This window comes from Pseudomonas sp. (assembly GCF_030684895.1).
Taxonomy (GTDB): Bacteria; Pseudomonadota; Gammaproteobacteria; order Pseudomonadales; family Pseudomonadaceae; genus Aquipseudomonas.
The window spans coordinates 57,672-113,773 of sequence record NZ_JAUXXP010000054.1; the positions used below are offsets into that span (position 1 = coordinate 57,672).

Below are 56,102 nucleotides of genomic sequence, written 5' to 3' on the forward strand. Positions count from 1 at the left end.
AAGTTCGAACTGGCCGAGGGTGGCACCATTTTGCTCGACGAAATTTCTGAAATGCCGCTGGGATTGCAGGCCAAGCTGTTGCGCGTGCTGCAGGAGCGTGAGGTGGAGCGGGTTGGCGCGCGCAAGCCGATTACCCTGGATATCCGCGTGCTGGCTACCAGTAACCGCGACTTGGCTGCAGAGGTGGCGGCGGGGCGCTTCCGTGAAGACCTTTACTACCGATTGTCGGTGTTCCCGCTGGCCTGGCAACCGCTGCGTGAGCGCCCGGCGGACATCGTGCCGCTTGCCGAGCGTCTGCTGGCCAAGTACGTGAAGAAAATGAACCACGCGCCGATTCGTCTTTCCCCGCAGGCGCAGATGAGCCTGATGAGCCATAGCTGGCCGGGCAATGTGCGTGAGCTGGATAACGCCATTCAGCGTGCGCTGATTCTGCAGCAGGGCGGGCTGATTCAACCGCAGGACCTTTGCCTGCTGGCACCTATTGGTTCGGCCGTTACGCCGCCTGCACAGCCGCTGTTGGCGGTGGTGGTCAATAGCGCACCTGCGCAGCAAGACACCTCGCCGGCAGAGGCCGGTGCCTTGGGTGATGACCTGCGTCGGCATGAGTTTCAGATGATCATCGATACCCTGCGCGCCGAGCGCGGCCGGCGCAAGGAAGCTGCTGAGCGCCTGGGCATCAGCCCCCGCACCCTGCGCTACAAACTAGCGCAGATGCGTGATGCCGGGATGGATGTGGAAGGTTATCTGTTTGCCAGCTGAGCCCCGGGTTGCACGAGCACTCGAGATCAGGCGTAGGGTGGATGACGCTTTACCCATCCACCAACAGAGGCCTTATGGTGGATGAAAAGAGCGTCATCCACCCTACAGCTCGCGCATTTCAGCCTGCGGCTCTCATCCTCGATATTTCCCCGGATTACATCAGGGCTACGTCTCTGCTTAATCCTTCCACGGCATGGGCGCACCCAGCAGGCGGCCCATGGCGCCGTATAGCCCCAGCTCTTTGAGCACCGCCAGCTCACCCTCGGTTTCCACCATCTCGGCAATCAACGGCAGGTCGATGCTGTTGGTAGCGCGGAACACCGCCTCAATAAACATGCGCTTGTCGCTTTCCTGATCGATGGCGCGGATATAGGTGCCATCGAGTTTCAGGTAGGCCAGGCCCAGGTGGGTGAGGTTGCCGATCAGGCTGAAGCGCCCGCCGAAGTGCTGCAGGCCGAGGCTGAAGCCGGTGTCACGGATGCCCTGGCTAAGCGCTTCCAGCTCGGCCGCCGGTGGCAGATGACGTTCGTCCACTTCCAGGGTCAGCAGGCTGGCCTGCTGTGGGTGCTGCCTGAGGATGTCGAACATACGCTTGAGGGTTTCGTTGTCGCGCAAGGTCGCTGCCGACAGGCTCAGGGCCAGTGGCGCAGCATGCTGGCTCAGGTGCGCCAGGCTGTGTTCGAGCATGGCCAGGTCAAAGCGCGCGGTCCAGCCCAGGCGTTCGATCCAGGGTAGGAAGCGCCCGGCGGCAATGGCCTCGCCTTGTGGGTCAAGCAGGCGCGCCAGCACCTTGTGGTGCAGCAGCCGGTTACGATCCGCGCATTGCGTGACGGGCTGGAAATACAGCTGCAGCTTGCGCTTGTTCAGCGCATCGTCGATCCAGGTACGCCATTCATGCAGGCCCTGGGTCGGCTGGGCGTTGTAGTCGTCCAGGCGCACCCAGTCGCGGCTTGGGTCGTTCTGCGCTTGCGCCAGGGCCTGATCGGCACGGCCGATGACCTGGACGGGTTCTTCACCCGGGCGGAAGGCGGCAATGCCCATATGTGCCACCGGCGTACAGTCGCTGGCGCCGGTCTGGCGCAAGCTTTCCAGTCCGGTGTGCAGCTCGCCGGCGAGCAGGTCGGCTTCTTCGCTGCCAATGCCAGGGGCCAGGAGGCTGAATTCGCCACCCCGGCTGCGTGAGGCCAGCCAGTCCGAGCGGTTGGTCTGGTTGAGCAGGCGCTTGAGCAGCTCGCCGATGGCGGCAATCAGCGCGTCGGTCTGCTGACCGCCGAGGCGCTGATTGAGTCCGCCGAGGTCATTGACCCGCAGCAACAACAGGTAGCCTTCGGCGTTTTGTTCACTGACCACTAACTGATGGGCCAGGCGGATATCGAACAGGCGGCGGTTGGCCAGGCCGGTGATGCTGTCCTGATAGGCTTCTTCACGCAGTTTTTCGCTGCGCGCGGCCTCTTCAGCAAACAGGGTTTTCAGTTTTTCCACCATCTGGTTCATGGCGGTGACGACGCGTTTAAGCTCCGGGGTGCGCGGCACCTTGGGCAGGGTAAGGAATTCGCGGCGGGTGATGGCCTGGGCTTGCTGCACCATGTTGTCCAGCGGGCGCAGCTGGGTGCGCAGCAGCCAACCGCCGAGCACGGCGCTGACCAGGCCGCAGAGCAACAGCCAGACCAGGCTGCCGATGGCGCTGTCCCAGAGTTTGGCCAGGGCGAATTGCGGGTTGCTGAGCACCTCGACCCGCGCGGCCTGTTCCCAACCGCGCATGATCAACGCATCGCCGCCCTGGGGTTGCAGATCAACCAGCTCGCTAAACCAGACCGGTACGGTTTCCGTAATGGCGTCGTCGTTGCGCCGTTCGACAATCACCTCGTCATTGGGGATGCGCACCACGCGGATGCTGGTGAAGTAGCCGCTGTCGAAGATCGAGCTGACCATCAGTTCGATCATTGCCGGGTCATCCACGTGCGGGGTCATCGACAAGCCCAGCGCGGTTGCGGCGTCCTGGGCGTGGGAGCGCAGCTGGCTGAGCAGTTGCTCGCGCGAGCTTTCCACCCCGGCGATAAAACTGCCGGTAAAGGCCACTACCAGGAACAGGCAGATGGCGAGAAATAGCTGCTTGAGTAGAGACATAGGTTCCTCCTAGCCTTCGCCGATGGCGAAGCCCTCCGTGCGCATTTTTTTCAAGATGTCCTGCCAGCGCGAGAGCTTTTTGGTATCGCTCTTTTTGCTATTGGAACCTGCGAGATAGAGCCCTTCGGCATTAAATGCATAGACCGGCAGCAGGTCTTTGCGCTGCGAGGCGGGTTTTATTTCATTGATCAGATTGTCCAGCACCAATGGCTCGGCGCCGGGGCTGGCGTAGTAGGTCAGCACCATATGCGCCTGGTTGTAATTGAGCGCCTTGACGTAGGTGATACGCAGTTTGTCGCTGGGGATGCCAAGGCGGCGCAGGGTGAAGTACTTGGCGATGGAATAGTCTTCGCAGTCGCCGGCGCCCTTGATCAGCATCTCGATGGGCGTGGCCCAGTAGTCGTTCTGCTTCCACAACTGGATATCGTCGACAAAGCGGATCTGCCGATTGAAGAAGCGGTTGACCTCGGTGAGCTTGTCTCTTTCGCTGCTATTGGCGCTGGCCTTGATTTGCGCTTCCCAGGCCTGGATGCGCTGCTTGGCTGCGCCGAGGTTGCCGTAACGGCTTTCGGCATTCTGCAGGATCACGCCGAAGTCCCAGTTGGCCAGGGCGCTGGCCAAACCGATCAGCAGGATGCAGCCGCCCAGCAACGTTCGGTTGAGGCGCTTGAACCATCCATGAGTGAGCTGACGGGGTGGCATGTACCGCGCCTCGGCCGGAGATTGGGAAAGTCTAGGTGGTGCTGCTGATTTTTGCCGCGCTGAATATACCGAATGTCGGCAGGTGTGTTGCTTAGGGTTTGACCAGGGTTTTCTGTCTAAGGATGTACAGGCTGACCAGTACCGCGCTGGTCAGCATAAAAGCCCTGGCCCAGAACAGCGGCACCAGGTAGCACGACAGGCCGATGCTCAGCCACATCAGGCTGATGGCGTAGACTTTGCCCTTGAGCGGAATGCCCTGACCTTCGAGGTAGTCGACAATCCACGGGCCAAGCTGGCGATGATTGACCAGCCACAGGTAGAAGCGCTTCGAGCTGCGCATAAAACAGGCGGCAGCCAGCAGCAGAAAAGGCGTGGTGGGCAGCACGGGGAGGAAGATGCCGATAACCCCCAGCGCCACGCTCAGCCAGCCGATGGCCAGCAGAGCGAAGCGAATAAGCGGGTTGCGCTGCTCTTTAACAGGCGGCAGCGGAATCTCACGCGCCATGGCGCGTGCTTAGTGGTGGCGGGGCTTCAGGAGGGCCGGCTTTTCTTCCGGCGCATTGCACAGCAGAAACAGCGCCGTTAGCAGCTCAGGGATCTGCTCAACCATGCTGTCGACCAGGTCGCGATCACGGGCGATCTCGGCGAACTCAGGCTGCTCGTCGAACAGGCCGGAACCGACCATGATCGGCAGCAGCAGCTCGCTGACTTCATCTTCGGCGTCGTCGAACCATACCGACTCACGCAGGAACACCCCTTCCATAAAGCCGATGCACCAGCCGCGCAGGTCGGAATCGTCCGGTTCTTCACCCAGGTCGAGCTCGCAGGGTACGTCGGGTTCATCGTCGCTGGCCAGTTGGCGGGCGATATGACTTTGCAGCTGAATCAGGGTGGCTTCGATCTCTTCGCGCTCGGCATCACTGCGGTAGTGCGGCGCCTCGGAGAACAGCGCGTCAATCCACTCGCGCTCCGGCACTGGCTGTGGGCAGATCGACAGGGCGGTCAGGTAGCCGTGGGCGGCGATGTAGTCCAGTGCCTCTTCATGCAGCTCATCGGCATCGAGGAAGGCTTGCAGGCGGGAGAGTTGCTCGGCGAAGGACATCGGGGGCTACCTTGAAGGAGTAAACGAGGGTCGATTCTAGTCGACCGCAGCCACAGCGGCCATAGCCGCAGGCCACGGGCGGCGAAAATCGGATCAAACTCCGCCATGGCTGCGCGTGCCCAAGCGGCACTTGCGTATAATGCGCGGCTTGTTTCGGAGACCCTTCATGCTCGAGCACGCGCAACGCATCCTCAAAGACGTATTCGGCTACGACAGCTTTCGTGGCCGTCAGGGGGCGATTATCGAGCGCGTGGCCAGTGGCGGCGATGCCCTGGTGCTGATGCCCACCGGTGGCGGCAAGTCGCTGTGTTTTCAGGTGCCGGCCCTGCTGCGCGAAGGCCTGGCGGTGGTGGTGTCGCCGCTGATCGCGCTGATGGATGATCAGGTCGCGACTCTCGACGAGCTGGGCGTGGCCGCGGCGGCACTGAACTCCACGTTGAGCGCCGATGAACAGCGCGAGATCGCCGAGCGGATCAAACGCGGCGAAATCAAGATGCTCTACCTGGCCCCTGAGCGGCTGGTGCAGCCGCGCATGCTGAGCTTTTTGCAGAACCTCGAGATTGCCCTGTTTGCCATCGATGAAGCGCATTGCGTATCGCAATGGGGGCATGATTTCCGGCCGGAATACCTGCAGCTGGGCCAGCTCGCCGAGCTGTTCCCCAACGTGCCGCGCATCGCCCTGACCGCCACGGCGGATATGCGTACGCGCGAGGAAATTGTTCAGCGTCTGCATTTGCAGAATGCCGAGCGTTTTCTGTCGAGCTTCGACCGACCGAATATCTTTTACCGCATCGTACCCAAGGAGCAGCCGCGCAAGCAGTTGCTGAACTTCCTCGCAGCGCGCAAGGGCGATGCTGGCATCGTGTATTGCCTGTCGCGCAAGAAGGTCGAAGAGGTTGCCGCCTTCCTCTCTGAGCAGGGCTTCCCGGCGTTGCCGTACCACGCCGGCCTGGCCAATGAGTTGCGCGCCTATCACCAGAAACGCTTTCTCAATGAGGAAGGGCTGATCATGGTGGCGACCATCGCCTTCGGCATGGGCATCGACAAACCCAACGTGCGTTTTGTCGCCCACCTCGACCTGCCGAAATCCTTGGAAGCCTATTACCAGGAAACCGGTCGCGCCGGCCGTGACGGCCTGCCAGCGGATGCCTGGATGGCCTACGGCCTGCAGGATGTGATTTTCCTCAAGCAGATGCTCAATAACTCCGAGGGTGATGAGCGGCATAAGCGCGTCGAACAGCACAAGCTCGATGCCATGCTCGCACTGTGTGAGGAAACCCGCTGCCGGCGCCAGGCGCTGCTGGCCTATTTCGACGAGGACATGCCGCAGCCCTGCGGCCACTGCGACAACTGCATCGATGGCGTGCAGACCTGGGATGCCACCGAGCCGGCGCGCCAGGCGCTGTCGGCGATCTATCGCACCGGTCAGCGCTATGGCGTGGGGCATCTGGTCGATGTGCTGCTTGGCCGCGACAACGAAAAAATCCGCGGCGTGGGCCATCAGCACCTGGCGGTGTTTGGCATCGGCAAGGCGCTGGCCGAAGGTGAGTGGCGTTCGCTGTTCCGTCAGTTGGTGGCGCGCGGCTTGGCCGATGTCGACCTCGAGGGCTTTGGTGGCCTGCGTCTTTCTGACAGTTGCCGGCCTTTGCTCAAGGGCGAGGTCAGTCTGCAGCTACGCCGCGATCTGAAACCGCAGCAAAGCGCCAAGGCCTCCAGCAGCGCGGCCAGCCAGCTGGTGCGTGGTGAAGAGCGCGGCCAGTGGGAAGCGCTGCGCGCCTTGCGGCGCAAACTGGCGGAAGAGCATGGCGTGCCGCCCTATGTGATTTTCCCGGATGCCACCTTGCTGGAGATGCTGCGCAGCAAACCGAGCACGCTGGCCGAAATGGCGCGGGTCAGTGGTGTCGGCGCGCGCAAGCTGGAGCGTTATGGCGAGGCCTTCCTGGCCGTGCTGGGTGCGGATGATGAAGCGCCGCGCGCGGTGGTCGACTTGTGCCACGAGCTGGTCAGCCTGGCCCGTGCCGGCATGACGCCTGCGCAGATCGCCAGTCAGCTCAGCTGCAGCGAGAAGAATGTCTACGGCCTGCTGGCCGAAGCCATTGGTCGTCAACAGCTGTCCCTGGAGCAGGCGCTGGATGTGCCCGACGCATTGCTGGGTGAAATTCAGGATGCCTTCCTTGATGGCGAGGGCGAGCTGCCGCCGGTAGCAGCGATCAGCGAGCAGTTTGCCGGGCGCGTTGAGCTGGGCATTCTGCATTGCGTGCGAGCGGCGTTGCAGGCGGAATTCGAGGCCTGAGTGAATTCGGTATGACAGCCGGTTGATCTTGTGGCACCGGGTACGAGCGACTAAGGTGTTTTCAGCCACCCAGCTGCAGAGGTTCCGGTGCCGCTTTCCCATGCCTGGTTAGACGATGTTCGCCCCAGCCCCTACGCGGATCAGCTCGCCCTGGGCTTTCGCCTGTTGCGCTTCTCGCGGCCGTTGGAGCAGGAGTATCGCAACTATGTGCGTGACGACACCTTCGATCTCAAACGGATTGCCCTGGGCGTGGGCATTCTGGTGTGGCTGGCCTTTGCCGCGTTCGATTTTGTCCTGATCCAGGCGCCCGAGGTGTGGTGGATGCTGGCCATCCGCCTCGCCGTTTTAGTGTTGCTGTGCCTGTTCGGCGGGTTGCTGATTCAGCGTAAGCACGTTCATTTGTTGCAACCGCTGAGCCTGGTAAGCCTCTTGGCGCTGGGCGCTGCGGCCTCCTTTGTAGTAGGCATTGCCCATCGGGTTGATCCCAGCTACCCCTATGAGGGGCTGTTGCTGGTCTGTATGGCTGCCTACTTTCTGGCGGGGCTACGTCTGATCGAAGCGTTGTGCTGTTCCTTGTTGGTGCTGCTGGTCTACGTCTGCGTCGAGTTGCTGGTGGCCAGTTTGCCGGTGCCTCGGCTGATCAATAACATTCTGTTTCTACTGTTCGGCAACCTGATGGGCGCGGTGGGCTGTTACCTGCTGGAGTTCAAATCGCGCGAGCACTTTCTGATCAGCCGTCTGATGCGCGTATTGGCCGATCACGACAGCCTGACCGGGTTGCACAACCGCCGCAGCTTCAATCGCCAGTTCGAGCGCCTCTGGCGCCAGGCTCAGCGCGAACACCGCAGCCTGGCATTGCTGCTCTGCGATGTTGATCACTTCAAGGCTTACAACGACCATTACGGCCACCAGGCTGGCGATAACGTGTTGCAGCGTATTGGCAGCCTGCTGCAGGACGCCGCGCGGCGCCCGCTGGACATGGCCGTGCGCCTGGGCGGCGAAGAGTTTGCCGTGCTGCTCTACGACATCGGCGAAGCTGAAGCACGGCACCACGGCGAAGCGCTGCGCCAGACGTTGCAGACCCTGAATATCGAACATGCCGGCTCGGATACGGCGAGTATGCTGACCATGTCGATTGGTATTTCCTGCATCCAGCCTGCCGCAGGTGGCGCGCTGGCGCAGCTCTATGAGCATGCAGATCGCGCGCTTTATGAAGCCAAGGCGTTTGGCCGCAATCAGGTCGTGGCCTGAGAATCTATTTACGATCAGCTGCGCGTCGGCCCTGCTGCGTTAAAAACAGGCTCGGAATGCTCATGTACAAAAGTACACTCCGCTTCCTCGCCTGTTTTTGCCTTGCAGGACTCTAGCTCGCAAGATCCTAAAAAGATTCTTGGGGGCGGTGGCCGATTTTGCCGCTGCGCTTGGCGCCTGCGGTGAATGCCCGCAGCGAAGTCGCGGTGCTAGCATCGCTGAGGTTTTTTCCTTGAGTGATTGCTGCGATGGACCGACTGATTCAGGCCAACGGCCAGCCGCATTACGGCATATTTCCCGCAGCGCCGGGGCTGATCAATTACCGCGATTTTGATTTCCGTTCACCCATGGGCCGCAAGCTGGGCGCGTTGGCCAAATGGCGGCGCTTCCATCAGTTCCAGTATTTCGGCCTGATCAGCGATGAGCTGATTGGCGGCTGCGCGCTGGCCAATCTCAGCCTGCTGGGCGTGGGTTTTGTCTATCTGTTCCATCCCGCCAGCGGGCGCATGATCGAGCGCCAGTTCAAGCTGCCGCTGGGCTTTGGCAGCCTGTTCTCGCAGTCCCCGGATCAGGGCGTGTGCGAGCTGCGCAGCGGCGGTAATCTGCTGCGTTTGGAGAACAGTGCTGCCTCGCGGGAAAAACGCCTGTTGGTGGAACTGGATGACGGCACCCGCATCGATGCCTGTTTCTCCGAGGCAGAGCCTGCTTTTCAGCCGATGTGCATCAATACGCCTACTGCGGTCAATGGCTGGGTCTATGCGCAGAAAGTGGCGGGGGTACGTTGCGCGGGGCAGGTGCGCAGCGCGCTGGGGGATTTTGATCTGGCGCAGATCGGCGCATTCGCTCACCACGACTGGTCGGCCGGTTACATGCGGCCTGAAACCCACTGGAACTGGGCTTGCCTGTCCGGTCAAGCAGGTCAACAACGAGTCGGTCTGAACCTGTCCTGTGGGGTTAACGAAAGCAGCTTTACCGAGAACTGCTTCTGGCTGGACGGCGAGTTGCTCAAGGTTGATACCGTGCGCTTTGCCTTTGATCGTGATCAACCGCTAGAACCCTGGGTGATCAACTCCTATGACGGCCAGGTCGAGCTGCGTTTCGAGGGGCGCGGCCTGCACAAGGAGCGGCTGAACGTGGGGCTGCTGGCGAGTAATTTCAAACAGATTTTCGGCCAGTTCACTGGCGTGCTGCGGCCCATTGGCCGACCCGAAGTGCGCATCGACAACCTGTGGGGCTTTGTCGAAGATCAGTATGTAAAGTGGTGAAACGGTTGTAGGCCTTTTGCAGGCTTGCCTCGTTAAAAGGGTTATGGTTAGCTGGCTAATAATTAGTTTTTTATAGTTAAGAGCCGTTGTCCATGTCGCATACCGATCAACACCGTTTTGCCATGCAAGTTGCCCAACTCTCCCGCGCCTGGCGCGCCGAACTGGATCGCCGTCTGGTCGGTCTGGGGCTGTCGCAAGCCCGCTGGCTGGTGCTGCTGCACCTGGGGCGCTTTGCCGAATTGCCGACCCAGCGCGAATTGGCGCAGAGCGTCGGCGTTGAAGGGCCGACCCTGGCGCGCCTGCTCGACAGCCTGGAAGCCCAGGGATTGGTCAGCCGCCAGGCGGTTCCTGAAGACCGTCGCGCGAAGAAAATTGCCCTCAGCCCACAGGCTCGCCCGCTGATTGAAAAGATCGAAGCGATCTCCGCGCAACTGCGCCAGGAAGTCTTTGCTGGCATCGATGAAGACGAATTGCGCCGCTGCCAGAAGGTCCATGCCCAGGTGTTGAGTAACCTGGAAAAACGCTGATGCGTGACGACCTGCAAAGCTTGCAGCAACGCTTCGGCCCGCGTTACCCGCAGTGGCTGCTGGCGCTGCTGATGGTCGGCAGCATGGCCATGGTGTTGGCCTCCACCAGTATCAACGTCGCCCTGCCGGCGATCATGGCGGATTTCGCCATCGGCCGGCCGCTGGCGCAGTGGTTGTCCACCGGTTTCCTCGCCGCCATGACCGCCGGCCTGCTGTTGGCCGCTTGGGCCCAGGCGCGCTTCGGCGCGCGGCGTACGGCGCAATTCGGCCTGCTGCTGTTTATTCTCAGTTCCCTGTTGGCGCTGGTGGCACACTCTGCCTGGCAGCTGATCGCCCTGCGCATCGTGCAGGGGCTGTGCGCGGGCATCGTGCAGCCGTTGGCCATGGTGCTGATCTTCCGGGTATTCGCCGACGGTGGGCGCGGCATGGCGCTGGGCATATATGGCCTGGGGGTGATGCTGGCACCGTCGTTGGGGCCGGGGATTGGCGGTTATCTGGTCGATCATTTCGGCTGGCCGTCGATCTTCTGGATGCCGCTGCCGATGTGTTTGCTGGCCATGCTCGCGGGGCAATGGCTGTTGCCCAGTGAACGTGAGCGCAGCACGCCGCGTCTGGATATCCAGGCCTTTGCCTGGTTGTGTGTGGCGATATTCGCAGCGTTAGGCTTTCTTGCCGAGGCGCAGCGTTTTGCCTGGTCGGCGCCCCGGGTCTGGTTGCCAGGTTGTGTGGCGCTGTTAGCGGGCGCGGTGTTTATTCTGCGCAGCCGCCGCGCCACTCAGCCGCTGCTGCCCCTGGCGTTGTGGCGGCATGCCGGGTTTCGCAGCGCCAGCTGGGTCGCCCTGACCCTGGGGCTGGGTCTGTATGGTTCGACTTACCTGATCCCGCTGTATCTGCAGACCGTCGAAGGCTTTAGCGCCGGGCGTTCGGGGCTGCTGCTGCTGCCGGCCGGGATATTGATGGGCATGGCATCCTTTCTCGGCGGCTGGCTCAGTGATCGGCTGTCTGCCGCCGTGCTGCTGAGTGCCGGTCTACTGATTTTTGCGCTGTCGGCGGCGGGGCTGGCCTGGGTCGAGCAGGGCGCCTCGTTTATCCAGCTGTGTTTCTGGGCCTGCGTCGGGCGCATTGGCCTGGGTGTATTGCTGCCGGCTTTGAGTACCGGCTCACTGGATATCCTCAGCCCCGAGGAACTGGCCCAGGGCGCGGGGGCTATTACCTTCGTGCGTCAGCTAGGCGGCGCATTTGGGGTCAATCTGCTGACCTTCTTTCTGGAGTGGCGACACAGCGCTGAAGGCGGCGATCACGTCGCGGAGATGCTCGCCTTCAAGCAGAGTTTCTGGCTGGTGGCCGGGGTCTTCGCGGTTACGGTGTTGGCGGCCTGGGGCGTCAAATCGACAAGACGCTGACAGCTCAGTGGTAGTGTGACGGAGTTGTCATTTTCTTGACTGCAGGCCTATGCTTGCACCTGTGGTGGCTTTTTGCCAAACGGCGGTTGGCATTTGTCTATTCAGTGCGCCGTAATTATTGCCATGCACCAGCCGGGTTAAACACGGAACGTACTTCCCAAGGCCGCATTTGCCGTCTTCTATACTCTCGCAAGCGCTGGAAGCGCACGTCTTGGACGTGAAGTGGCGAGGGCACAGGGGCGGATTCACCGGGAGCGTTTTTTATGGCAAAGGTTCGTCAATTACTGATTGGTCTGGCATCCAGCTCGGCCCTGTATTCTGGGCTGGTTCCAGCCCTTGGCCTGGGCGAAATCACCCTGCATTCGGCGCTCAGTCAGCCGCTGGATGCCGAAATCGAATTGTTTGATGTGGGCGATCTGACCGCCGCCGACATGCGCGTGCGCCTGGCACCGGCGGAAGTGTTCAGCCGCTCCGGCGTCGACCGTCTGTATTTCTTCAATGACCTGCGTTTTACCCCGTTGCTGCGCGGCGGCAAGAGCGTGATTCGCGTGGTGTCGACCCAGCCGGTGCGTGAGCCTTACCTGAATTTTATCGTCGAAGTGGTGCGGCCCAATGGCCAGTTGTACCGCGAGTACACCGTGCTGCTCGACCCGCCCAGCTCTGCCGCCTACCGCAGCCTGGCTGCACCTGCAACATCTGCCGCGCCCGCAGTCGTCGCCACTACGCCGCGCGTAGCACCGGCCGCGCCTGTGCGTCCGGCGGTAATGCCCGCCGAGCAGCAGGGTAATCGCTACAGCGTGGTCAGCGGCGACAGCCTGTGGAAGATAGCCACGCGGCTGGCCGCCGACGCCGGGCAGGTGACGCCCCAGGCGCTGATGAACGATATCCATGCGCTTAACCCGCAAGCCTTTATCAATGGCGATATCAATCGCCTGCGTGTTGGTGCGCAATTGCTCTTGCCTGACAGCCTCGCCAGTGCTGCACCGGCAGTAGCCGAAGCACCTGTTGCCATAGCGGCTGCGTCAGAGGCTGTAGCTGCCCCAAGTGCTCAGCAGCCGGTTGAACCGCCGGCTGAGCAACTGATTCAGGAGCAGGCCCGCGTCGAGCAGGAACTGGCCAATCAGATTAGCGAGACCCTGCAATTGCAGCAGAGCCTGGCGCAGCTGGGCCTGCAGGTGCAGCAGTTGCAGGAACAGATGGACGCGCGTGATCAGCAGATAGCCGGCCTGCAGGCCGAGTTGGCCGCACGCCGCGCGAGTGCCGAAGCAACAGCAGCGCCTGTGGCGGCAGCCGCGCCGGTTGCAGCGGCATCGGGTAGTAACTGGTTGGCGCTTATCGCCGGTCTGCTGGTGCTGTTACTGGCGGGCGTGGCGGGCCTGTTCTGGCGCAGCAGAAAACCCGTTGAGCCAGCGCCTGTTGCGGTTGCAGCTGCGCTGACCCCCGCCATGCCCAAGGCGCCAAGTGTTGCACCGGCTATAGCAGTCAAACCTGCAGCCGCAGTGGCTCTGAATGTACGTGAGGTGCCGCGCGGCGGACCGGTATGGCCGGCAGCGGGTGAAGATGCGCTGCAAAGTGCCAACGTGTATGTCGCCTATGGTCGTCTGAGTGAAGCCGCCAGTACCTTGCGCAAGGCCTGGGATGCCCAGCCGCAACGCAGTGATATCGGCTTCCGCCTGCTGGAAGTGCTGGCCTTGCTGGGTGATACCCAGGGCTTTATCGCTCATGAAGCATTGGTGCGCGCATCCGGTTTTACCCCGGCGCGGATTGACGAGCTGAAAGCGCGGCATGCCGAGCTGTTCAGCGCGCCACCGGCCAGCCTGCTGGACGATGTGGTGCTGGAGTTGGATGAGGTCGAGGCGCAGCCGCTGGATGAGGCTGCCAATGATGGCCAGCTCAATCTGGACGATATGTCGCTGGACGCTGACTGGGATCTGGTCAGCCCCTTTGCTCCTACTGCGCAGAAAAAACTGGCAGACAAGGCCGAGAGCAGTGCTGCGGCCAAGCGCAAGGGTTCAGATATCTTCGGGCTGTCCGGCAGCCGCGATGCGCGCAGCCCGTTTGCCGAGTCGATGCTGGTGGAGGAAACCTCCAACGATGGCTGGGGCGGTGACGTGCTCGATGTGGAGCTACTGGATGATCTGGATGAGCTGGTCGGTAACCGCGAAAACCTCTCCAAGCTGAATATGGCCCTGGCCTATATCGAGCAGGGCAGCCTGGACAGTGCCTGCCAGATCCTCAATGAAGTGATCAAAGAGGGCGATGAAGAGCAGAAGCAGGAGGCGCGTCAGCTGCTGGCCAAAATCGCCTGATTCAAATGCTGTTGCTCAACGCCCGCTAGCCTGCGCTACGCGGGCGTTTTTCTTCTGCAGAGACAATGCCGCTGCGCGTTATCATCGGCTTTTCATCCGCGGTGAGCCTGCCAATGTCCAACTCCAAAGTCGAAGTGGTCATCACCTACTGCACGCAATGCCAGTGGCTGCTGCGCGCCGCCTGGCTAGCGCAGGAGCTGCTGTCGACCTTTACCGATGATCTGTCCAGGGTTTGCCTGGAGCCCGGAACGGGCGGGGTATTTCGCATCACCTGTGATGGCGTGCAGATCTGGGAGCGCAAGGCCGATGGCGGTTTCCCCGAGGCCAAGGTGCTCAAGCAGCGCTTGCGCGATCATATTGATCCGGCGCGCGATCTGGGCCACAACGACCGCTGAGCGTTGTTGAGGAACGCTTGGATCACTTGGCCATCCGCGCCGAAATAAAGATCGCGCTGACAATCAGCAGGCCGCCGGCGAGCATGCGCAGGGTCGGCACTTCGCTAAACAGTAACCAGGCGAAGGCGATTCCGTAAATCGGCTCCAGGGCGAAAATCACCGCCGTGGTGCGCGCCTTGAGTACCCGCAGGCTGGCGACGAATAGGCTGTGTGCCAGGCCCGTGCAGAAGATCCCGAGCATGGCCATCCACAACCAATCCTGAGCCTGCACGCTGGGCAGCGTCGGCCAGGCCAGCGGCAGGAATACCAACAGCACGGTGAGGTTCTGGTACAGCGCCGCCTGCACTGGCTCGACGCCACGGGTGCTGGCGCGGTTGAGCAGCGACAACAGGGCGAACAGCAGGCCGGACAGCACGGCCCAAAGCAGGCCGCTGGTGGCCGGGCTGCTGAGGTCGAAATCCGGGGTGACCAGCACCAGGCCCAGGCACACCAGTATCACCATGGCGTACTCGATCGGCCGGGTGCGCTCACGGAACAGCAGCCCCTCCAGCAGCACGGTAAAGGCCGGAAAGCTGGCAAAACCGAGGGTGGCGATGGCCACGCCGGAGATATGCACGGCCTCGAAAAAACTCCACCAGTGACCGCCAAGCAGCAAGCCACCGAGGGCCAGCAGGCTGGTCTGACGCAAGCCAAGGCGGACCAGGCGAGCGTTGCTGATCAGCTTAGCGAACAGCAGCAAGGCCGCCACGGCGAACACCGCGCGGCCGGCGGAGATCATCTGCGGGGTGGTGTTGGCCAGCTTGCCGAAGATGCCCGATAGGCCAAACAGCAGAGCACCCAGATGGATGGCCCACAGCGCATTACGTTGATTCATGCCAGGCGCGCGCCGTTGGGTAGCGGTTTGTCGAAATCCTGCCATTCGATGTATTGCATAGGCGACTCCTCGATTCTGCCGGGCAGTCTAGGTGCCTATCTGTGCCCCTGTCTGTCTCAGGAATCGCGGGTTTTGTCGCCAGGCTCTCGTCGATGGGGGCCGGCGAGTAAGTCAGTGCGGCGCAGTTGCCGAGGCGTAACGCCGAGATGCCGCGACAGCGCGGCGCTAAAGGCGCTTTGTGAGCTGTAGCCGACCCGCGCAGCGATCTCGCCAATCGCCAGGTTGCTGCCCTGCAGCAGCTGGCGCGCCAGCTGCAGGCGACGGCTGCACACGTAGTCCATCGGCGTTTGTCCGGTTTCATCAAGAAAGCGGGCGTGAAAACGCGCCGTCGAGAGGCCGGCTAGACGCGCCAGATCGGCCACCTGCAGCGGGTGTGCGGCATGCTGGTCGATATACGCATCCAACACCGCCAGCGGCAGGCGACTGGCTGCATGGGCAGTAATCGCGCCATTGGCCAGGCTGGCCAAGAGCAGGGCGGCGCCTTGTTGGGCAATCACCGGGTCATTGATCGGGCTGGCGGCCAGCCAGCTGACCAGCTGACTCTGCGCGGGACTCAGGCTGACGGCGGCGGGTTTTTCCAGCAAGCGGCGCGTGGCATCCAGATGCCGGCCCAGCTGTTGTTGCAGCCAACCTTCGCAAGGTACGTCGAGCACCAGGCAGTGACTGCCGTCTTTGCTGCCACAGGCGTGCTGCGCAGCGCTAGGCACCACAGCCAGGGTCTGGCGTTTCACCTGGCTGCCTTGGCCGGCCACCTCGAATTCCAGCAGGCCGCTCAGGCCAAACACCAGCTGCGCGTGGTCATGGCTGTGGCTGAGCCGTTCATGGCTGTAGTGACGCAATGAGAGCAGCGAAGACATGGTGGGCTCCTTGATCGGCCAGCCAGTTTATACCCTTTAGGGGCTGTCACCGAATTGCCACGGCGCTGTCATGCACCTTTCACCACGCCTGCGCAGACTCGAGCAAACCCAGCCGGAGGTCGTCCATGACCAGCGCCCAGCTCGCCAAGCCCAGCCGCAAGCAACGTGTCCGTACCCTGTGGATTTCCGATGTGCACCTGGGCACCCGGGATTGTCAGGCCGAACACCTGGCCGCGTTTCTCAAACGCTATCAGACCGACAAGATCTACCTGGTCGGCGACATCATCGACGGCTGGAAGCTGCGCAGCGGGGTGTACTGGCCGCAGTCGCACAGCAACGTGATCCGCCGCCTGCTGACCATGAGCAAGCGCGGCACCGAGGTGATCTACGTCACCGGCAACCATGACGAATTCCTGCGTCGCTACTCCAGCCTGATGCTCGGTAATATCCAGCTGGTCGACGAGGCCGAGCACCTCACTGCCGATGGCCGTCGCCTGCTGGTGATTCACGGTGACCAATTCGATGTGATCACCCGTTATCACCGCTGGCTGGCCTTTCTCGGCGACTCGGCCTATGGCTTCACCCTGACCCTCAACCGCTGGCTGAATTTCTGGCGCAGCCGCTATGGCTATGGCTATTGGTCGCTGTCGGCGTACCTCAAGCACAAGGTCAAGAGCGCGGTGAATTTCATCAGCGACTTTGAAGAGGCCATCGTCCATGAGTGCGCCAAGCGTGGCTTCAATGGCGTGATTTGCGGGCATATCCACCATGCGGAAATCCGCCCGATGGGTGAGGTCGAATACATGAATTGCGGCGACTGGGTGGAGTCCTGCACGGCGCTGATTGAGCACCTGGATGGCAGCATCGAGTTGTATCGCCTGGCCGATGATCAGGCGCGTCAGCTGCAGGCGGCCCCGATTGTGGCTGCCGAGCCGGTCCTGTGAGGATTCTGATCGTCTCTGACGCCTGGTCACCGCAGGTCAATGGTGTGGTCACCAGCCTGCAGGCGTTGATCAGCGAACTGCGGGGTTTGGGGCATCAGGTCAAGCTGCTGTCGCCAGCGGATTTTCGTGCGTTGCCATGCCCCAGTTACCCGGAAATTCCGCTGGCGTGGAACCTCTGGCGGGTTGGCCCGGCGATTCGCGCGTTTCAGCCGGACTGCGTACACCTGGCCACCGAAGGCCCGTTGGGTTGGGCGGCGCGACGCTGGCTAAGCAAACGCGGGCTGGCGTTCTCCAGCGCCATCCATACGCGCTTTCCCGAATACGTGCACACCCGCTGGCCCTGGGTGCCACTGCGCTGGGGGTATGCCTTTCTGCGCGCATTTCATCGGCCCAGCCAGGCGGTGCTGGTGACCACCGAGCGCATGCGTGAGGAGTTTGCCGGCTGGGGCTTCAAACGCCTGGTGCTGTGGCGCAAGGGTGTTGATACGCGGCTGTTTCGCCCTGCCGTAACGCCGCCATGTCTGGCTGAGCCGATCTTTCTGTATGTCGGGCGGATTGCGCCGGAGAAGAATATCGAGGCGTTTCTCGCCCTCGATCTGCCGGGGCAGAAGCATGTAGCCGGCGATGGGCCGCAGCGCGAGGCATTGCAGGCGGCCTATCCGCAGGTGCGTTTTCTCGGCTATCAGCATGGCCAGGCGTTGGCCGAAGTTTTTCAGAACGCCAGCGTGCTGGTGTTCCCCTCGCGTACCGATACCTACGGTTTGGTGATGCTCGAAGCCCTGGCGTGTGGCACACCGGTGGCGGCATTTCCGGTAGCCGGGCCGTTGGATGTGCTGCAGGCGGGCGTTAGCGGGGTCATGCATGAGGACTTGCGCGCGGCCTGTGTGGCGGCCTTGAGCCTGGATCGCGCGCGTTGCGCCGAGTTGGCCGCGCGGCAATCCTGGCGTGCCTCGGCGCTGGAGTTTCTGGCGCAGCAGCCGCTGCTCGATGGTGAGCTGTGCTTGCAGGCCCAGGTGGGCGCTACATGATCACCTTGTCGCGCAGCTTATCGGCTGCCTGACTGAGGGCCTGGATAACCTTTTCCTTGTCGAAGTTCTGGATGCCGTTGGTGTCCAGGTACATGGAAAAGCCGGGTAGTTCGTGCTCGACATAGCTGGAGGTGGCGCCCAGGTCGCGGCGAAAATCCACCACCTGATAGATCTGCACCGGGCGGGTAAAACCCTTGACGTTGATCTGGCCCTTGTCGCGGCACATGATCACGTCCTTGATCAGCGAATAGGTCTCGTGGGAGATCAGGATTTCACCGGATTCGGCGGCACTTTCCAGGCGGCTGGCGAGGTTCACGTCGCGGCCGATGATGGTGTAGTCCATGCGCGTATCGGCGCCGAAGTTGCCCACCGTGCAGTAACCGGTGTTCAGCCCCATGCGAATTTCCAGCGGTTTGGTGATGCCCTGGGCGCGCCACTGCTGGCGTAACACCTTCATATGTTTGCGCATGGCGATGGCCATGGATACGGCATTCACCGCGTCCTTCTTTGCGCCTTTGCTGCTGGGGTCACCAAAGAACACCATCACGCAGTCACCGATGAATTTGTCGATGGTGCCGCCGTATTTCAGGCAGATCTTCGACATTTCATTGAGGTAGGTATTGAGCAGGTCGGTCAGGGCTTCGGCTTCCAGTTCCTCGGACAGCTCGGTAAAGCCCTTGATATCGGAGAAGAACACCGTGAGCTTCTTGCGCTGGGTTTCCAGGCGCACGCTTTTTTTGCCGGTGAAGATCGATTCCCACACCTGCGGTGACAGGTACTTGGCCAGGTTACGCGCCAGGCGTGCGGCTTTTTCCTGTTCGCGGGTGATTTCGCTGCGCACCTGTGCCAGGCGCAGGCCCTGTTGGTGCACGAAGTAGGCGGTGATGCAGATATACAGGGTGGTGAAAAAGATGCTGACCGTTGCCACCAGCGGTGGGGTGTTGAAGTTCGGCTTGACCTGGAACAGCGCTGCACAAAATACCGCGCCGCTCAGGGCAATCAGCGATGCTAGGGCGAGGTGACGTACGCCACCGATGACCAGTGAGCTGAACAGCAGAATCAGCAGCGACATCAGGCTGGGAACCACCGAGAAACCGAGTAGCGCCAGCGCACCGCCAGAGTGCAACGCGTCAATAAATAGCAGGCTGAGGGTGGTGCGTTGCGGATGCTCGCGTTTGAAACGCAGGCTCAGGTGGTGCGCAAGGTGCGGATAGAGCAGGGCGTAGGGCACCATCCAGAGAATGTCGTAGCCGAAATGCTGGGTGTAGGTGCCGGCGGCAATACTGGCGGCGATGGCGATATAGGCCAGGACGCGGGAGTAGTACTCACGCAGCGGTGGCGCGGGCAGTGCGGAAATTCGGGGGGCGCTTTTGACATTCATCCGATGGGACAATCCCTGCTGCTCGTCTGGCGCCTCTGCTGGGCGCCTGGGTGGCGCACCGTGCCGGCTGCGCAAAATAAGCCAGGGATCATAACCAAGCCCACCGCAACCGCCAAGCGCGGCAGCCGAACGGCAGCGCCGTCTGTGCCAGCGGTCGCCGGGGCGGGCTGTTAAAACTTGATGCGCCCGGTAAAGGCATCCTTGAGCATCACCCAATCGCCCATCAGTGAGTAGAGCGGGTAATCGAAGGTGGCGGGGCGGTTTTTCTCGAAAACAAAGTGACCGACCCAGGCAAAGCCATAGCCCAGTAACGGGATGGCCAGCAGCCACAGCCACTGCTGAGTGACCAAGGCATAGCCCAACACGCAGAGCACCAACAGGCTGCCGACATAGTGCAGGCGGCGGCAGGTGGCGTTGCTGTGCTCCTGCAGGTAATAGGGGTAGAACTCGGCGAAGCTGCTGTAGCGTTCGTGGGTTTTAGTGCTCATCGGGGGGGCTCCTCTTATTCTTTTGAGCGCCACCAGGCTTGCGGCTGTGGCGGCTTACTTGCAGTCTAGGTTGACTGACGCGCTGGGCCACTGACATTAGGTGCCAGTTTAGTATCCTTCTGTCGCCCTTTTTGCTGACTGAAAATAAGAAAACGCCATGAGCGAACGCACCACTTCATCCAGTTGGGCCTCGGGCATTGTCGCGGCCCTGGAGCTTGGCGGGGTTGATTGCCACAGTCTGTTTGCCCAGCTGGGCCTCGACTATGCCGCCTTGACCGACCCCGATGCGCGCTTTGCCCAGGACGGCATGACCCGGCTCTGGCACCTGGCCGTGCAGGCCTCCGGTAACCCGGCGATTGGCCTGAATATGGCGAAAATTCTGCGGCCAGCGTCTTTCAACGTGGTGGGCTATGCGGTGATGAGCAGCCGCAATCTGCAGGAAGGTTTTGCCCGCCTAGTGCGTTATCAGCGGATTATTGGCGAGGGCGCCGACCTCAGCTTTCATCCCACTGCGCAGGGTTATGAAATGCTCCTGGCGATTCATGGTGACCGGCTACCGTCAGCACGGCAGAGCGCGGAAGCCTCGCTGGCACATTCATTGGCATTCTGCCGCTGGCTGACCGGCAAGCCGCTGCGTCCGCGGCTGGTTAGCCTGATGGGGCCGGCTCCGGAGGATCTGGCGCCTTATGAGGACGTATTCCAGTGCCCGCTGAAATTCAACGCCGAGCACTATGCCTTGCTGTTCGAGCGGGCCGATCTGGATGCACCGCTGCCGTCGGCCAACGAGGCGCTGGCGCAGCTGCATGACCGGTTTGCCGGTGATTACCTGGCGCGCTTTACCGGTACGCGGGTGACCCATCAGGTGCGGCAGGTGTTATGCCGCCTGCTGCCTCAGGGCGAGCCCAAGCGGGAAACTGTGGCGCAGGCGTTGCTACTGTCCGAGCGCACCTTGCAGCGGCGTTTGCAGGATGAAGGCACCAGCTACCAGCACCTGCTGGATGACACGCGCCGCGAGCTGGCCGGTCAGTATCTGGGCCAGGCCAACCTGACCTTGCTGGAAATTTCCTACTTGCTGGGCTTTTCCGACCCGAGCAACTTCTTCCGCGCCTTCCGCCGCTGGTTTGACACCACGCCGGGTGAGTACCGAGCGCGCTTGTAGCAGCGCGCTTAGTGTCGCCAGAACGCCGGCAGCATCAGTACCAATACCGTCAGGATCTCCAGGCGCCCCAGCAGCATGCCGAAGGTTAGCAGCCATTTTGCGGTGTCCGGCAGACTGGAGAAGTTACCTGCCGGGCCGATGATCGGGCCCATGCCGGGGCCGACGCCGGAGACGGTGCTGGCCGCACCGCTGAGTGCGGTGATCCAGTCCAGCCCACAAAGCGTCAGGCCTAGGGCCAGCACGGCAATGGTGATGGTGAAGAAGAACGAGAAGGTCAGAATCGAGCGGACGATGTCTTCATCCAGGTGATGGCGGTTGTACTGCTGCTTGATCACCGCGCGCGGATGGATCAGCTGCATCAGGTTGGCCCTGAGCAGCACGTAGGCGACCTGGAAGCGGAAGATCTTCAAGCCGCCCGCCGTCGAGCCCGAGCAGCCGCCGATAAACCCCAGGTAGAAGAACAGCATGCCGGCAAAGCCGCCCCACAGCGTGTAATCGCCGAGGGCAAAGCCGGTGGTGGTCATGATCGAGGTGGTGTTGAACGCCACGTGGCGAATGGCTTCCAGCCAGTGCAGTTCGGTGCTCAGGTAATACCAGGTGCCAAGCAGCAGCCAGGTGCTCAGCAAAATGCCGAGAAAGCCGCGTACCTGCTGGTCCCTGATCAACGCCTTGTAGTTGCCGCGCAACATTGAGGCAAACAGCACAAACGGCACGCTGCCGAGAATCATCAGCACGATGGTGACCCAATGCACGGCCGGCTCGGTCCATTTACCGACTGATTGGTCCGAGGTGGAAAAGCCACCGGTGGCGATGGCCGACATGGTGTGGTTGATCGCATCAAACAGCCCCATGCCCGCCGTCCACAGCGCCAGGCAGCCGAGCAGGCTGATGCCCAGGTAGGCCGCGATCATGTACTTGGCGACCATGTGCGAGCGCGGCATGATCTTTTCGGAGCGGTCCGAGGATTCGGTCTGGAACAGGCGCATACCACCGATACGCAGCATCGGCAGAATCGCCACAGCCATGGCGATAAAGCCGATCCCGCCGAGCCAGTGCAGCAGCGAACGCCAGATCAGAATGCCCGGCGACATGCTATCCAACCCGCTCAGCACCGTGGCGCCGGTGGCGGTGATGCCCGATATGCTTTCAAACACCGCGTCGGTCATGCCCACATGCAGGGAAAACATAAACGGCAGCGAGGCGAAAAGGCCCACCAGTACCCAGCTGGACACCGTCAGCAGGTACATGTCACGTGGGCGCAATTGCACATCTTTGGGCCGGCCCTGGGCAATCATCGCGATGCCGGCGATAAAGGTGATCAGGCTGGACCAGAGAAAAGCGTTGAGTTCGTTAGGCCGCGCAAACAGCACCAGGGTCAGCATGGGCACGGCCATGCTGACCGCCAAGGTCAGCAGAAAAATGCCATTGATAAACGCGATGATCCGTAAGGTCGGCCAAGCCATCTAAGCGGGTTCCGTTGCATAAGTAGCAAGAGTCTAGGTTGTCGGGTTGGCTTATCGCCGGGCCGATTTCACTCAATGGCGCCAGAATGCCCGAGTGACCAATACCAGTACGGTGAGAATTTCCAGGCGTCCGAGCAGCATGCCGATGGTCAGCAGCCATTTGGCGGCATCCGGCAGGCTGGAGAAATTACCCGCCGGGCCGATGATCGGACCCAGGCCTGGACCCACGTTACACACTGCGGTCGCCGCGCCGGTCAGCGCGGTTACCCAATCCAGGCCAAGCAAGGTCAGGCCGAGGGCAATCACGCCGATGGTGATGGTGAAGAAGAACGAAAAGGTGATCAGCGAGCGGACAATTTCTTCATCGAGGTTATGGTTGTTGTACTGCTGCTTGATCACCGCACGCGGGTGCACCAGTTGCTGCAGGTTGGCCCGCAACAGCACATAGGCCACCTGAAAGCGAAAGATCTTCAATCCGCCGGAAGTGGACCCCGAGCAGCCGCCGACAAAGGTCAGGTAGAAGAACAGCAGCACGGCGAAACTGCCCCAGGTGGTGTAGTCGCCCAGTGCATAGCCGGTGGTGGTGACCACTGAGGTGACATTCACCGCGACGATGCGAAACGCATCCAGCCAACTGTTATCCGAGTGCAGCCACAGCCAGGTGCCGAACACCAGCCAGGTGGCCAGCAGAAAGCCAATAAAACCGCGTACCTGGTGGTCCTTGTAAAGCGCTTTGCGGTTACCGCGCAGGGTGGCGACATACAGGGTAAAGGGCAGGCCGCCGAAGATCATCAGTATCACCGCGACCCAGTGCACGGCTGGCTGGTTCCAGTTGGCCAGGGATGAGTCCGAGGTCGAGTAGCCGCCGGTGGAGATCGAGGTCATCGCATGGTTGATTGCATCGAAGGGCGTCATGCCGGCGAGCCAGTAGCCAAGAAAGCCGCTAAGGGTCAGGCCCAGGTAGATAAACAGGATGTATTTGGCCGCCATATGCGAGCGTGGCATGACCTTCTCGCCCCAGTCGGAGGATTCGGTCTGGAACAGGCGCATGCCGCCGACGCGCAGCAGCGGCAGAATCGCCACCGCCATGCCGATAAAGCCGATGCCGCCCAGCCATTGCAGCATCGAGCGCCAGATCAGCAGGCCAGGGGAGGCGTGGTCCAGGCCCGATAGCACGGTTGAGCCGGTGGTGGTAACGCCGGACATGGTCTCGAAGAAGGCGTCGGTGTAGCTGATGTGGTGAATCAGCACCATCGGCAGGGCGGCGAAGATGCACACCACCAGCCAACTGCCGGTGGTCAGCAGGTACATGTCGCGCGGGCGCAGCTGCGCGTCCTTGGGTCGTCCGGGAATGACCATGGCAATACCCGCAGCGGCGGTCACCAGGCTGGACCAGAGAAAGGCGTTGAGGTCGTCGGTGCGCGAATACAGCAGCAGCGTCAGCATGGGGATCAACATGCTGGCGGCCAGGGTGATCAGGAAGATGCCGAGAATAAAAGCAATGATGCGCAGTGTCGGCAATGACATGGATTCGGCTCGGGCTCTGGGACAAAGGGGCGTCATTCTACGCGTGCTGCAGCCACTGTACAGCCACTGTCCAGCCGCCGTAATGCGTGCTTTACAAGCGCTTGGCGCAGCATAGAATAGCCGCCTGGTGCCGGCCCTTACCGGTTTCTGAGCCCGCCAAATCATGTCTGATAGCAATCCTTGTCTAAGCTGTGGCGCCTGCTGCGCGCATTTTCGTGTGTCATTTTTCTGGGGTGAGTGCCAATCGGCGGGTGGTGTGGTGCCCGATGATCGGGTGGTGCTAATCACCCCGCACCGGGTCGCCATGCGCGGCACGGAGCACAAACCCACACGCTGCACGGCCCTGCTCGGTGAAGTCGGCCAGGGTGTGCGTTGCACCTTATATGAGCAGCGCTCCAGCACTTGCCGCGAGTTCGAAGCCTCCTGGGTCAACGGCGAGCACAACCCGCATTGCGATGCGGCGCGCAGCGCACACGGCTTGCCGCCGTTGATGCCGCCGGTATTGCCGAGCATTTCGCCAGAACGGGTGGCTTGAGAAACGCTACGCATTGCCCGTCAGCGGCGCTCAGGCACTAGAATGGCCACCTGTTTCAATTGCCGAGGTGGCTGATGGACGCTCTTGATGCGTTGCTAAACCGTGTTTCCGCGCCGCGCCTGACTGCGCCGGCTCCTGATGCTGCGCAGCGTGAGCTGTTGTTTCGCGCGGCCTTGCGTGCGCCTGACCATGGCCAGCTGCGGCCCTGGCGTTTTCTTACCGTTGAAGGCGATGCGCTGACGCAGCTGGGTGAGCTGTTCGCCAGCGTACTGCCCGCCGATGCCAGCCCCGAAGCCTTGACCAAGGCGCGCGCCATGCCGCTGCGGGCGCCGTTGCTGGTGGTGGTGATTGCCCGTGTACAGGCCAGCCCGAAAGTACCGGCGCAGGAGCAGGTGTTGGCCGCTGGCTGCGCCGCCCACGGCATTCTCCTGGCTGCCCACGCGCAAGGCATTGGTGCGGTCTGGCGCACTGGTGATATGGCCTACAACCCGCAGGTTGCCGCCGGCTTGGGCCTGAGCGCGGATGAGCAGGTGATTGCCTACCTCTACCTTGGCACCCCAGAGCGTGAATTGCGCGCGGTGCCGCAGGTGCAGGTCGGTGACTTTGTCAGGGCTTGGCCTGCGCCTGATTCGGCGGAGTAAGCGGCAGGCGCAGGGTGGCGACAAAGCCGCCTTGCGCATGATTGCTCAGCTCCAGCTGGCCGCCATGCCGCTCGGTGGCACGGCGGGCAATGGCCAAGCCCAGGCCGTGACCGCTGCTGGTCTGCCCGGGGGCGCGGTAGAAGGGTTCGCCAAGGCGTGCCAGCAGCTCAGGCGCAACGCCTGGGCCGTGGTCACGCACACTTAGGCATAGCTGCTCGGCGTCTGTCCTGGCCGTCAGCTCGATGGCCTGGCCAGCCGGGTTGAAACGCAGGGCGTTGCGCAGCAGGTTATCCAGCGCGCGTTGCAGCATGTCCGGCCAGCCGTTGAACTGCAGGTCGCTTTGCAGCTGAATCATGAGCTGTTGCTCCGGCGCGTCCAGGCGCGCGTCATCCTGCAACTTGTGCAGCAGCTCGCCGAGGTTGATCGGCTGCGCCGCGCCCGGCTCTGCATCGAGGCGGGCGAGGGCGAGGATTTCACTGATCAGCGCCTCCAGGCGGTCGCACTCCTGGCTCAAGCGCGGCCAGTATTTTTCCCGTTCGGCAGCATCGGCGCGCTCGGTCAGCGCCAGGGCGATACGCAGGCGCGCCAGCGGGGAACGCAGTTCATGGGACACATCGCGCAGCAACTGGCGCTGGCTGCTGATCAGGCCCTGCACACGCTCGCCCATGCGGTTGAAATCAGCCGCCAGCACGCCGAGTTCATCACGCCGTTCGGCCAATTTGGCCAGGCTGTTCTGTTGATAGGCGGTTTGCCCTAGGTCATGCACGGCGCCGCGTAGGCGATTCAGCGGACGGGTGATGGACAGCGTCAGCCAGAGGCTGAACAGGGTCAGTACCAGCATGGCGATACCCAATGCGCTCAGCGGCCAGAGCAGGCTTTCGCGCTGCCAGGCAGCGACCTCGGGGTTCGGAATGCGGTAGATAAACAAGTAGGTTTCGCCGCTGTGCGGGCTGGTGTAATCGACACTCAGGCGGCGCCAGGGCAGGCGTTTTTCATTGCGATGACGGGCCTCAAAGGCCGCTGCGCGGGGCGGGAAGGTGCCTTTGACCACGGCTTGGCCACTGTCATCAAGCACCTGTACGTCAATACGGAACTCGCGTTTTCGATTTTCCAGGAGGTCTTGGGCGGCACGTGGGCCTTGTTGTTCGTAACGCTGGGTCCACGCCTGGGCAAGGTTTTCCATGCCGGGATGCTGGCTGAGCAACCAGGCGTCCTGATTGAGCATGCGCCCAAGCAGCATGGACAGCCCGGCAACCAGGGCAATAGCCAGCCAGAAGCTGGCAAAGATGCGCCAGAACAGTGACCGCACGGTGGCTCCTTTTGGTAACGGCTGCAGTGGAAATGCGTACGCCCATCAGGCTGCAAAGCCTGATGGGCGTAAAGGCAACAGTGCCTGATTTAGTTCTTTTTCGCCTGCTCGGCTTGCCAGGCTTTGAATGCCTGACGTTCCGCGCGACGCTCTTGCATCTTCTTCTGGTGCTCGTCGAAGGCTTTCTGCTGCTCGGGCTTGAGCAGGGCGCGGATGGCGCTGTGCTGTTTGTCCTTGGCAGCTTGCAATTCGTCCTGCATGGCTTTCTGTTCAGCCGCCGGCAGCTTGTCCAGGTAGCGCTTGGTGATGTCATGGCGGCCTTTCATCTGCTCGCCCATCAGCTGACGGATTTCGCGGTGCTGCTCTTTGCTCAGATCGAGCTCTTTGAACATGCGCGAGCCATGTTCACCATGATGGCCGCCGCCGTGCCGTGGGCCGTCTTCCGGCATGGCCATAGCCAGGGTCGGCAGGGTCAGGGCGAGCAGTACTGCGGTAAGGGTCTTGCGCATGGTGTGTCTCCTTGTCTGAAACCGGTAAGCACCGGATGAGCCCAGTCTAGGGCGGTCAAGGTCAAGGGCCGTCAGGTCAAGGTAAAGCTTGGGTAAAGAGCGCTGTGCGGCTGATTTACACAGCGACTGCTCAGACGCTGTAGTAGTAGCCGCGGCTACGTAAGGCAAGAATGCGCTGGCGGCCATCGGCGTGTGGGCCGAGCTTTTTGCGCAGGTTGCTGACGTGCATATCCAGGCTGCGGTCATACAGGGTCAGTTTGCGGCCGAGGGCCAGTTGTGCCAGTTCCTGTTTATCCACCGGCTCGCCAGGCTGTTGCAGCAGGGCTTCGAGGATGCGGCTTTCCGAGAGGGTCAGCAGCACTTCCTGTTCGCCCAGGGTCACGGTGCCGCGCGCCTGGCTGTAATGCAGGTCGCCGAGATCGAGCGGGCTGCTGGGCGTTGCCGGCAGGCTGCGGCGCAAGACGGCGCGCAGGCGTGCGGTGAGTTCACGGGGATCGCAGGGTTTGGCCAGGTAATCGTCGGCGCCCAACTCCAGGCCGAGAATCCGGTCCAACGGTTCGCCGCGCGCTGAAAGCATCAGCACCGGCAGTTCCGGGTGATCGCTGCGCAATTGCTTGAGCAGTTCCAGGCCGCTGCCGTCGGGCAGCATCACGTCCAGCACCACCGCATCTGGGCTGTGCTTGGCGAGGGCGTTGCGCGCGCTGAGGCCATCATGGCAGGCGCTGACCTGAAAGCCTTCTTGGCTCAGCCAACTGGTCAGCAGTTCGCAGAGTTCGACGTCGTCGTCGATTAACAGCAGATCACTCATGGGTCAGTTGAGCCACTCGCTGCGCGAGCGACGACCACGGCGCAGCAGGGCGCCGATAATCACCCCGAGCAAACCGGCGCCGGCGCCCGTGGCAAACCACATCTGCTGTTCGCTGATCAGTGGCTGCGGTGCGCTGGCCTGGGCTTTTTTCAGCTGCTGTTTGAGGCGCTGGTTTTCCTGGCGCAGGCGCTGCAGTTGTACGGTGTCACGTTCGTTGCTGCTGTTTTGCAATTCAGCGCTAAGGGCTTCGCGCTGTTCTTCGCTGAGCGCCAGGCGCTGCTCCAGTTCATCGATCTGCGTCTGCGCCGAGGTGGCCTGCGTCAATGGCAGCGGCGGGCTTTCCTCGGCCTGGGTGACGGCCGGCAAGCACAGGGTCAAGAGCAGAAACAGCGGGCCTGGACGCATCGGAACTCCTATCTTTGTAATTGTTGTTATGGGTTATTCAGCGAGGGATTGGCTCAAGGCAAGACCAGTTTGAAAGGTTTTACCAGCACCGAGGCATACACCCCGGCGGCGCGGTAAGGGTCGGCATCGGCCCATTGTTGTGCGGCCAGTAGCGATTCGAACTCGGCGACGATCAGGCTGCCGGAAAAGCCCGCTGGACCTGGGTCATTGCTGTCGACGGCCGGGTGCGGGCCGGCGAGGATCAAGCGGCCTTCAGTTTTCAGTTGCTCCAGGCGTGCAAGGTGCGCCGGGCGGGCATTCAGACGGCTTTCCAGGGAGTTCTGCACATCGGTGGCAATGATCGCGTAGAGCATTTCAATCCTTAATAAGGTCGTCGGCGCAGGCCGCTGCCAGGGGAGAAAAGCAGCCTGTTCAGGCAAAGTCGAGGAAATATTGGCGCAAGCCAGCAAGAATCCACATCTGGCGGCATAATAACAAACATAAATGACTCGGAAAGCGCCCTTATGGATGTTGATTTGCATTGCCACAGCACCGCTTCTGATGGCGCCCTTGCGCCAGCTGTGGTGGTGGCGCGGGCGTTTGAGCGCGGTGTGCGTGTGCTGGCGCTGACCGATCACGACACCCTCGATGGCCTCGACGAGGCTGGCGCCGCAGCGCAGGCGCTGGGCATGCAACTGGTCAATGGCGTCGAACTGTCCTGCACCTGGGGTGGTGCGACTATTCACGTCTTGGGCTATGCCTTCAACCGCGATGCACCGGCCTTGCAGCAGGCGATTGCTGAACTGCACGAGGGCCGCTGGCTGCGCGCCGCGGAAATCAGCAAACGCCTGGAAGCTAAAGGTATGCCGGGCGCTTTGGAAGGCGCGCGGGCCATGCAGCAGGAATTGGGCGACAGCGGCAATGCCCCGGCGCGCCCGCACTTTGCCGACTTTCTGGTGCGCAGCGGTTATGTCAAAGACCGCGCCGAAGCGTTTCGCAAGTGGCTGGGCTCGGGCAAGTTGGGTGATGTCAAACAGCACTGGCCAGAGTTGGCTCAGGCAGTGGATACCCTGCGCCGCGCGGGTGCCTGGGTCAGTCTGGCGCATCCCTGGCAGTACGACTTTACTCGCAGTAAACGACGCAAGTTGATTGCCGATTTTGTCGGTGCTGGCGGGCATTCACTGGAAGTAGTCAACGGTATGCAGCCAGCCGAACAGGTTGGCAGTCTGGCGATTCTGGCGAGGGAGTTCGGCATGTTTGTCACCGCAGGCAGTGATTTCCACGCGCCAGGCCAGTGGTCTGAGCTGGGCGTCTATCGTCCGGTGCCCGAGGATCTACCGCCCCTGTGGGCACGGTTTCAACATGTCCAGCAGCCTACTGCAATTTGACCAGGAACCGAGCGTGAGCCAATTCTTCCAGATTCATCCGGAAAACCCGCAAGCGCGCCTGATCAAACAGGCCGTGGAGATTATCCGCAACGGTGGGGTGGTGATCTATCCGACCGATTCCTCCTATGCCGTCGGCTGCCACATCGGCGACAAGAACGCGGTGGAGCGCATCCGCCGCCTGCGTCAGCTGGACGATAAACACAATTTCACCCTGGTATGCCGCGACCTGTCGCAGCTCAGCACCTTTGCCAAGGTCGATACCGCCGCCTTCCGCCTGCTTAAGAGTCATACCCCGGGGCCTTACACCTTTATCCTCAACGCCACCCGTGAAGTGCCGCGCATGCTGCTGCATGCCAAGCGCCGCACCATCGGTCTGCGTGTGCCCAGCCATCCGATTGCCATGGCCTTGCTGGCCGAGCTGGATGAGCCGTTGATGAGCGTGACCTTGATTCTGCCGGGTGACACGCTGCCGATGAGCGACCCTTACGAGATGCGTCAGATCCTTGAACATCAGGTCGATTTGATCATCGATGGCGGTTTTGGCGGGCTGGAAGCCTCCACCGTGGTCAGCCTGCTTAACGATGAGCCCGAGGTGTTCCGAGTGGGTTGCGGTGATCCGTCGCCTTTTACGAATGACATCTGATCCTGGCTATAATCGTTTTCCTTTGAGTTTTCAGGTAATCCGTTTTGAGTCTTGTTGACGCTGAACGCCGCGTGCTGTCTGGCATGCGCCCGAGCGGTCTGCTGCACCTGGGGCATTACCAGGGGGTGCTGAAGAACTGGGTGAAGCTGCAACACACCTATGAATGCTTCTTCTGCATCGTTGATCTACACGCGCTGACCACTGATTACGACGATGTCGGCCCACTGTCCCAGCGCGTTATGGACATGGCTGTGGACTGGCTGGCGGCCGGCGTCAGCCCCAGTTCGGCGACGCTGTTTATCCAGTCGCAAGTCCCTGAACACGCCGAGTTGCACCTGCTGCTGTCGATGATCTGCCCGCTCAGCTGGCTGGAGCGCGTGCCGTCCTATAAAGAGCAGCAGGAACAGCTGCACGGCAAGGACCTGAGCACCTTCGGCTTTCTCGGTTACCCCTTGCTGCAGGCGGCGGACATTCTGCTGTACCGCGCCGGCGTGGTGCCGGTAGGCAGTGACCAGTTGGCGCATATCGAGTTTGCCCGTGATGTGGCGCGGCGTTTCAACCATTTGTATGGCCGCGAGCCTGGCTTTGAGGAGAAGGCTGAGGCGGCGATCATCAAGCTGGGCAAGAAAACCGCAACCCTCTACAACAATCTGCGTAAGGCCTATCAAGAACAGGGCGACGCAGAAGCGCTGGAAACCGCGCGAGCGCTGCTCAAGGACCAACAGAGCATCACCTTGGGTGATAAAGAGCGCCTCTACGGTTACCTGGAAGGCGGCGGCAAGATTCTGCTGATCGAGCCGCAGGCCATGCTTGGCGAGTCGCCCAAGCTGCTCGGGCTCGATGGTGGCAAGATGTCCAAATCCAACAACAATGCGATTTTCCTGCGTGACAGCGCTGCGGTGATCGAGGAAAAGATCCGCCGTATGCCGACTGATCCGGCGCGGGTGCATCGCGATGACCCCGGCAGCCCGGCAAATTGCCCGGTGTGGTCGCTGCATCAGCTGTATTCCAGCCACGCGACCTGCGACTGGGCGCAGCAAGGCTGCCGCAGCGCCGGTATCGGCTGCCTGGAGTGCAAGGCGCCTTTGGTCGAAGCGCTGCAACAGGAACTGCAACCTCTGCAGGCGCGTGCTGCGGATTATCAGGACAACCCTGATCTGGTCCGGCAGATTCTTGCCGATGGCGCCGAGCGCGCGCGCTCCGAAGCGCGGGAAACCTTGAGTGAAGTGCGCCTGGCCCTTGGCCTGAATTACCGCTGAACCTAACGCTGAATCTAATTTCGAGAGTGACCATGTCCAGCGTGCCAGTCCAGGAACACCCCGACAGCCATCCCCAGGATCAGGCCAATGCCCAGCAAGAGCTGCCATTTGCCCTGGTGTATGGTCAGGCGGTCACCGAAATGCCGCTGGATCTGTATATCCCGCCGGATGCCCTGGAGGTGTTTCTCGAAGCCTTTGAAGGCCCGCTGGACCTGCTGCTGTACCTGATTCGCAAGCAGAACATCGACGTGCTGGATATCCCGGTGGCGGAAATCACCCGTCAGTACATGGGCTATGTCGAACTGATGCAGTCGGTGCGTCTGGAGCTGGCTGCCGAGTACCTGGTGATGGCAGCCATGCTCGCCGAGATCAAGTCGCGCATGCTGTTGCCGCGCTCCAGCGAGGTCGAAGCCGAGGAAGACGACCCGCGCGCCGAGCTGATCCGTCGCCTGCAGGAATACGAGCGTTACAAGGCCGCCGCAGAAGGCATTGACGGCCTTAGCCGGGTCGGCCGTGACGTTACCGTGCCGCGCCTGGACGCGCCTGAAGCGCGGGCGCGCAAGTTGCTGCCGGATGTCAGCCTGGAAGAAGTGCTGCTGTCGATGGCCGAAGCGCTGCGCCGCGCCGATATGTTTGAAAGCCACCAAGTCACCCGTGAGGCGCTGTCGACCCGCGAACGCATGAGCGAAGTGCTCGAACGCCTCAAGGGCGGCGCGTTTGTGCCCTTTGTTAGCCTGTTCAGCGCTGAAGAAGGCAAACTCGGGGTGGTGGTGACCTTTATGGCGGTGCTCGAGTTGATCAAGGAATCCCTGGTTGAACTGGTGCAAAATGAGGCTTTCGGGCCAATCCATGTGCGTGCGCGGGCTGAATAAGCATGAACCTTAACGAACCTCGTGAGCTGGCCAGCCTGCTCGAAGCCTTTCTGCTGGCCTCCGGCAAGCCGCAATCGCTGGAGCGTCTGTATGAACTCTTCGAGGAGGCCGAGCGGCCGGAGCCAGCGGTCTTCAAGAAGGCCCTGACGCACCTGGGCAAGTCCTGCGAAGGACGCGCTTTTGAGCTTATCGAAGTGGCGTCCGGTTACCGCCTGCAAGTGCGTGAACGTTTCGCCCCCTGGGTCGGCCGGCTGTGGGAAGAGCGCCCGCAGCGCTATTCGCGCGCCATGCTGGAAACCCTGGCGCTGATTGCCTACCGCCAGCCGATCACCCGTGGCGAAATCGAAGATGTGCGAGGTGTGGCGGTCAACAGCCATATCGTCAAAACCCTGCTGGAGCGCGAGTGGATTCGCGTGGTGGGTTACCGCGATGTGCCGGGCAAACCGGCGATGTTTGCCACCACCAAGGCCTTTCTCGATCACTTCAACCTGAAAAGCCTCGATGAATTACCGCCACTGGCCGCCCTGCGCGAGTTGGAACCCGAGCCGGCGTTGGCTTTTGAGGATGATCTGGAAGCGCCGCAAAGCCTGCAGGCGCGTGCCGATCTGGCTCTGGCCGACGAACCAGCAGTGGAAGCGGGCGAGGAAACCAGCTTCAGTAGCCTGCTGGCTGAACTCGACTCGATGGAGCAGGGTCTGAAAACCGATTTCGACGACCTGCCCGAGCAGGACGATGAGCTTGACGATGCCGAAGAGCCTCATGAAGCCCTGGATAAAGAGCAGCTGCCTGACTGAGGGTCGTAGGATGGGTGGGGCCACCGATCAACGGTAGCCCGGATAAGCCTTGGCGCAATCCGGGATGGCAGCTCCCCGGATTTCATCCGGGCTACGGTAATGGGCTAGCACATAGGCGCCGATTGTCGCAAAGGCCGACGACTGCTCATCTGCCAGCTAGCCTCAATCCGTGCGTAAGCGCCGCGTTTCGCGTATGCTCCGCGGCCCTTCGACGACTCGAGTCGTCCAATCACTAAAGAAAACACCGGGAGGTGCCCAGATGAGTGAAGAAATCGAAGAATACAGCCCCGCAGGCGAAAAACTGCAGAAAGTCATGGCGCGCATGGGCCTGGCTTCACGCCGTGAAATCGAAGCCTGGATTACCGCTGGCCGCGTCAAGGTCAACGGCGCAGTCGCCAGTCTCGGCGTGCGCGTCGACCTGCACGACGCGATTGCCGTCGATGGCAAGGTGATCCGCCGCGAAGAAGCTGCCGAAAGCGTGCGCCGCGTAATCATCTACAACAAACCCGAAGGCGAGATCTGCACCCGTGACGACCCGGAAGGCCGTCCGACCGTGTTTGACCGCTTGCCACGGCCGAAAGATGGCCGCTGGATCAATATCGGTCGCCTCGACATCAACACCACCGGTTTGCTGATGTTCACCACCGACGGTGAGCTGGCCAACCGCCTGATGCACCCGTCCTTCCAGATGGACCGCGAGTACGCCGTGCGTGTGCGTGGCGAAGTCGATGAAGAGATGATCGAGCGCCTGAAAGCTGGCGTGATGCTCGAAGACGGCCCGGCCAAGTTCACCGATATCAAGGTCGCTCCGGGCGGCGTGGGCTTCAACCACTGGTATCACTGCGTGGTGATGGAAGGCCGTAACCGCGAAGTGCGTCGTTTGTGGGAATCCCAGGGCCTGGTGGTCAGCCGTCTGAAGCGTGTGCGTTTCGGCCCGGTGTTTATCACCTCGGACCTGACCATGGGCCGCTGGCGCGAAATGAGCCAGCGCGAAGTGGATATCCTCAGCGAGGAAGTCGGCCTCAAGCCGGTTGCCTTGCCGGATATGAAGGAAAAAGCCCGCGACAAGATCGACCGTCTGCAACGCAAATCGGCCAAGCCGGTAGGTCGTGCCGCACGTCCGGAGCGGACTTTGCGTCCGGCCCATGGCGGCGGTCCGGCAGCGGCTGGCGATCAGGGCCGTTCGCGCCCTGCGCGTGGCGAAGGTGCTGAGCGTGGCGAGCGTCCAGTACGCACTCCACGTGCGCCGCGTGTCGATCAAGGCAAAGGCACGCCAGTTGCCGAGCGTCCGAGCGATGTCAACAAGAAGCGTCCGGCCAAGCCGGGTGCACAGCGCCCTGGCGTCGAGCTGAGCGAGCGTCCATCGCGCAAGCCAGCCGGTGCGCCGGTCAAGCGCCGCAGCCCGCCGAGCCGTGAAGGTCAGCGCCCAGGTTTTGGTCGCGGTCCTAAGCCGGAGTAATCCATTGCGGTGGATGTAAAAAGGCGACCCTAGGGTCGCCTTTTTTATTTGCCGAGTATTTAGCCCGCCATCGACAGACGATTACGGCCATCGCGTTTGGACACATACAGCGCGTTGTCGGCGCGGCGCAGCAGGCTTTCCATCGATTCGCCCGGCAGCAGGGTGGCGCAGCCGAGGCTGACCGACAGTTCGATGGCGCGGTTTTCCACCAGGTACTGGATGCCCAGGACCGCCATGCGCAGGCGCTCACCAACCATTGAGGCAGATTCGCGGTTGGTGTTGGAGAGCAGCACCATAAATTCTTCACCGCCGAAGCGAAACACCATGTCGACGTTGCGCAGGCTGTCTTTCAGCGCTGTAGCAACGGCTTTCAGTGCCTGATCACCGATCAGATGGCCGTGGGTATCGTTGATGCGCTTGAAGTGGTCGATGTCGACCATCAGTACCGACAGTGGCTGCAGGGTGCGCCGGGCAATATCCACTTCGCGCTTGAGCGTCTGCTGCATGGCGATGCGGTTGCCGGTTTCGGTCAGCGGGTCGCGTAGTGCGCTTTGTACGGCTGCGCGATAGAGCAGGGCGTTGCGCAGCGGAAATAGCAGGCTGGCGAGCAGCGATTCGAGCTGGCCCAGCTCATCCTCACTGAAGCGCTGGTTGCGGCGGAATGTCAGCTCACCGAGGAATTCACCATCGTGATTCAAGCGGTAGCCGGCCGAGTGGTTGCCGCGCTCGCCCAGCTCCAGACGCAGATCGCAGGAGGCCAGTTGGTAGCTGAGGGCGCTGAGCGGTACCAGGCGCTGCACTTCGCTGTAGAACAGCTCAAGAATGCGTTCGGCTTCCAGCGAAGTTTGCAGGCGCAGGCTCAGTTGCTGGCGCAGTTGTGCCAGGCTGACCGGCTTGAGGTTTTTCTGCAGACGACCGGCATAGCCGAGACGCTGCAATTTGGCAGCGTCGAAATCGATGGTGTTGGACTGGTTGTGCGGGGCCATGAAGCTCTACCTCTAGCGCAGTACGCGACGATAACTGGGCTAGAGCGAATTCCGTGCCAATCTCAAAATCACTTAAAAAGTGCTTTTAATTCATTGGTTTAGTATTTATTTAAACGAGTACGCGGCAAACCTTTGCCGGTTAACTGACGGGACTGCTGGCAATTTGATGCCAGGTAAATCGCTTGCCGCCGGAAAACCGGCGGCAGTTGTGATGGCTTACTGCGCGTCAAATGCCTGACCGTTGACCCCTGTGCTGTCTGGCCCCATCAGGTACAAGTAGACCGGCATGATGGCGTCCGGCAGCAGGTTATTAGCTGGATTCTCGCCCGGGTAGGCCTGGGCGCGCATGTCGGTGCGGGTGGCGCCTGGGTTGACGCTGTTGGCGCGCACGCTGGCGATACCGTCGATTTCGTCGGCGAGTACCTGCATCAGGCCCTCGGTGGCGAATTTCGATACGGCATAAGCACCCCAGTAAGCGCGACCCTTGCGCCCGACACTGCTGGAGGTAAACACCACCGAGGCGTCCGTCGAGAGTTTGAGCAGCGGCAGCAGGGTGCTGGTGAGCATAAACATGGCGTTGACGTTGACCTGCATAACGCGCATGAAGTTGTCGCCGGACAGCTGCTCCAGCGGCGTGCGCGGGCCGATGATCGAGGCGTTGTGCAGCAGGCCGTCGAGTTTGCCGAACTCGGCTTCGATCATCGCCGCCAGCTCGTCGTACTGATGCGGCAGGGCGGTTTCCAGGTTGAACGGGATGACCGCGGCCTGCGGATGGCCGGCGGCTTCGATGGCGTCATACACCCGGCTGAGGTTTTCTTCGGTCTTGCCCAGCAGCAGCACGGTTGCACCATGGGCGGCAAAGGTTTTGGCGGCGGTTGCGCCAATGCCACGGCCGGCACCGGTCACCAGAATCACGCGGCCCTTGAGCAGGTCGGGGCGGGCGGAATAGTCATGCATGGGTAAAGCCTCATTAATTCAAAAACGGGTGGCGTCGGCGCGCGCCTGGCAGGCGATTTTCAGCAGCTGCACAGGGCTCGTTCGAGTACGGCGCGCAGTTCCAGTGGATGGTCCACCACCACATCGGCGCCCCAGTTGCGTGGGTTGTCCTGCGGGTGGATATAGCCGTAGGTGACGGCGGCGGTCTTGCAGCCGGCGGCGCGGCCGGCTTCGATATCGCGCTCGTCATCGCCAACAAACAGGGTGGCGGCGGGTTCTACGCCCATTTTCGCGCAGGCCAGCAGGATCATCTCCGGGTCGGGCTTGCTGCGGCTGACGTGATCCGGGCAGACCAGCACCGCCGAGCGCTGCGCTAGGCCGAGTTGCTGCATGATCGGCTCGGCGTAGCGCACCGGCTTATTGGTCGCTACGCCCCAGACCAGCTTGGCCTGTTCGATGTCAGTGAGCAGCTCATGCATGCCGTCGAAGGGCCGGGTCAGCACCGCGCAGTGGCTCTGGTAGCGTTCGAGAAACTCCAGGCGCAGGGTTTCGAAACATGCGGCCTCGGGGTCCATGGCGAAGTTGGCGGCGACCATCGCGCGCGCACCACCGGAGACCTGATCGCGGATCAGCTTGTCGGCAATCGGCGGCAGGTCGCGCTCGGCGCGCATGGCCTGGCAAATGGCGATAAAGTCCGGCGCGCTGTCGAGCAGGGTGCCGTCCATATCGAATAAAACCGCGCGCAAGCGCATTAGGCCTCCTTGAGTGTCTGGATCATGTAGTTGACGTCGACATCGGCTTCCAGCTTGTAGCGTTTGCTCAGCGGGTTGTAGGTCAGGCCGATGATGTCCTTGACCTCAAGGCCCGCCTCGCGGCTCCAGGCGCCCAGCTCGGACGGGCGGATAAATTTCTTGAAGTCATGGGTGCCGCGCGGCAGCAGGCGCATCAGGTATTCGGCGCCGATGATGGCAAACAGATACGCCTTGGGGTTGCGGTTGATGGTGGAGAAGAACACCTGACCGCCAGGCTTGACCATGCGGTAGCACGCGCGGATCACCGAGGCTGGGTCGGGTACGTGCTCGAGCATTTCCAGGCAGGTGACCACATCGAACTGCTCGGGCATCTCGAGGGCCAGGGCTTCGGCGGTGATCTGTCGGTACTCAACGCTGACGCCGGATTCCAGCTGATGCAGTTGGGCCACGGCCAGCGGTGCTTCACCCATGTCGATACCGGTGACGCTGGCGCCGCGCTGAGCCATGGATTCGCTGAGGATGCCGCCGCCGCAGCCGACGTCCAGGACCTTCTTGCCGGCCAGGCCGACGCGTTCGTCGATCCAGTTGACCCGCAGCGGGTTGATGTCATGCAGCGGCTTGAATTCGCTTTCGCGGTCCCACCAGCGGTGGGCAAGGGCTTCGAATTTGGCGATTTCGGCGTGGTCGACGTTGCTCATATAAATCCCTGAATCAGGCTGCAGCGAGAGGCTCATGTTGCCAGTTTCGCCGGGTGGATTGGACGTCTGTTGTGCGTCCAATGTATGTCAGTTTGTCGCAGTGTCTGCTGTGTAGCCCGGATGGAATCCGGGGTGGGCGCAACAGATGCGCGGTTGTTCCCGGATTTCATCCGGGCTACCTATCCTCTTCCAGCAATCTTCGCGCCCCAGGCGCGGGCGTTGGCGATGATCCGTTGTTCGTCCAGGCGCGTCAGTTGGCCGCCGTCGAGCAATTGCTTACCGCCGACCCACAGGTGTTCGACGCAGGCGCGGCCGCCGGCATAAAGCAGCTGCGATACCGGGTCATAGACCGGTTGCTGGGCCAGGCCGGAGAGGTTGAACGCCACCATGTCCGCGGCCTTGCCCGGCTCCAGCGAACCGATCTGCTCATCCAGACCCAGGGCGCGTGCGCCGTTGAGCGTGGCCATGCGCAGCGCGCGGTGGGCATCCAGAGCCGTGGCGCAACCGGCTACGGCTTTGGCCAGCAGGGCGGCGGTGCGGGTTTCGCCGAGCAGGTCGAGGTCGTTGTTGCTCGCTGCGCCATCGGTGCCGATGGCGACGTTGACCCCGGCCTGCCAAAGTTTTTCCACCGGGCAGAAGCCGCTGGCCAGCTTGAGGTTGGATTCTGGACAATGGATCACGCTGCTGTTGCTTTCCACCAGCAGGGCCAGGTCTTCATCATTTATCTGGGTCATGTGCACGGCCTGGAAACGCGGGCCGAGCAGGTCGAGGCGCGCCAGGCGGGCCAGTGGCCGTTCGCCGCGCTGCTCCAGGCTCTGCTGCACTTCAAAAGCGGTTTCGTGCACATGCATATGAATGCCGGCGTCCAGCTCTTCGGCGAGCATGCGGATGTTTTCCAGCTTGTCGTCGCTCACCGTATAGGGGGCGTGGGGGCCGAAGGCCACGCTCAGGCGCGGGTGGTGCTTGAGGTCGTCGAACAGCGCCAGGCCCTTGCGCAGCGACTCGTCTGCGTCGCGGGCGCCGGGAATCGGGAAATCCAGCACCGGAATGCTGATCTGCGCGCGGATGCCGCTGCTGTGTACCAGCTGGCTGGCGGTTTCCGGGAAGAAATACATGTCAGAAAAGCAGGTGATGCCACCCTTGAGCTGTTCGGCGATGGCCAGCTCGGTGCCGTCCTGGACAAACTGCTCGTTGACCCACTTGGCCTCGGCCGGCCAGATGTGCTTCTCCAGCCAGGTCATCAGCGGTAGATCATCGGCCAGGCCGCGGAACAGGGTCATTGCCGCATGCCCGTGGGCGTTGACCAGGCCAGGCGTGAGTAGTCGTCCGGGCAACTCAAACACCTGCAGGGCTGCGTGTTTGAGTGCTTCAGCGCGCGGGGCGATCAGCGCGATGCGCCCGTCACGGATACCCAGGCCGTGTTCCAGCAGCACCACGCCAGCAGGCTCGACCGGGACCAGCCAGGTGGGCAGCAACAGCAGGTCGAGTGGGGCTAGGGGCATGGTGGCGCTTCCGGCAGATATAAAGTGGCGAGTTTATAGGGGAACGCCCTAGGCTTGAAGCTGCACGCGCTTTATCTGGCGGGCTGCTGGCGCGATGCGCCGGGCGGTGTGCGTATAATGGTCGGCTTTTTCCGGCGGAGGTGTGTGATGCGCGAGCAATTGCTAGCGGCAGAGAAGGTCCGGGCCATTGAGTGGCGTGACGGCGCTCTGCACCTGCTCGATCAGCGCGCGCTGCCGTTCGAGGAAACCTGGCTGAGCTTCCACTCGGCTACGGATGTCGCCGAGGCGATCCGCAGCATGGTGGTGCGCGGCGCGCCGGCCATCGGCATCACTGCGGCCTATGCAATCGTTCTAGCTGTGCGGGCTCGTCTGCAGGCGGGTGGCGACTGGCGTGCGGCGCTGCAGGCGGATTTCGATCTGCTGGCGGCTTCGCGGCCGACGGCGGTCAATCTGTTCTGGGCGCTTGATCGTATGCGTGATCGGCTGCGCCGGCTGAAAAGCCATGACGATCCGTTGGCGCTGCTGGAGGCCGAAGCCATTGGCATTCATCAAAGTGATCGCGAAGCCAACCTGACCATGGCCCAGCTGGGCGTCGATCTGATCCGCAAGCACCAAGGCAATCAGCAGAACTTGCTGACCCACTGCAATCCCGGCGCTTTGGCGACTGGCGGCTTCGGTACGGCGCTGGGGGTGATTCGCGCAGCCTTTCACGATGGTTTGCTTGAGCGGGTGTACGCCGATGAAACCCGCCCTTGGCTACAGGGCTCGCGCCTGACCGCTTGGGAGCTGGCCGCTGATGGTATTCCCGTGACGGTGAATGTCGACTCGGCGGCTGCGCACCTGATGAAAACCCGCGGCATCACCTGGGTCATCGTCGGGGCGGACCGTATCGCTGCAAACGGCGATGTGGCGAACAAGATTGGCACCTATCAGCTGGCGGTGAATGCCATGCACCACGGTGTGCGCTTTATGGTGGTGGCGCCGAGTTCAACCATTGATATGGCCATGGAACACGGTGATGACATCGTGCTGGAAGAGCGTGATGCCAGTGAGCTGCTGGAACTGGGCGGCAAGCGCATCGCCGGTGGGATCGAAGCACTCAATCCGGTATTCGATGTGACCCCGGCGGACCTGATTGACTTTATCGTCACCGAGAAGGGTGTGGTTGATCGTCCTGACGCGGAAAAAATGGCGCAATTGATGTGCCGCAAGCGTCTGCACTGAGTTTTTCAACGAGTACGCATGGCTGGTCGGCAGGCTGCTGCTGGGGATAGGTGCGCCGCGGTGATTGTGGTAAGCTCCGGCGGTTTTCGGGGGTGCTCGTTATGGGCCTCTTACCTGCGCAGATACATGGCATAACTTATTGATTTGTCGTGAGTCGCTATGAGCCTTAAGGCTCGGCGACAGGCTCCACACCACTCAGGACGAGCGGCGCGGAGTTTCACCAGAAAAAGGAACAAGGCTACTCATGGGCGAACTGGCCAAAGAAATCCTCCCGGTCAATATTGAAGACGAACTCAAGCAGTCCTACCTCGATTACGCGATGAGTGTAATCGTCGGGCGCGCACTGCCGGATGCACGTGATGGCTTGAAGCCCGTGCACCGCCGTGTGCTGTTTGCTATGAGTGAGTTGGGCAACGACTGGAACAAGGCATACAAGAAGTCCGCCCGTGTGGTCGGTGACGTAATCGGTAAGTACCACCCACACGGTGATACCGCGGTGTACGACACCATCGTACGGATGGCGCAGCCATTCTCGCTGCGTTACCTGCTGGTCGACGGCCAGGGCAACTTCGGTTCGGTGGACGGCGATAACGCAGCCGCCATGCGTTACACCGAAGTGCGCATGACCAAGCTGGCCCATGAGCTGCTGGCTGACCTGCACAAAGAAACCGTGGATTGGGTGCCGAACTACGACGGCACCGAGATGATCCCGGCGGTTATGCCGACCAAGGTCCCCAACCTGTTGGTCAACGGCTCCAGCGGTATCGCTGTGGGCATGGCCACCAATATTCCGCCGCACAACCTCACGGAAGTGATCAACGGTTGTCTGGCGCTGATCGACAACGGCGAGCTGACTGTCGATGAACTGATGCAATACATCCCCGGTCCGGACTTCCCGACTGCGGCGATCATCAACGGTCGCGCCGGCATCATCGAGGCCTACCGCACCGGCCGTGGCCGCATCTATATGCGCGCCCGGGCGATTATCGAAGACATCGACAAGGTCGGTGGCCGTCAGCAGATCATCGTCAGCGAGCTGCCGTATCAGCTGAACAAGGCGCGCCTGATCGAGAAGATCGCCGAGCTGGTTAAAGAGAAGAAGCTCGAAGGCATTACCGAGCTGCGCGATGAGTCCGACAAGGACGGTATGCGCATCGTGATCGAGCTGCGTCGCGGTGAAGTACCGGAAGTGGTACTCAATAACCTCTACGCCCAGACCCAGATGCAGTGCGTGTTCGGCATCAACGTGGTGGCGCTGATCGACGGCCAGCCGAAGGTCCTTAACCTCAAGGACATGCTCGAAGCCTTTATTCTGCACCGCCGTGAAGTAGTCACCCGCCGCACCGTATTCGAGCTGCGCAAGGCCCGTGAGCGTGGCCATATCCTTGAAGGCCAGGCGGTTGCGCTGTCCAACATCGATCCGGTCATCGCCCTGATCAAGGCCTCGCCGACTCCTGCAGAAGCCAAGCTGGCGCTGATTGCCACGCCCTGGGAATCCAGTGCGGTGGAAACCATGGTCGAGCGCGCTGGTGCTGACGCCTGTCGTCCGGACGATCTCGATCCGCAGTACGGCCTGCGTGACGGCAAGTATTTTCTTTCGCCGGAACAGGCCCAGGCCATCCTTGAGCTGCGTCTGCACCGCCTGACCGGTCTTGAGCATGAAAAACTGCTGGCCGAATACCAGGAAATTCTCACCCAGATCGGCGAGCTGATCCGCATCCTCACCAGCGCCACGCGCCTGATGGAAGTGATCCGCGAAGAGCTGGAAGCGGTCAAGGCCGAGTTCGGCGACAAGCGTCGCACTGAGATTCTCGACAACCGTCTGGACCTCAGCCTGGCTGACCTGATCACCGAAGAAGAACGTGTGGTCACCATCTCCCACAGTGGTTATGCCAAGAGCCAGCCGCTGCATGCCTACCAGGCGCAGCGTCGCGGCGGTAAGGGCAAGTCGGCCACCGGCGTGAAGGATGAGGATTACATCGAGCACCTGCTAGTCGCTAACAGTCATGCCACGCTGCTGCTGTTCTCCAGCAAGGGCAAGGTGTACTGGCTGAAGACCTACGAAATTCCGGAAGCCTCGCGCGCTGCCCGTGGTCGTCCGCTGGTCAACCTGCTGCCGCTGGACGAAGGCGAGCGCATCACCGCCATGCTTCAGGTCGATCTCGAGGCCCTGCGTCAGCAAGCGCCGGAAGGCGACGAGCCGGACGATATCGAAGGCGTCGTGGTCGAGGCTGAAGAGGTCGAAGACTTGGCCGAAGGCGATGACGCCGACGACGAGACCCCGGATGAACCGACCGGTGCCTACATCTTTATGGCTACGGCCAAAGGCACTGTGAAGAAGACCCCGCTGGTGCAGTTCAGCCGTCCGCGCAGCTCGGGCCTGATCGCCCTCAAGCTGGACGAAGATGACACCCTGATCTCCGCTGCCGTAACTGACGGCGCTCGCGAAGTGATGATGTTCTCCGACGGCGGCAAGGTGATTCGCTTCAAGGAAAGCAAAGTCCGCACCATGGGCCGTACCGCTCGCGGTGTGCGTGGCATGCGTCTGCCGGAAGGTCAGGAAATCATCTCCATGCTGATTCCTGAAGCCGATGCGCAAATTCTCACCGCCTCCGAGCGTGGCTACGGCAAGCGCACTGCGATGGCCGAGTTCCCGCGTCGCGGTCGTGGCGGCCAGGGCGTGATCGCCATGGTCAGCAACGAGCGTAACGGCAAGCTGGTGGGCGCCGTGCAGGTGCTTGAAGGCGAGGAAATCATGCTGATTTCCGATCAGGGCACATTGGTGCGTACCCGCGTCAGCGAAGTCTCCAGCCTCGGTCGTAACACCCAGGGTGTGACCCTGATCAAGCTGGCCAAGGATGAAACCCTGGTCGGTCTTGAGCGTGTACAGGAGCCTTCGGCGGAAGACGACGAAGAGCTGCTGGAAGGCGAAGAGGGTGTTGAAGGCGCAGTTGCGGATGCAGGTGATGCACCCGAAGCTGCCGCTGACGAAAGCCCGATCAGCGAAGAGTGATCTGTCGGGGCGAGTGCGCTCGCCCCTGACGGCGTAGGATTTGGCGGCTGCTGGCACGCACCAGCCCGCCCACTATTTTGAGCGAGAGTGGATGTGAGCAAGCGAGCCTTTAACTTCTGCGCCGGCCCGGCCGCGCTTCCTGAAGCTGTTTTGCAACGCGCCCAGGCGGAGCTCCTCGATTGGCAGGGTAAAGGCCTGTCGGTGATGGAGATGAGCCACCGTAGCGACGAATACACCGCCATCGCGGAAAAGGCCGAGCAGGACCTGCGCGACCTGATGGAAATTCCGTCCGACTATAAGGTGCTGTTCCTGCAGGGCGGGGCCAGCCAGCAGTTCGCTGAAATCCCGCTCAATCTGCTGCCTGAAGACGGTGTCGCCGACTATATCGACACCGGTATCTGGTCGAAGAAAAGCATCGAAGAAGCCAGTCGCTACGGCAACATCAACGTCGCCGCCAGCGCCAAAGCCTATGATTACTTCGCCATTCCCGGGCAGAACGACTGGCAGCTGTCGAAAGATGCCGCTTACCTGCACTACGCCAGCAACGAAACCATCGGTGGTCTGCAGTTTGACTGGATTCCCGACGTCGGTGACGTGCCGCTGGTGGCGGATATGTCTTCCGACATCCTCTCGCGCCCGATCGATGTGTCGAAGTTCGGTCTGATCTACGCCGGCGCGCAGAAGAATATCGGCCCCAGCGGCCTGGTGGTGACCATCGTGCGTGAAGACCTTCTCGGCCGTGCCCGTAGCGTCTGCCCGACCATGCTCAATTACAAGATCGCTGCCGATAACGGCTCGATGTACAACACCCCGGCAACCTTTTCCTGGTACCTGTCCGGCCTGGTGTTCGAGTGGCTGAAAGAGCAGGGTGGGGTGGCCGCCATGGAGCGGATCAACCGCGCCAAGAAAGACCTGTTGTACAAGGCCATCGACACCAGCGATTTCTACAGCAACCCGATTGCCGTGAATGCTCGCTCCTGGATGAACGTGCCGTTCCGCCTGGCCGACGAGAAGTTGGACAAACCGTTCCTCGCCGGCGCCGATGCGCGTGGCCTGCTCAACCTCAAGGGCCACCGTTCGGTCGGTGGCATGCGTGCCTCCATCTATAACGCCGTGGGCCTGGATGCCGTTGAAGCGCTGGTGGCCTATATGGCCGAGTTCGAGAAGGAGCACGGCTGATGACCGATCCAATTTCCGAGCAGGAACTGCAAGCCCTGCGCCTGCGCATCGACAACCTCGACGAGAAGATTCTCGCGCTGATCAGTGATCGCGCCAGCTGCGCCGAAGAAGTCGCGCGGGTGAAGATGAAGGCGCTGCCGGAAGGCGAGAAGCCGGTGTTTTACCGCCCGGAGCGCGAAGCCCAGGTGCTTAAACGCATCATGGAGCGCAACCAGGGGCCGCTGGGCAACGAGGAAATGGCGCGGCTGTTCCGCGAAATCATGTCCTCCTGCCTGGCCCTGGAAAATCCGCTCAAGGTCGCTTACCTCGGCCCAGAGGGTACGTTCTCCCAGGCCGCGGCGATGAAGCACTTCGGTCACGCGGTGATCAGCGTGCCGATGGCGGCTATCGATGAAGTGTTCCGCGAAGTGGCCGCCGGTGCGGTCAACTTCGGTGTGGTGCCGGTGGAGAACTCCACCGAAGGCGCGATCAATCACACCCTGGACAGCTTCCTCGAGCACGACATGGTCATCTGTGGCGAAGTCGAGCTGCGCATTCACCACCACCTGCTGGTCGGTGAAACCACCAAGACCGACAAGATCACCCGTATCTACTCCCATGCTCAGTCCCTGGCGCAGTGCCGCAAGTGGCTGGACGCGCATTACCCCAATGTTGAGCGCGTGGCGGTGTCGAGCAACGCCGATGCAGCCAAGCGGGTGAAAAGCGAGTGGAACAGTGCGGCGATTGCCGGCGACATGGCGGCCAGCCTGTATGGCCTGACCAAGCTGGCGGAGAAGATCGAAGACCGTCCGGACAACTCCACGCGCTTCTTGATCATTGGCAGCCAGGAAGTACCGCCGACCGGCGACGACAAGACCTCGGTCATCGTCTCCATGCGCAACAAGCCAGGCGCGCTGCATGAGCTGCTGGTGCCGTTCCACAACAACGGCATCGACCTGACCCGCATCGAAACCCGCCCGTCGCGCAGCGGCAAGTGGACCTACGTGTTCTTTATCGACTTCGTCGGTCACCACCGCGATCCGCTGATCAAGGACGTGCTGGAAAAGATCAATCAGGAAGCCGTGGCGCTGAAAGTGCTTGGCTCGTATCCGAAGGCGGTGCTTTAAAGGAAAAGCCCCTCACCCCCGCCCCCTCTCCCGGAGGGAGAGGGGAGCTCGACTGCGGCGCGCTTGTAATTGCATCTGGTCAGCTGAATTTTGCAGCGCTAGTGCGGGCTCAAGGTCACAGCGCTTGTCTCCCCTCGGGAGAGGGGCGGGGGTGAGGGAAGGGGCAAAACAGATAAACGAGGAGGCAAGGATGCCATCCCGACATAAACCATTACCCGCGTGGCACAAACAGCGCGCTCGCGAGTTACGTGCTGCTGCTACGGATGCCGAGTCCTTGCTCTGGCGTCACCTGCGTTCGGGGCAATTGGGTGGTATCAAGTTTCGTCGTCAGCACCCGATGCCGCCTTATATCCTTGACTTCTATTGTGAAGCGGCAAGGCTGGTGGTCGAGCTGGATGGCCCGCAGCACGGCGAAGAGATCGACGCCCAGCGGACATTGAGCCTGGAGGCGCGAGGGGTTATGGTGCTGCGTTTTTGGAATGATCAGGTGCTCAAGGAAACGGTGCCGGTTCTGGAAGAGATTTATCGGGTGGCGATGGAGCGTGTGGTGCTTTTGCAGGGTGGGCGGTAATCGCTTTCCCTCATCCGAACGCGGCCCGCCCCAGCCCTCTCCCGGAGCGCTAGGGGAGACAAACGCTGTGAATTCAGGCTCGCGCCTACGCTGCTAAATTAGCGGGCCGGCCGCGATGACAAGTGCGCCACGATCGAGCTCCCCTCTACCTCCGGGAGAGGGGTTGGGGGTGAGGGGCGGGCGCAACGCAAAACTCAAAACCGAGTGGCCCCTGGCGCGCGACTCAAGAATTGGCCGTACCGAAGAGGCAAGCAATGAGCTGTGATTTCCTCGCCCTGGCCCAGCCAGGCGTACAAAAGCTGTCGCCCTATGTGCCGGGCAAGCCGGTGGATGAGCTGGCCCGTGAGCTGGATCTGGACCCGGCCAGCATCGTCAAGTTGGCCAGTAACGAGAATCCGCTAGGTCCAAGCCCTAAGGCGCTGGAAGCGATTCGTGGCGAGTTGACAGAGCTGACCCGTTACCCCGATGGCAATGGATTCGAGCTGAAAAGCCGCCTGGCTGCGCGCTGCGGCGTGCAGATCAATCAGGTCACGCTGGGCAATGGTTCCAACGATATTCTCGATCTGGTCGCCCGCGCCTATCTGGCCCCAGGTCTGAATGCGGTGTTCAGCCAATACGCCTTTGCCGTTTACCCCATTTCGACCCAGGCCGTAGGTGCCCAGGGCAAAGTGGTGCCGGCTAAGGACCATGGCCACGACCTGGAAGCCATGCTGGCGACCATCGACGAAAATACCCGCGTGGTGTTTATCGCCAACCCGAACAACCCGACCGGCACCTGGTTTGGTCCCGATGCGCTGGAGCGCTTTCTCGCTCGCGTACCCGGCAACGTGCTGGTGGTGCTGGATGAGGCTTATATCGAGTTCGCCGAAGGTGATGAGCTGCCGGACGGCCTCAAGTACCTGGCGCGCTATGACAATCTGCTGGTCTCGCGCACGTTCTCCAAGGCCTATGGCCTGGCGGCGCTGCGCGTCGGTTATGCGCTCAGTTCGGCACAGATCGCCGATGTGCTCAACCGTGTACGCCAGCCATTCAACGTCAACAGCCTCGCCCTGAGCGCCGCCTGTGCGGCACTGGATGATGCCGATTACCTGGCGCACAGCCGTCAACTTAATGACGTCGGCATGGCGCAGCTGGAAGCAGGCTTGCGCGAGTTGGGCCTGAGCTGGATACCGTCGAAAGGCAATTTTATTGCCGTGGACTTTGGCCGTGATACCGCCGCGATCAACCAGGCACTGCTGCGTGCCGGCGTGATCGTGCGCCCCGTGGCCGGCTATGGCATGCCAAATTTCCTGCGCGTATCGATTGGTCTGCCTGCCGAAAACGCGCGCTTCCTCGACGCCCTGGCCAAGGTTCTGAGCGCGTGAGTGAGGCCAAATCTGCTGTCACTCAGCTGCAACCTGCCGCCCCTAAGCTCGGCCGCCTGGTGGTTATCGGCCTGGGCCTGATTGGTGGCTCTTTTGCCAAGGGCTTGCGTGAGCGCGACCTGTTTCGCGAAGTGATTGGCGTCGATCTAGACCCCGAGTCGCGCCGGTTGGCCGTTGAGCTGGGTGTGGTCGATCGCTGTGAGGTCGATCTGGCTGCCGCCTGTCAGGGGGCCGATGTGGTCCAGCTGGCGGTGCCTATCCTGGCCATGGAAAAGCTGCTCACCGAGCTGGCTAAACTTGAGCTGGGTACGGCGGTGTTGACCGACGTGGGCAGCGCCAAAGGCAACGTGGTGCGCGCGGCGCGACTGGCCTTTACCGGTAAAGCCGTGCGTTTTGTGCCGGGGCATCCGATTGCCGGCTCCGAGCAGAGTGGGGTGGAGGCCTCCAATGCTCAGCTGTTCCGCCGACATAAGGTCATCCTCACGCCTTGCGAGCAGAGCGATACGTCTGCCCTGGAACTGATCGATGCGCTGTGGCGCGAGCTGGGCGCGGATGTTGAGCACATGGAGGTCGAGCATCACGATCAGGTGCTGGCCGCGACTAGTCACCTGCCGCATTTGCTGGCCTTTACCCTGGTTGACTCGCTGGCCAAGCGCAGTGAGAACCTGGAGATCTTTCGTTACGCCGCCGGTGGTTTCCGCGACTTTACGCGGATCGCCGGCAGTGATCCGGTCATGTGGCATGACATCTTCCTCGCCAACCGCGAGGCGGTGCTGCGCACGCTGGACGTATTTCGCGACGACCTCGACGCCTTGCGCGACGCGGTCGACGCTGGGGATGGGCATCAATTGCTGGGCGTATTCACCCGCGCCCGCGTGGCCCGTGAGCATTTCGGCAAAATTCTGGCCCGTAGGGCCTATGTGGACGCTATGCACTCGAATGATCTGGTTTTTCTGGCTAACCCTGGCGGCAAACTCTCCGGACGTATTCGCGTTCCGGGCGACAAGTCCATCTCCCACCGCTCGATCATGCTTGGCTCGTTGGCTGAAGGCACCACGCATGTCGAAGGCTTTCTGGAAGGTGAAGACGCGCTGGCAACGCTACAAGCGTTCCGTGACATGGGGGTGGTCATCGAAGGCCCGCATCATGGCCGCGTGACCATTCACGGCGTGGGTCTTAATGGTCTGAAGGCGCCGGCCGGTCCGCTGTACATGGGCAACTCTGGCACCTCGATGCGCTTGCTCTCAGGTTTGTTGGCAGCACAACCGTTCGACACCACGCTGACTGGTGACGCCTCGCTGTCCAAGCGCCCGATGAACCGCGTCGCCAAGCCGCTGCGCGAAATGGGTGCCGTGATCGAAACCGCTCCGGAAGGTCGTCCGCCGCTGATGATCAAGGGCGGCCAGCGCCTGACTGGCATGGACTACGAAATGCCCATGGCCAGCGCCCAGGTCAAGTCCTGTTTGCTGCTGGCGGGTCTCTATGCAGCAGGTCGCACCTCGGTGACTGAGCCTGCGCCAACCCGCGACCACACCGAGCGCATGCTGCGCGGCTTTGGCTATCCGGTTACGGTGGATGGCAGCACGGCGAGCGTCGAGTCTGGGCATAAGCTGACCGCGACCCATATCGAAGTGCCTGCGGATATTTCCTCGGCCGCGTTCTTCCTGGTTGCTGGCAGCATTGCCGAAGGCTCCGAGCTGGTGCTGGAACACGTTGGGATCAACCCGACCCGCACCGGCGTCATCGATATCCTCAAGCTGATGGGCGGCGACATCACTCTGGAAAATCAGCGTGAAGTGGGTGGCGAAACCGTGGCCGACATTCGTGTGCGCAGTGCCAAACTGAAAGGCATCGATATTCCGGAAGATCTGGTGCCGCTGGCTATCGACGAGTTCCCGGTGCTGTTCGTCGCTGCCTCGGTGGCTGAAGGCCGTACCGTGTTGCGCGGTGCCGAAGAGCTGCGGGTCAAGGAATCCGACCGTATCCAGGTGATGGCTGATGGCTTGATTGCTCTGGGCGTCAAAGCCGAGCCAACGCCGGATGGCATCATTATCGAAGGCGGCAGCATCGGTGGTGGCGAAGTCTGGGCGCACGGTGATCACCGTATCGCCATGTCGTTCAGCGTGGCATCGCTGCGCGCTACGGCGCCGATCCGCATTCATGACTGCGCCAACGTCGCCACCTCGTTCCCCAACTTCCTCGCGCTGTCGGCTCAGGTTGGCATTCGTGTGGCCGAGGAGGGCAAGGCATGATCGTTGCGCCGGTTATCACCATCGACGGGCCGAGCGGTTCGGGCAAAGGCACCATTGCCGGTCTGCTGGCTAAAAAGCTGGGCTGGAATCTGCTGGACTCGGGCGCGCTGTATCGCCTGCTGGCCTTTGCCGCCGGTAATCACGGCGTCGATCTAACCAACGAAGAAGCGATGAAGCTGCTCGCCGCTCATCTGGATGTGCAATTTATCGCCGCTGGTGGCGGTCATGGCCAGCGCATCATTCTCGAAGGGGAGGAGGTCACTGACCTGATCCGCAATGAGCAGGTCGGCGCCGGTGCTTCGCAGGTGGCCTCGCTGTCCGCCGTGCGTGAAGCGCTGCTGCAGCGTCAGCAGGCATTTCAGGAAATGCCGGGGCTGGTTGCCGATGGTCGAGACATGGGCACTGTGGTGTTTCCCGATGCGCCGCTGAAGATTTTCCTCACCGCCAGCGCCGAGGAGCGTGCCCGCCGCCGCTACTTGCAGTTGAAGGCCAAAGGCGATGATGTTAATCTCGCGAGTCTTCTTGATGAGATTCAGGCGCGCGATGAGCGCGATACCCAGCGTGCAGTGGCTCCGCTCAAGCCGGCAGCCGATGCGATCCAGCTGGATTCCACTGAACTCTCCATCGAACAAGTGCTTGAACGAATTCTGAGTGAAGTCGCCAGTCGCGACCTTGCTGGATGACCAGAGCTACAGCTGCTTTAAGCTGACCAGCTCGCCAAGGAAGCTTTCGGGAACCCAGTCCTCGACCCGATTGTTTCTTTTTATATAAACGTACCCACATTGTCTGGAGTGTGGTTTGGGCGGATTCCCTGCCCTGAATCAACAGGAATTAAAATGAGCGAAAGCTTTGCTGAACTGTTTGAAGAAAGCCTAAAAACCCTGAATCTTCAGGCTGGCTCGATCATCACCGCTATCATCGTCGACATCGATTACCAAGCTGGTTGGGTAACCGTTCACGCTGGTTTGAAGTCTGAAGGCCTCATTCCGCTGGAGCAGTTCCACAACGACGCTGGCGAGCTGACCATCAAGGTCGGTGACGAAGTTCACGTTGCCCTGGACGCGGTTGAAGATGGCTTTGGTGAAACCAAGCTGTCCCGCGAAAAAGCCAAACGTGCCGAGTGCTGGATCGTTCTGGAAGCAGCTTTCGCCGCTGAGGAAGTGGTTACGGGCGTTATCAACGGTAAGGTTAAGGGCGGCTTCACTGTCGACGTTAACGGCATCCGTGCGTTCCTCCCAGGTTCCTTGGTCGATGTCCGTCCAGTGCGTGATACCACTCACCTGGAAGGCAAAGAGCTCGAATTCAAAGTCATCAAGCTTGACCAGAAGCGCAACAACGTTGTCGTTTCCCGCCGCAGCGTACTGGAAGCCGAGAACAGCGCCGAGCGCGAAGCTCTGCTGGAATCCCTGCAGGAAGGTCAGCAAGTCAAAGGTATCGTCAAGAACCTCACCGACTACGGCGCGTTCGTGGATCTGGGTGGCGTCGACGGCCTGCTGCACATCACCGACATGGCTTGGAAGCGCATCAAGCATCCGTCGGAAATCGTCAACGTTGGCGATGAAATCGACGTCAAGATCCTCAAGTACGATCGCGAGCGCAACCGCGTTTCCCTCGGCCTCAAGCAGCTGGGCGAAGATCCATGGGTTGCCATCAAGGCGCGTTACCCGCAGGACACCCGTGTTACTGCGCGCGTAACCAACCTGACCGACTACGGCTGCTTCGCAGAGCTGGAAGAAGGCGTGGAAGGCCTGGTGCACGTATCCGAAATGGATTGGACCAACAAAAACATCCATCCTTCGAAAGTCGTTAACGTCGGCGACGAAGTGGAAGTTATGGTTCTGGATATCGACGAAGAGCGTCGTCGTATCTCCCTGGGCATCAAACAGTGCAAAACTAACCCGTGGGAAGATTTCTCCGGTCAGTTCAACAAGGGCGACAAGATCTCCGGCACCATCAAGTCGATCACCGATTTCGGTATCTTCATTGGTCTGGATGGCGGCATCGACGGCCTCGTTCACCTGTCCGACATCTCCTGGAACGAAGTAGGCGAAGAAGCTGTACGCCGCTTCAAGAAAGGCGATGAGCTGGAAACCGTTATCCTCTCCGTTGATCCGGAGCGTGAGCGCATTTCCCTGGGCATCAAGCAGCTGGAAGAAGATCCGTTCTCCGACTACGTTGCGGTTAACGATAAAGGCACCATCGTGCGCGGTATCGTTAAGGAAGTTGACGCCAAGGGCGCCATCATCACTTTGGCCGAAGGCATCGAAGCCACTCTGAAAGCCTCCGAAATCAGCCGTGACCGCGTTGAAGACGCGCGCAACGTACTGAAAGAAGGCGAAGAAGTCGAAGCCAAGATCATCAGCGTTGACCGTAAGAGCCGCGTAATCAGCTTGTCGGTCAAGTCCAAAGACGTTGAAGACGAAAAAGAAGCCATCAAAGAAATGCGTACTAAGCAGGACGAAGTTGCTTCTGCTGGTCCGACCACCATTGGTGATCTGATCCGTGCGCAAATGGAAAACCAGAACTAAGTTCAGGTAATCTAGAAAAAGGGCGACTTCGGTCGCCCTTTTTTGTACCTGAAAAACGCTAAGGTGTTGTTTTATAGGCTGTTCAAATCTGACGAGGCGTGCTAAAACCTTTTTATCTAGTGATCTAGCCGCTTGAAAAAGAAGGGAAAACCATGACCAAGTCGGAGTTGATCGAGCGCATCGTCACCCATCAGGGGCAGCTCTCGTCCAAGGATGTCGAGCTGGCGATCAAGACCATGCTTGAGCAAATGTCGCAGGCGCTGTCGACCGGGGACCGCATCGAGATTCGCGGCTTTGGCAGTTTCTCACTCCACTATCGCGCGCCGCGCGTCGGGCGTAATCCGAAAACGGGTGACTCTGTCAGGTTGGATGGCAAGTTTGTGCCGCATTTTAAGCCGGGGAAGGAGTTGCGGGATCGGGTTAATGAGGATGAGTAGCGAAGCCTGAGTCGCCACAGTGCGTTTTTATTGTCCTTAGTACTGCCATTTTTCTAACGCCAATTTTTGCAAGAGTGGACTGATTCCGAGTCTGTGTCATGTCATAATATTCTCCCTCGCGTGCTTATGGCAGTTCATGTCTGCTGCTTTCTATCGTTCGGTCATGGACGTTGCCGTTCTGAGTTAATGGATTAGCGATGTATTTCTCCTTCCTTAGTTTCTTTCATCATGGCGCCGTGTCAGGCAGGCTTTTATCTGTCATCACCGCTTATAAGTTCTGTCGGTGGTTTGTGAGCCGACTGTGGATTTCAGTACATAATTTTCGCTCGAGATAAGGGGCGGTTGGCGCAGGACAACTCGCTATCGAATTCGCTCTTGATTGCATTGGTTTTTTGGGCGTGTTCGCTGATGAGCACCATGGTTTGCTACTCATGGGTTGACCAGGTCGAAGGCACTATTTTCCGGCAAATCCAGCGCTTTGGCTCGCGGGGGATATGAGAAATTGACGGGCTGCGCTATGTCATTCGTGCTCAAGTGCATATCATAGCCGGTTAGGCGGCCCATACCGAACAGATGGTGTTGGGGGCGTTTATGGGCGGGGGGTGAAAAGGGCCAGTCGAATTTTTTGTCCACAGTGATCCTGCGGTCAAACAGCAATTAGCAGGTGTTCTGTGTAAGTGTTGCAGCGAAAGCATAGCCGTTGTTGGGATAGTGATTTCTTAAAGTGTTGAAAATGGAGAGTGATTGTGAAAGCTGACTCGCTGCAGGCGTGTATCGATAAATTCAAAAGTAGAGATGCAGTTATTGGGATTGTTGGTCTCGGTTATGTTGGCCTGCCTTTGATGCTGCGTTACAACGCGATTGGCTTTCGCGTGCTGGGTGTCGACATTGATACTAGCAAGGTCGAGATGCTCAACGCAGGCCGCAGCTATATCGAGCATATAGCCTGTGAGCATGTTGCCAAGGCGCGTAACTCAGGCTTCGAAGCGACTTGCGATTTTCGTCGTGCTAGCGAGTGCGATGCGCTCATTCTCTGTGTGCCGACGCCACTAAACAAGTATCGCGAGCCAGACATGAGCTTCGTGATTGATACCACGAACGCCATTAAACCCCACCTGCGTGCTGGCCAGATCGTGTCGCTTGAAAGCACTACCTATCCGGGTACTACCGAGGAAGAGTTGCTGCCGCGTGTGCAGGAAGGCGGTCTGACGGTGGGTGAAAGTATCTACCTAGTCTATTCGCCAGAACGAGAAGACCCGGGCAATCCGGATTTCGAGACGCGTACCATTCCTAAGGTCATCGGCGGGCATACTGCCAACTGCCTGCAAGTCGGTATCGCGCTCTATGAGCAGGCGATAGATCAGATCGTGCCGGTTAGCTCGACCAAGGCTGCGGAGATGACCAAGCTATTGGAAAATATCCATCGTGCGGTGAATATCGGTCTGGTCAACGAGATGAAGATTGTCGCTGATCGTATGGGAATCGACATCTTCGAAGTTGTGGATGCGGCGGCGACTAAGCCCTTCGGTTTTACCGCCTATTACCCTGGCCCCGGTCTTGGTGGGCACTGCATCCCGATTGACCCCTTCTACCTAACTTGGAAAGCCCGCGAGTATGGGTTGCACACGCGCTTTATTGAGCTTTCTGGTGAGATCAATCAAGCGATGCCTGAGTATGTGCTGGGTAAATTGATGGACGGCCTCAATGATCTGGGGCGAGCTCTCAAAGGCAGCCGGGTGCTAGTGCTCGGTATTGCCTACAAAAAGAACGTCGACGATATGCGCGAATCACCTTCCGTGGAAATCATGGAGCTTATCGAGGCCAAGGGTGGGATCGTTGCCTATAGCGATCCGCACGTCCCCGTGTTTCCGAAGATGCGCGAGCACCATTTCGACCTGTCCAGCGAGACGCTCACTGCCGAGAGCTTGGCCAGTTTCGACGCTGTGGTACTTGCTACGGATCATGACAAATTCGACTACGCACTGATTCAGACCCATTCGCGCCTGGTTATTGATAGTCGCGGTAAATACCGGGCGCCGCAGGCGAACGTTATTAAAGCTTAATTGTTTTTTTGCGCACAGCGTACTGGGCAGGCAGATTGCCCAGTGTGATGTGCCTCACCCGTTCACGAGAGACAGTATGAAACGATTTGCCCTTATCGGCGCTGCCGGCTACATCGCCCCGCGCCATATGCGTGCCATCAAGGACACCGGCAACGAGCTGGCCTGTGCCTACGACATCAATGATTCGGTCGGCATTATCGACAGCCTTTCGCCGCAGAGCGAGTTCTTCACTGAGTTCGAGCGATTCTATGACCATGCCTGGCGACTGAAGCGTGATCCGGCGTCTGCTCTCGATATCGTTTCGATCTGCTCGCCCAACTACCTGCACCATGCGCATATTAATGCCGGCCTGCGCCTGGGTTGTGACGTGATCTGCGAAAAGCCCCTGGTGCCGAGCGCGGCCATGCTTGATGACCTACTTCTCACCGAGAAGGAAACCGGTCGCCGTCTGTACAACATCCTACAGTTGCGCCATCACCAGGCGATCATCGATCTGAAACAGCAGGTCGAAGCGGGAAAGCAGGACCACAAGCACGAAGTCGAGTTGACCTACATCACCAGCCGCGGCAAGTGGTACATGGAAAGCTGGAAGGGCGACCCACGCAAATCCTTCGGCGTGGCCACCAATATCGGTGTGCATTTCTACGACATGTTGCACTTCATCTTCGGCAAGCTGCAGCGCAACGTTGTGCACTACGTCAACGAGTTCAAGGCAGCAGGCTACCTGGAGTATGAGAACGCGCGGGTGCGCTGGTTCCTCTCCATCGACGCCAACGACCTGCCGGACTCGGTCAAGGGCAAGAAGCCGACCTATCGCTCGATCACCTGTGATGGTGCTGAAATCGAGTTTTCCGAAGGCTTTACCGACCTGCACACCGTCAGCTACCAGGCCATTCTCGATGGCAAGGGCTACGGCATTGAGGATGCGCGGCACTGCGTTGAAACTGTGGAGACCATCCGCACCCTGGCGCCGAGC

51 protein-coding genes (2 of these 51 cut by a window edge) are annotated in these 56,102 nt (G+C 60.9%); 31 read left to right on the top strand and 20 right to left on the bottom strand.

All coding sequences use genetic code 11. From position 1 onward, the window contains the following. A protein-coding gene (locus Q8M42_RS12175; protein WP_304869985.1) for a sigma-54 dependent transcriptional regulator crosses the window boundary here: on the top strand, positions 1-759 show its 3' portion. Its footprint begins 648 nt before the window's first position; only the last 759 of its 1,407 coding nucleotides appear in the window; the start codon falls outside the window, past its left edge; it ends in the stop codon at positions 757-759. Between the two features lie 177 nt (positions 760-936). Here Q8M42_RS12175 and lapD read toward each other — a convergent pair whose 3' ends face one another. The 4 genes from lapD to Q8M42_RS12195 form a co-directional block, all read right to left on the bottom strand. After that, complete coding sequence (gene lapD / locus Q8M42_RS12180; RefSeq protein ID WP_304869983.1) at positions 937-2,886, bottom strand: cyclic di-GMP receptor LapD; 1,950 nt, start codon at positions 2,884-2,886, stop codon at positions 937-939. Positions 2,887-2,895: 9 nt separating this feature from the next. After that, a complete protein-coding gene (gene lapG / locus Q8M42_RS12185) occupies positions 2,896-3,588 on the bottom strand; it encodes a cysteine protease LapG (protein ID WP_304869982.1) in 693 nt (230 codons plus the stop codon). A gap of 91 nt (positions 3,589-3,679) precedes the next feature. After that, a complete protein-coding gene (locus tag Q8M42_RS12190; protein WP_304869980.1) occupies positions 3,680-4,093 on the bottom strand; it encodes a YbaN family protein in 414 nt (137 codons plus the stop codon). A 9-nt stretch (positions 4,094-4,102) separates the two neighbouring features. Then, positions 4,103-4,690 (bottom strand): YecA family protein, encoded by a 588-nt coding sequence (locus tag Q8M42_RS12195; RefSeq protein WP_304869978.1) that lies wholly within the window; start codon positions 4,688-4,690, stop codon positions 4,103-4,105. 166 nt (positions 4,691-4,856) lie between these two features. On the opposite strand from Q8M42_RS12195, the gene recQ reads away from it, so the two are divergent. The 7 genes from recQ (at position 4,857) to Q8M42_RS12230 (ending at position 14,133) form a co-directional block, all read left to right on the top strand. Further along, positions 4,857-6,983 carry a DNA helicase RecQ gene (recQ, locus tag Q8M42_RS12200; protein ID WP_304869977.1) on the top strand — a complete coding sequence of 709 codons (2,127 nt, stop codon included), beginning with the start codon at positions 4,857-4,859 and terminating at the stop codon, positions 6,981-6,983. Between the two features lie 87 nt (positions 6,984-7,070). Next, the gene (locus Q8M42_RS12205) at positions 7,071-8,234 is read left to right on the top strand and encodes a diguanylate cyclase (protein WP_304869975.1); all 1,164 of its coding nucleotides are present in this window, start codon (positions 7,071-7,073) and stop codon (positions 8,232-8,234) included. 248 nt (positions 8,235-8,482) lie between these two features. Beyond that, positions 8,483-9,499, top strand: coding sequence for a DUF2804 domain-containing protein (locus Q8M42_RS12210; RefSeq protein ID WP_304869973.1), 1,017 nt, complete (start codon positions 8,483-8,485; stop codon positions 9,497-9,499). A 92-nt stretch (positions 9,500-9,591) separates the two neighbouring features. Further along, positions 9,592-10,026 (top strand): MarR family transcriptional regulator, encoded by a 435-nt coding sequence (locus Q8M42_RS12215; RefSeq protein ID WP_090248226.1) that lies wholly within the window; start codon positions 9,592-9,594, stop codon positions 10,024-10,026. Next, positions 10,026-11,429, top strand: a complete 1,404-nt coding sequence (locus Q8M42_RS12220; protein WP_304869970.1) for a DHA2 family efflux MFS transporter permease subunit — start codon at positions 10,026-10,028, stop codon at positions 11,427-11,429. Before Q8M42_RS12215 ends, Q8M42_RS12220 begins: the two co-directional genes overlap by 1 nt. A gap of 263 nt (positions 11,430-11,692) precedes the next feature. Beyond that, positions 11,693-13,738 (top strand): FimV/HubP family polar landmark protein, encoded by a 2,046-nt coding sequence (locus Q8M42_RS12225; protein ID WP_304869968.1) that lies wholly within the window; start codon positions 11,693-11,695, stop codon positions 13,736-13,738. Positions 13,739-13,851: 113 nt separating this feature from the next. Next, positions 13,852-14,133 (top strand): SelT/SelW/SelH family protein, encoded by a 282-nt coding sequence (locus Q8M42_RS12230; protein ID WP_304869966.1) that lies wholly within the window; start codon positions 13,852-13,854, stop codon positions 14,131-14,133. 22 nt (positions 14,134-14,155) lie between these two features. Here the strand turns inward: Q8M42_RS12230 and Q8M42_RS12235 are convergent, their stop codons facing one another. Continuing rightward, positions 14,156-15,007 (bottom strand): DMT family transporter, encoded by an 852-nt coding sequence (locus Q8M42_RS12235; protein ID WP_304869964.1) that lies wholly within the window; start codon positions 15,005-15,007, stop codon positions 14,156-14,158. A 116-nt stretch (positions 15,008-15,123) separates the two neighbouring features. Then, on the bottom strand, positions 15,124-15,924 hold the full coding sequence (locus Q8M42_RS12240) for an AraC family transcriptional regulator (protein WP_304869962.1): 801 nt from the start codon (positions 15,922-15,924) through the stop codon (positions 15,124-15,126). Positions 15,925-16,049: 125 nt separating this feature from the next. Here Q8M42_RS12240 and Q8M42_RS12245 point away from each other — a divergent pair, with 125 nt between their 5' ends. Both Q8M42_RS12245 and Q8M42_RS12250 read left to right on the top strand, forming a co-directional pair. Further along, positions 16,050-16,868, top strand: a complete 819-nt coding sequence (locus Q8M42_RS12245; protein ID WP_304869960.1) for a UDP-2,3-diacylglucosamine diphosphatase — start codon at positions 16,050-16,052, stop codon at positions 16,866-16,868. Continuing rightward, positions 16,865-17,896, top strand: coding sequence for a glycosyltransferase family 1 protein (locus Q8M42_RS12250; protein WP_304869958.1), 1,032 nt, complete (start codon positions 16,865-16,867; stop codon positions 17,894-17,896). Before Q8M42_RS12245 ends, Q8M42_RS12250 begins: the two co-directional genes overlap by 4 nt. On the opposite strand, the gene Q8M42_RS12255 is transcribed toward Q8M42_RS12250, so the two are convergent. Continuing rightward, positions 17,889-19,277 (bottom strand): adenylate/guanylate cyclase domain-containing protein, encoded by a 1,389-nt coding sequence (locus tag Q8M42_RS12255; RefSeq protein WP_304869956.1) that lies wholly within the window; start codon positions 19,275-19,277, stop codon positions 17,889-17,891. The two genes, Q8M42_RS12250 and Q8M42_RS12255, sit on opposite strands and share 8 nt — an antisense overlap. 170 nt (positions 19,278-19,447) lie before the next feature. After that, a complete protein-coding gene (locus tag Q8M42_RS12260) occupies positions 19,448-19,765 on the bottom strand; it encodes an Mpo1-like protein (protein WP_304869954.1) in 318 nt (105 codons plus the stop codon). Between the two features lie 157 nt (positions 19,766-19,922). Between Q8M42_RS12260 and Q8M42_RS12265 the strand changes: the two genes are divergently transcribed. Beyond that, positions 19,923-20,924 carry an AraC family transcriptional regulator gene (locus tag Q8M42_RS12265; RefSeq protein WP_304869952.1) on the top strand — a complete coding sequence of 334 codons (1,002 nt, stop codon included), beginning with the start codon at positions 19,923-19,925 and terminating at the stop codon, positions 20,922-20,924. Positions 20,925-20,932: 8 nt separating this feature from the next. Here Q8M42_RS12265 and Q8M42_RS12270 read toward each other — a convergent pair whose 3' ends face one another. Next, a complete protein-coding gene (locus Q8M42_RS12270; protein WP_304869950.1) occupies positions 20,933-22,387 on the bottom strand; it encodes a TrkH family potassium uptake protein in 1,455 nt (484 codons plus the stop codon). 72 nt (positions 22,388-22,459) lie between these two features. Continuing rightward, complete coding sequence (locus Q8M42_RS12275; protein ID WP_304869949.1) at positions 22,460-23,914, bottom strand: TrkH family potassium uptake protein; 1,455 nt, start codon at positions 23,912-23,914, stop codon at positions 22,460-22,462. 163 nt (positions 23,915-24,077) lie between these two features. Here Q8M42_RS12275 and Q8M42_RS12280 point away from each other — a divergent pair, with 163 nt between their 5' ends. Both Q8M42_RS12280 and Q8M42_RS12285 read left to right on the top strand, forming a co-directional pair. Continuing rightward, the gene (locus tag Q8M42_RS12280) at positions 24,078-24,449 is read left to right on the top strand and encodes a YkgJ family cysteine cluster protein (RefSeq protein WP_304869948.1); all 372 of its coding nucleotides are present in this window, start codon (positions 24,078-24,080) and stop codon (positions 24,447-24,449) included. A gap of 74 nt (positions 24,450-24,523) precedes the next feature. Next, positions 24,524-25,090, top strand: coding sequence for a nitroreductase family protein (locus Q8M42_RS12285; protein WP_304869946.1), 567 nt, complete (start codon positions 24,524-24,526; stop codon positions 25,088-25,090). Here the strand turns inward: Q8M42_RS12285 and Q8M42_RS12290 are convergent. The 5 genes from Q8M42_RS12290 to Q8M42_RS12310 form a co-directional block, all read right to left on the bottom strand. Next, positions 25,056-26,399, bottom strand: a complete 1,344-nt coding sequence (locus Q8M42_RS12290) for a HAMP domain-containing sensor histidine kinase (RefSeq protein ID WP_304869944.1) — start codon at positions 26,397-26,399, stop codon at positions 25,056-25,058. The two genes, Q8M42_RS12285 and Q8M42_RS12290, sit on opposite strands and share 35 nt — an antisense overlap. An 89-nt stretch (positions 26,400-26,488) precedes the next feature. Beyond that, positions 26,489-26,908, bottom strand: a complete 420-nt coding sequence (locus Q8M42_RS12295; RefSeq protein ID WP_304869942.1) for a Spy/CpxP family protein refolding chaperone — start codon at positions 26,906-26,908, stop codon at positions 26,489-26,491. A gap of 130 nt (positions 26,909-27,038) precedes the next feature. Further along, complete coding sequence (locus Q8M42_RS12300) at positions 27,039-27,716, bottom strand: response regulator transcription factor (RefSeq protein ID WP_304869940.1); 678 nt, start codon at positions 27,714-27,716, stop codon at positions 27,039-27,041. 3 nt (positions 27,717-27,719) lie between these two features. Beyond that, complete coding sequence (locus Q8M42_RS12305) at positions 27,720-28,121, bottom strand: translation initiation factor 2 (RefSeq protein ID WP_304869938.1); 402 nt, start codon at positions 28,119-28,121, stop codon at positions 27,720-27,722. A 53-nt stretch (positions 28,122-28,174) separates the two neighbouring features. Further along, positions 28,175-28,474 carry a YciI family protein gene (locus Q8M42_RS12310; protein ID WP_304869936.1) on the bottom strand — a complete coding sequence of 100 codons (300 nt, stop codon included), beginning with the start codon at positions 28,472-28,474 and terminating at the stop codon, positions 28,175-28,177. A 150-nt stretch (positions 28,475-28,624) separates the two neighbouring features. Here Q8M42_RS12310 and Q8M42_RS12315 point away from each other — a divergent pair, with 150 nt between their 5' ends. From Q8M42_RS12315 to rluB, 6 genes are all read left to right on the top strand, one after another. Then, positions 28,625-29,488: a PHP domain-containing protein gene (locus Q8M42_RS12315; protein ID WP_304869934.1), complete on the top strand. Its 864-nt coding sequence runs from the start codon at positions 28,625-28,627 to the stop codon at positions 29,486-29,488. Between the two features lie 13 nt (positions 29,489-29,501). Beyond that, complete coding sequence (locus tag Q8M42_RS12320) at positions 29,502-30,131, top strand: L-threonylcarbamoyladenylate synthase (protein WP_304869932.1); 630 nt, start codon at positions 29,502-29,504, stop codon at positions 30,129-30,131. A 44-nt stretch (positions 30,132-30,175) separates the two neighbouring features. Continuing rightward, complete coding sequence (locus tag Q8M42_RS12325; RefSeq protein ID WP_304869931.1) at positions 30,176-31,390, top strand: tryptophan--tRNA ligase; 1,215 nt, start codon at positions 30,176-30,178, stop codon at positions 31,388-31,390. A 173-nt stretch (positions 31,391-31,563) separates the two neighbouring features. Then, the gene (locus Q8M42_RS12330; protein WP_304870101.1) at positions 31,564-32,262 is read left to right on the top strand and encodes a ScpA family protein; all 699 of its coding nucleotides are present in this window, start codon (positions 31,564-31,566) and stop codon (positions 32,260-32,262) included. 2 nt (positions 32,263-32,264) lie between these two features. Beyond that, on the top strand, positions 32,265-33,056 hold the full coding sequence (gene scpB / locus Q8M42_RS12335) for an SMC-Scp complex subunit ScpB (protein ID WP_304869929.1): 792 nt from the start codon (positions 32,265-32,267) through the stop codon (positions 33,054-33,056). Positions 33,057-33,315: 259 nt separating this feature from the next. Next, entirely contained in the window at positions 33,316-34,515 is a 1,200-nt protein-coding gene (gene rluB, locus Q8M42_RS12340; RefSeq protein ID WP_304869927.1) for a 23S rRNA pseudouridine(2605) synthase RluB, read from the top strand. A 59-nt stretch (positions 34,516-34,574) separates the two neighbouring features. Here the strand turns inward: rluB and Q8M42_RS12345 are convergent, their stop codons facing one another. From Q8M42_RS12345 to Q8M42_RS12365, 5 genes are all read right to left on the bottom strand, one after another. Beyond that, positions 34,575-35,501 carry a GGDEF domain-containing protein gene (locus Q8M42_RS12345; protein ID WP_304869925.1) on the bottom strand — a complete coding sequence of 309 codons (927 nt, stop codon included), beginning with the start codon at positions 35,499-35,501 and terminating at the stop codon, positions 34,575-34,577. 216 nt (positions 35,502-35,717) lie between these two features. After that, entirely contained in the window at positions 35,718-36,458 is a 741-nt protein-coding gene (locus tag Q8M42_RS12350; RefSeq protein ID WP_304869923.1) for a YciK family oxidoreductase, read from the bottom strand. Between the two features lie 59 nt (positions 36,459-36,517). After that, positions 36,518-37,189 (bottom strand): N-acetylmuramic acid 6-phosphate phosphatase MupP, encoded by a 672-nt coding sequence (mupP, locus tag Q8M42_RS12355; protein ID WP_304869921.1) that lies wholly within the window; start codon positions 37,187-37,189, stop codon positions 36,518-36,520. Further along, entirely contained in the window at positions 37,189-37,887 is a 699-nt protein-coding gene (ubiG, locus tag Q8M42_RS12360; protein WP_304869919.1) for a bifunctional 2-polyprenyl-6-hydroxyphenol methylase/3-demethylubiquinol 3-O-methyltransferase UbiG, read from the bottom strand. The genes mupP and ubiG overlap by 1 nt, the downstream gene beginning before the upstream one ends. A 179-nt stretch (positions 37,888-38,066) precedes the next feature. Beyond that, complete coding sequence (locus Q8M42_RS12365) at positions 38,067-39,389, bottom strand: TRZ/ATZ family hydrolase (protein ID WP_304869917.1); 1,323 nt, start codon at positions 39,387-39,389, stop codon at positions 38,067-38,069. A 147-nt stretch (positions 39,390-39,536) separates the two neighbouring features. On the opposite strand from Q8M42_RS12365, the gene mtnA reads away from it, so the two are divergent. The 12 genes from mtnA to Q8M42_RS12425 all read left to right on the top strand — a co-directional run. Beyond that, on the top strand, positions 39,537-40,613 hold the full coding sequence (gene mtnA, locus Q8M42_RS12370) for an S-methyl-5-thioribose-1-phosphate isomerase (protein WP_305284047.1): 1,077 nt from the start codon (positions 39,537-39,539) through the stop codon (positions 40,611-40,613). 244 nt (positions 40,614-40,857) lie between these two features. Beyond that, positions 40,858-43,626 (top strand): DNA gyrase subunit A, encoded by a 2,769-nt coding sequence (gyrA, locus tag Q8M42_RS12375; protein ID WP_304869913.1) that lies wholly within the window; start codon positions 40,858-40,860, stop codon positions 43,624-43,626. A 93-nt stretch (positions 43,627-43,719) separates the two neighbouring features. Continuing rightward, positions 43,720-44,805 carry a 3-phosphoserine/phosphohydroxythreonine transaminase gene (gene serC, locus Q8M42_RS12380; protein WP_304869911.1) on the top strand — a complete coding sequence of 362 codons (1,086 nt, stop codon included), beginning with the start codon at positions 43,720-43,722 and terminating at the stop codon, positions 44,803-44,805. After that, positions 44,805-45,911: a prephenate dehydratase gene (gene pheA / locus Q8M42_RS12385; protein ID WP_167141464.1), complete on the top strand. Its 1,107-nt coding sequence runs from the start codon at positions 44,805-44,807 to the stop codon at positions 45,909-45,911. Before serC ends, pheA begins: the two co-directional genes overlap by 1 nt. A 190-nt stretch (positions 45,912-46,101) precedes the next feature. After that, entirely contained in the window at positions 46,102-46,482 is a 381-nt protein-coding gene (locus tag Q8M42_RS12390) for a DUF559 domain-containing protein (RefSeq protein ID WP_304869906.1), read from the top strand. Between the two features lie 254 nt (positions 46,483-46,736). Beyond that, positions 46,737-47,846, top strand: a complete 1,110-nt coding sequence (hisC, locus tag Q8M42_RS12395) for a histidinol-phosphate transaminase (RefSeq protein WP_304869905.1) — start codon at positions 46,737-46,739, stop codon at positions 47,844-47,846. Then, positions 47,843-50,098, top strand: coding sequence for a bifunctional prephenate dehydrogenase/3-phosphoshikimate 1-carboxyvinyltransferase (locus tag Q8M42_RS12400; RefSeq protein WP_304869903.1), 2,256 nt, complete (start codon positions 47,843-47,845; stop codon positions 50,096-50,098). Before hisC ends, Q8M42_RS12400 begins: the two co-directional genes overlap by 4 nt. Then, on the top strand, positions 50,095-50,781 hold the full coding sequence (gene cmk, locus Q8M42_RS12405) for a (d)CMP kinase (protein ID WP_304869901.1): 687 nt from the start codon (positions 50,095-50,097) through the stop codon (positions 50,779-50,781). The genes Q8M42_RS12400 and cmk overlap by 4 nt, the downstream gene beginning before the upstream one ends. 153 nt (positions 50,782-50,934) lie before the next feature. Continuing rightward, entirely contained in the window at positions 50,935-52,626 is a 1,692-nt protein-coding gene (gene rpsA, locus Q8M42_RS12410) for a 30S ribosomal protein S1 (protein ID WP_170050014.1), read from the top strand. Between the two features lie 152 nt (positions 52,627-52,778). Continuing rightward, complete coding sequence (ihfB, locus tag Q8M42_RS12415; RefSeq protein WP_090387490.1) at positions 52,779-53,063, top strand: integration host factor subunit beta; 285 nt, start codon at positions 52,779-52,781, stop codon at positions 53,061-53,063. Positions 53,064-53,824: 761 nt separating this feature from the next. Then, positions 53,825-55,126: a UDP-N-acetyl-D-glucosamine 6-dehydrogenase gene (gene wbpA / locus Q8M42_RS12420; protein WP_304863029.1), complete on the top strand. Its 1,302-nt coding sequence runs from the start codon at positions 53,825-53,827 to the stop codon at positions 55,124-55,126. A gap of 76 nt (positions 55,127-55,202) precedes the next feature. Continuing rightward, positions 55,203-56,102, top strand: partial view of a Gfo/Idh/MocA family protein gene (locus Q8M42_RS12425; RefSeq protein ID WP_304862750.1) — the 5' portion only. 48 nt of this gene lie beyond the right edge of the window; only the first 900 of its 948 coding nucleotides appear in the window; it begins with the start codon at positions 55,203-55,205; the stop codon falls past the right edge of the window.

What these genes read in the sequence shown, in the direction of transcription:
- lapD (WP_304869983.1), bottom strand. Translation starts at nt 2,886, where the DNA reads ATGTCTCTACTCAAGCAGCTATTTCTCGCCATCTGCCTGTTCCTGGTA.
- lapG (WP_304869982.1), bottom strand. Translation starts at nt 3,588, where the DNA reads ATGCCACCCCGTCAGCTCACTCATGGATGGTTCAAGCGCCTCAACCGA.
- Q8M42_RS12190 (WP_304869980.1), bottom strand. Translation starts at nt 4,093, where the DNA reads ATGGCGCGTGAGATTCCGCTGCCGCCTGTTAAAGAGCAGCGCAACCCG.
- Q8M42_RS12195 (WP_304869978.1), bottom strand. Translation starts at nt 4,690, where the DNA reads ATGTCCTTCGCCGAGCAACTCTCCCGCCTGCAAGCCTTCCTCGATGCC.
- recQ (WP_304869977.1), top strand. Translation starts at nt 4,857, where the DNA reads ATGCTCGAGCACGCGCAACGCATCCTCAAAGACGTATTCGGCTACGAC.
- Q8M42_RS12210 (WP_304869973.1), top strand. Translation starts at nt 8,483, where the DNA reads ATGGACCGACTGATTCAGGCCAACGGCCAGCCGCATTACGGCATATTT.
- Q8M42_RS12215 (WP_090248226.1), top strand. Translation starts at nt 9,592, where the DNA reads ATGTCGCATACCGATCAACACCGTTTTGCCATGCAAGTTGCCCAACTC.
- Q8M42_RS12220 (WP_304869970.1), top strand. Translation starts at nt 10,026, where the DNA reads ATGCGTGACGACCTGCAAAGCTTGCAGCAACGCTTCGGCCCGCGTTAC.
- Q8M42_RS12225 (WP_304869968.1), top strand. Translation starts at nt 11,693, where the DNA reads ATGGCAAAGGTTCGTCAATTACTGATTGGTCTGGCATCCAGCTCGGCC.
- Q8M42_RS12230 (WP_304869966.1), top strand. Translation starts at nt 13,852, where the DNA reads ATGTCCAACTCCAAAGTCGAAGTGGTCATCACCTACTGCACGCAATGC.
- Q8M42_RS12235 (WP_304869964.1), bottom strand. Translation starts at nt 15,007, where the DNA reads ATGAATCAACGTAATGCGCTGTGGGCCATCCATCTGGGTGCTCTGCTG.
- Q8M42_RS12240 (WP_304869962.1), bottom strand. Translation starts at nt 15,924, where the DNA reads ATGTCTTCGCTGCTCTCATTGCGTCACTACAGCCATGAACGGCTCAGC.
- Q8M42_RS12245 (WP_304869960.1), top strand. Translation starts at nt 16,050, where the DNA reads ATGACCAGCGCCCAGCTCGCCAAGCCCAGCCGCAAGCAACGTGTCCGT.
- Q8M42_RS12255 (WP_304869956.1), bottom strand. Translation starts at nt 19,277, where the DNA reads ATGAATGTCAAAAGCGCCCCCCGAATTTCCGCACTGCCCGCGCCACCG.
- Q8M42_RS12260 (WP_304869954.1), bottom strand. Translation starts at nt 19,765, where the DNA reads ATGAGCACTAAAACCCACGAACGCTACAGCAGCTTCGCCGAGTTCTAC.
- Q8M42_RS12265 (WP_304869952.1), top strand. Translation starts at nt 19,923, where the DNA reads ATGAGCGAACGCACCACTTCATCCAGTTGGGCCTCGGGCATTGTCGCG.
- Q8M42_RS12270 (WP_304869950.1), bottom strand. Translation starts at nt 22,387, where the DNA reads ATGGCTTGGCCGACCTTACGGATCATCGCGTTTATCAATGGCATTTTT.
- Q8M42_RS12275 (WP_304869949.1), bottom strand. Translation starts at nt 23,914, where the DNA reads ATGTCATTGCCGACACTGCGCATCATTGCTTTTATTCTCGGCATCTTC.
- Q8M42_RS12280 (WP_304869948.1), top strand. Translation starts at nt 24,078, where the DNA reads ATGTCTGATAGCAATCCTTGTCTAAGCTGTGGCGCCTGCTGCGCGCAT.
- Q8M42_RS12285 (WP_304869946.1), top strand. Translation starts at nt 24,524, where the DNA reads ATGGACGCTCTTGATGCGTTGCTAAACCGTGTTTCCGCGCCGCGCCTG.
- Q8M42_RS12295 (WP_304869942.1), bottom strand. Translation starts at nt 26,908, where the DNA reads ATGCGCAAGACCCTTACCGCAGTACTGCTCGCCCTGACCCTGCCGACC.
- Q8M42_RS12300 (WP_304869940.1), bottom strand. Translation starts at nt 27,716, where the DNA reads ATGAGTGATCTGCTGTTAATCGACGACGACGTCGAACTCTGCGAACTG.
- Q8M42_RS12305 (WP_304869938.1), bottom strand. Translation starts at nt 28,121, where the DNA reads ATGCGTCCAGGCCCGCTGTTTCTGCTCTTGACCCTGTGCTTGCCGGCC.
- Q8M42_RS12310 (WP_304869936.1), bottom strand. Translation starts at nt 28,474, where the DNA reads ATGCTCTACGCGATCATTGCCACCGATGTGCAGAACTCCCTGGAAAGC.
- Q8M42_RS12315 (WP_304869934.1), top strand. Translation starts at nt 28,625, where the DNA reads ATGGATGTTGATTTGCATTGCCACAGCACCGCTTCTGATGGCGCCCTT.
- scpB (WP_304869929.1), top strand. Translation starts at nt 32,265, where the DNA reads ATGAACCTTAACGAACCTCGTGAGCTGGCCAGCCTGCTCGAAGCCTTT.
- rluB (WP_304869927.1), top strand. Translation starts at nt 33,316, where the DNA reads ATGAGTGAAGAAATCGAAGAATACAGCCCCGCAGGCGAAAAACTGCAG.
- Q8M42_RS12345 (WP_304869925.1), bottom strand. Translation starts at nt 35,501, where the DNA reads ATGGCCCCGCACAACCAGTCCAACACCATCGATTTCGACGCTGCCAAA.
- Q8M42_RS12350 (WP_304869923.1), bottom strand. Translation starts at nt 36,458, where the DNA reads ATGCATGACTATTCCGCCCGCCCCGACCTGCTCAAGGGCCGCGTGATT.
- mupP (WP_304869921.1), bottom strand. Translation starts at nt 37,189, where the DNA reads ATGCGCTTGCGCGCGGTTTTATTCGATATGGACGGCACCCTGCTCGAC.
- ubiG (WP_304869919.1), bottom strand. Translation starts at nt 37,887, where the DNA reads ATGAGCAACGTCGACCACGCCGAAATCGCCAAATTCGAAGCCCTTGCC.
- Q8M42_RS12365 (WP_304869917.1), bottom strand. Translation starts at nt 39,389, where the DNA reads ATGCCCCTAGCCCCACTCGACCTGCTGTTGCTGCCCACCTGGCTGGTC.
- mtnA (WP_305284047.1), top strand. Translation starts at nt 39,537, where the DNA reads ATGCGCGAGCAATTGCTAGCGGCAGAGAAGGTCCGGGCCATTGAGTGG.
- gyrA (WP_304869913.1), top strand. Translation starts at nt 40,858, where the DNA reads ATGGGCGAACTGGCCAAAGAAATCCTCCCGGTCAATATTGAAGACGAA.
- pheA (WP_167141464.1), top strand. Translation starts at nt 44,805, where the DNA reads ATGACCGATCCAATTTCCGAGCAGGAACTGCAAGCCCTGCGCCTGCGC.
- Q8M42_RS12390 (WP_304869906.1), top strand. Translation starts at nt 46,102, where the DNA reads ATGCCATCCCGACATAAACCATTACCCGCGTGGCACAAACAGCGCGCT.
- hisC (WP_304869905.1), top strand. Translation starts at nt 46,737, where the DNA reads ATGAGCTGTGATTTCCTCGCCCTGGCCCAGCCAGGCGTACAAAAGCTG.
- cmk (WP_304869901.1), top strand. Translation starts at nt 50,095, where the DNA reads ATGATCGTTGCGCCGGTTATCACCATCGACGGGCCGAGCGGTTCGGGC.
- rpsA (WP_170050014.1), top strand. Translation starts at nt 50,935, where the DNA reads ATGAGCGAAAGCTTTGCTGAACTGTTTGAAGAAAGCCTAAAAACCCTG.
- ihfB (WP_090387490.1), top strand. Translation starts at nt 52,779, where the DNA reads ATGACCAAGTCGGAGTTGATCGAGCGCATCGTCACCCATCAGGGGCAG.